Here is a 57671-nt window from a genome sequence, read left to right as displayed (position 1 = left end):
TTCCGACACACGAAGCCCTTGATTCGTAGTCAGCTTTTCTCCCTGGTCTTTTACACGGAACTCATCAAGCTGCTTGTTTTTGCTGTTTTCATTAATCGCCATGCTTTAGCCCCCTTTTCTTAGTAGCATAAATATCACATTCTTACATTACGTACCACTTTTCGAAATAATCAAAACAACTCATTTAGAATTATTTTTAAAATTTAATGATTATTATTAAAACAGCCAGCTCACTCATTTTCTTTAACAATATTCCTAAAAAATTCAACACAATAAGCAAAATTTTTCTTTTATTCAGCCCAATATTCTTACAAAATGAATCATTATTTTTGCTGATGCGCCCTTTTTTGCTAAATGATACGATATAAGGGAATTTATCGAATAGGCGGTGGATCATGGAAAGAATAAAAGTCTTCATTTTTTGCGTATTTTTACTGGGCTCTGTCCTGGCAGCCGGGCATTCTGCTTCTGCCCATTCCCAAACAGGCACAGTAACTGGTGACCGCGTTAATGTCCGGGAATCTCCTTCTCTTTCAGCTTCGATTCTTGGGCAGGTAAGTACAGGAAAACAAGTATCCATTCTTTCTTCTCAAAATGGCTGGGTTCAGATCTCTTACGGAAGTGAAACGGCGTGGGTAAGCGGCCAGTTCATTCGCACAGGCGGAAAGCAGCCGGCTTCAGCCAGCCAATTTGTGCGGATTCAAACGGAAGGAACAAACTTGCGGAGCGGACCCTCCACTTCCTCTTCTGTCATTGTGAAAGGGTCTGTCGGGGAGCGTTATCCTGTAATAGGCCGGAGCGGTGACTGGATTAAAATCCGACTGGCCAGCGGCAGTGAAGCTTATGTGGCAGGCTGGGTTGTTTCTTCAAAAGAAACAGCCGCATCAGCCCTGCAGGGAAAAGTGATTGTTCTGGATCCAGGGCACGGGGGAGTTGACGGCGGAACATCTGGTTTATATGGCACCATTGAAAAAGGTGTCACGCTCCAAACAGCTCAGAAGCTGCGTGATGCGTTAGCCGCGAGTGGAGCAACCGTTGTGGTAACCCGGACCGGTGATCAATATGTGCCGCTGCCAGCCCGGACAGACACCGCACGCCAGCACGGGGCAGACGCCTTTATCAGCCTGCATTACGACGGGGCACAGAGCCGGCAGGCAGCCGGCCATACAGCTTATTACTATCATACGGCTCACAAGGAGCTTGCCCGCTCGTTAAATGAAGGGCTAAATAAGACGCTGCCGAATGCAAACCGGGGCACACAGTACGGCGATTATTACGTTCTTCGTGAAAATCAGCGGCCCGCCGTCCTGCTTGAGCTCGGTTATTTGACGAATCCTGCTGAAGAATCCTCAATTGCATCAGCTGCATACCAGCAGCAAGCGGCAGCCGGAATTCGAGACGGCCTGGCCTCTTACTTTTCTCGTTAACAGCACAAACAGCGCCCGGCTTTCTGCCGGGCGCTGTTTTGTTTATCAATAAATTAAGTCAACGAGATCATCAGTGGTAACATTTCCGAAGTAATGCTTCATATCCAATTGCTCAAGTGCCTGGCGAACGGCGCTTTTTTCATACTTTATTCCGATAAGCGCTTCCTCGACTTCGGCTACGTCCCCGGCACCAAAAAAGTCGCCGAAAATACGCGCCGTTTGAATGTCTCCCCCTTTTACGTGAAGGCGCACATCAATAAGCCCGACCGGAAATCGGTGAGAGCGTTCGATATTAAACGCCGGCGATTTGCCGTAGTTCCAATCCCAGTTTCCGTAGCGCTCGGCTGAAATCCGGTGAATCATTTTCCAGTCTTTTTCCCCCAGCACATATTCCTTTACTTGCTCTTCGCCGTTAAAGATCTGGTTTAAAATAAATTGTTTAAATTCGGTAATAGTCATTTTTTGTTCAATCAAGTCAGATATATTCGCCACTCGGCTGCGGATTGATTTAATGCCTTTGGACTCAATTTTGTCTTTGCGTACCTTGAGGACAGACACTACCTCATCCATATTGGTATCGAACAGCAGCGTTCCGTGGGTAAACATACGTCCTTTTGTGGAAAACTGGGCATTTCCTGAGATTTTAAAACCATTAGCCGTTAAATCGTTGCGCCCGCTCATCTCCGCATTTAAGCCGAGTTTGTTCAACGCCGCTACAACCGGCTCGGTAAATTTGCGGAAATTGTGAAAGCTGTCACCATCGTCCTTTGTTATAAAGCTGAAATTTAAATTGCCAAGATCATGATAAACTGCGCCCCCTCCGGACAGGCGCCGAACCACATGAAGGTTATGGTCCTCTACATAATCAACGTTTATTTCTTCAATGGTGTTTTGATTTTTGCCAATAATAATGGATGGCTCATTAATGTAAAAAAGCAAATAAGACTCTTCAATATTCAAATGCTTTACGGCGTATTCTTCAATGGCCAGATTGATGCGGGGATCCGTTATCCCTTTGTTATCAATAAAAAGCATCAGGCACCTCCCAATGTTAATAGATCAAATGTAGCACATTGAGATTCGTTCTCAAAGAAAAAAGCACCCGGTATGGGTGCTTCAGACTGTCGACAAACTATAGAAGTTGAATGAAGCTTATTTCATGGGCCGTTTACTGTCCTGTAAGAATTCTTTTGAAAAACAGGATAGTAGGCTGCGGGCTGGCGGCTTCGCTTCACTCACCCGGGCTAAGCGCTGTTCTCGTACGCTTTTTTTGAGAAACAATAGATAAAATCATTTGTTCAAGTATGAAGTAAATAACATTGTCTGCAAGCTGAAGCACCCGGTATGGGTGCTTTACTTTCTGCCGAAATTCATTCTCTGATAGCGCCCTCGAATCATTTCATAAACACCGTATAAGACAAGGCCTGCCGCTGTAATAGCAAGCAATAACTGGCCAAAGGGCTGAGAGGCAAGCTCAGCGAGTGCTCCGCCCAGTCCTTTTGATTCGTTCGGGTTCGCTGTAATCGCCGTCTCAATAAAGAAAAAGCCAACTATTATAAGAACAACTCCGCGCGCTGCGAGTCCGACCCTTCCGGCGCTCCGGGCAAGGCGGATTTCCTTCTCGTTCATTTCATATATTTTAAAATGCTTCATGAATTTTTCTTTCCATCCACGATATAATTGACTGCATCCATAGCCAATAATAATCAGTCCGATCAGTCCGACAATCCACTGTCCAAATGGCTGGGCAAGCAGTTTTGCCGATATCGTTTGTTCGGAACTGCCGCTGCTGCCTGCATGCATCGCCAGCTTAATCGCTGTTAAAGCCAGGCTCCCATAAATAAAAGCACTCACAATGTAACTGATCCGTTTTATTATTCCTTTTGCGTCTGTCCCGTTATGCTCAACATCCTTAATCGATTTAAGCAGCTCCCATATTACATATCCGATCAATCCAATGCCAATAAGCCAGAGGAGCAGCTGGCCAAACGGTTCATCTGCCACAGTTGATAATGCTCCGCTTGTCCCGGTTGTTCCGCCGCCCATTCCCGCCGCTGAAAGCAGTGCCAACAAGCCAACCAGTGCATACACGGTCCCTTTTGCCATATGGCCAAACCTCCCGAATCGGCGAATCCACGGCTTCGCCTCGTGCGCCTTTAAAGCTGCTTCTTTTTTCATTGCCATCTTCCGTCCCTCCTTCCTCTTTTATTTCTTCCTAATTTATTCCCGTTCCTCACTTTTTGTGAAACTGGTATTTTTTTGCCCGATCTGCTCATTCTCCATGTATACTAGCGTTGGGAGGTTATTGTATGAATAAACGATTTCAAATTGCCCACCGTGAAGCTTGGATCGGTATTGGGCTTGCTCTTTTTAACTTCATCTGGTGGTTCGGCTTTGCCTATGGCCTCGGGGGGCGCAGCATGGAAGAATACTCGTATATATGGGGGCTGCCCGACTGGTTCTTTTACAGCTGCATTGTTGGGTTTGTTATAATGACTTTTCTGGTGTGGCTCGTTGTGGCTCTTTTTTTCAAGAATGTTTCTTTTGAGGAAGAAGGTGACAGCGAATGAACTGGGCTGTTTTAATTCCTCTCCTTCTTTTTCTTGTCCTGATTTTCTTCATCGGCTACTATGCGAGTACAAAACTAACAGCGTCTACACATTTTTTGCATGATTATTTTCTTGGCGGGCGTGAGCTTGGCGGCTTTGTTTTAGCTATGACGATGGTAGCGACATATGGAAGTGCCTCAAGCTTTTTAGGGGGACCCGGCACCGCTTATACAATGGGCTTCGGATGGATTTTACTGGCTATGACACAGGTGGTAACCGGCTATTTCGTTTTAATGATCCTCGGAAAAAAATTCGCCATTGTAACGCGGCTGTATAATGCGGTTACGCTGGTTGATTTTTTAAAGAAACGATATAACAGCCCCGCTGTGGTTCTTCTTTCCGCCGTAAGTATTCTCATTTTTTTGTTCTCGGCTATGACGGCTCAATGGATTGGCGGAGCCCGTTTAATTGAATCCATTACGGGCCTCAGCTATAACACTGCTTTGTTTTTATTTGCCGTGTCGGTTCTTGTTTACGTTACAATCGGCGGCTTTCGGGCGGTTGCCCTGACGGATGCCGTGCAGGGGGCTGTTATGGTTATTGGCACGCTCATTTTGCTTGTGGCTGTTATACGGGCAGGCGGAGGAATTCCAGCAATTGTACAAAGCTTAATTGCTGAAAACCCGAATCTGGTGACGCCTTATGGAGCTGATGCAAATTTATCAGCTGCGTATGTGTCGTCTTTCTGGATATTAGTAGGAGTTGGGGTAGTAGGCCTGCCGCAGATTGCCGTAAGAGCGATGTCTTACAAAAATTCGCAATCGATGCACCGGGCGCTGATTATCGGAACGGTTGTCACGGGAGTAATCATGCTGAATATGCACTTGATCGGCGTATTTGCCCGCCCGATTCTGCCAGGGATTGACGTCGGCGACAAAGTCATTCCCCTTATTACACTTCACGTGCTGCCTTCCTGGCTGGCAGGAATCGTGCTGGCGGCTCCAATGGCTGCCATTATGTCAACAGTCGATTCGCTATTGATCTTGGTCAGCTCAACCATTGTGAAAGACATTTACTTAAATTATGTCAAGCCTGATGCTTCTAACAAAAGAATTAAACAAATCAGCTTCGGGGTCACAGCCCTGCTGGGAACCGCTGTAGCTTTTCTTGCCCTTGATCCGCCTGATTTGCTTATTTTCTTAAATTTGTTTGCCTTCGGCGGATTAGAAGCAGCCTTTATCTGGCCGATCGTGCTTGGCCTTTACTGGAAATACGGAAATAAATGGGGAGCTCTTTTTTCCATGATCTCCGGTATTGCGTCTTATATTTTCCTGCATTTTTATAACAGTGCCCACGGCAACTTGCTTGATGTTCACACAGTCACCCTGCCTGTTGTTCTTTCACTCATTTTATATATCGCAGGAAGCCTGCTCATTGAACGAAAAGAGTATCACTTTACCAGGCAGTAAAAAAGCACCTGAAAAACAGGTGCTTTTTTGCTTAGAATATCCAGCAGCAGGCTGATCCGGCTGCCCTGTTACCTTCTTGTTTATTCAAACAATGCCGGCAGCTGGTTAATAAGCGTATAGCCGCCCATATAAGCCATCAGAATCACGACAATAATGCCCGCTCCTGTCATCCAAATAGGATGGCGGTAGCTTCCAACAATATTTTTCTTATAAGCCGCAATCAGCATAACAGCAAGGGCGATTGGCAAAATAAGTCCGTTTAACGCCCCTGCCAGAATCAGCATCTTAACCGGCCTGCCGATCGTGGCGAAAATTCCGGTTGATACAATAATAAACAAAACAATGATTGTTTTATGATACTTTTCAATCGCCGGGTGAAATGTGCGAATAAATGAAACTGAAGTGTAGGCGGCGCCGATAACAGAGGTAATAGCGGCAGACCACATAACAACACCGAATAAACGATAGCCGATATTTCCGGCAGCGAGCTGGAAAACGGATGCCGGCGGATTGGCCGGATCAATCGCAAGGCCCTGGGCCACCACGCCCAGTGCAGCTAAAAATAAAAAGATCCGCATCACCGAGGCAATCCCAATGGCTGACACTGAGCTTCTGGTTACCTGTGGAACAGCATTTGTTCCTTTAATTCCTGCATCCAAAAGACGGTGCCCGCCCGCAAATGTAATATAGCCGCCGACGGTCCCGCCAACAAGCGTAACAATGGCCAGTGTATCAATTGTATCCGGTATAAACGTTTTAACGATCGCTTCCCCGACAGGAGGGTTCGCCTGGAACATTACATACAGAACAAGAAGGATCATTACAAATCCCATAATTTGAGTGAACTTATCCATAAGCAGGCCCGCTTCTTTTACAAGAAAAATGGCAATGGCAATCGCGGCACTGACAACAGCCCCTGTAACAGGTGAAATACCAAAAATCACGTTTGCCCCGAGGCCGGCCCCGCCAATATTTCCAATATTAAATGCGATCCCGCCCAAAACAATGAGAGCGGCAAGAACGTAGCCAAGTCCGGGCAAAACAAGGTTTGCCACCTCCTGGGCCCGCTTTTCCGACACAATCAGAATACGCCATATGTTCATCTGGGCTCCTATATCAAGCAAAATGGACACAAGAATGACAAAGCCGAAGCTTGCAGCAAGCTGCTCCGTAAAAACAGTCGTCTGAGTTAAAAATCCCGGGCCAATTGCAGAGGTAGCCATTAAGAAGGCGGCGCCTAAAAGAATACTCCAATTTGATTTTTCCTGCTGTTGAAACTCTTGTTGTTTTGACATTTCTATTCCTCCCTGGCGATTGAACGCACTTCAACCCCTTCTCCCTGCAGCTTTGTCCGGATCAGCCGGGCAAAAGACAGCGCATGGGACCCGTCACCGTGTATGCAGACGGTGTCAGCCTGTATCATGACATCTATCCCATCTGTCGCACGTACTTTCTTTTCTTTTGCCATGCGGATCACCTGAGCTGCCGCTTCTTCTGAGTCTTCAATTAATGCATTGGACAAACGGCGCGGTGTCAGCATGCCTTCCCGTGTGTATGTACGGTCTGCAAACACTTCACTTGCTGTTTTCAGGCCTGCTTTTTGGCCCGCTTGGATCAGCTTGCTTCCAGCCAGTCCGTATAAAATAAGGGATGCATCTACATCCTTAACGGCTTTGGCAATAGCAGAAGCCATAGCTTCATCCGAAGCCGCCATATTATAAAGTGCACCATGCGGCTTCACATGATGCAGGACAGTTCCTTCTATGCTGACAAACGCCTGAAGAGCACCGATTTGGTACACAACAAGTGAATATACTTCTTCCGGCGAGAGAGTCATATTCCGGCGTCCAAAGCCCGCCAGGTCTTGAAAGCCTGGATGGGCACCCATTTTAACATTATGCTCCATCGCTAAATGAACGGTTTTTTTCATCACATCGGGATCGCCGGCATGGAACCCGCAGGCGATGTTTGCTGATGTAATGTATGGCATAATTTCCTCATCGCGGCCAATCTTATATGCGCCAAAGCTTTCTCCCATGTCACAATTAATATCAATTTTCACAGGCTGTCCCCCCAAGATTAGCGGTCTACGGCACCGAGTTCAGCAGAAATCTGCCGTGATGCTTCTGTTAATTTTTCAATCATCTCTTTTACATGTGCTTTGTCCTGAAAACGGACTTCAGGCCCTGCCAGGCTGAGCCCGGCTATCACATCGCCCTTATGATTAAAAATAGGGGCAGCAATGGCGGAGGAATGGTCTTCCAGCTCAGAATGGCTGATCGACCAGCTATTTTTTCTTGTTCGCTCAATCAGCTGCCGGAGCTCTTCTTTCGTTTTCGGTGTTCCCTTCGCATACTGCGTGATTTGAAATGATTCAATCAGCCTCTCTCGTTCGGCCTCCTCCATAAAAGACAGCAGTATGCGCGGACATGCTCCTCCATATAAAGGAGCACGGCGGCCGATTTGCGTGTAAACGCGGACGCGCTCCTGCGCATCAACCTTCTCAATGTAAACCGCTTCATCTCCGTCCCGGATCACAAGATTTACAGCCTCTCCAGTTTCTTTCCGAAGCCTTTGCATGTAGGGCAATGCAATCGACCGGATATCCAGCCGTTCAGCAACAAGGCTGCCAAGCTCCAGAAAAACAAGCCCTAACCGGTAGGCACCTTCCTTATCTTTCTCCAAAAATCCGAGCTCAAGCAATGATTCCGCCATCCGATAAACAGATGTTTTCGGCAGCTCTGTTCTTTCTATTATTTGCAGCAACGTTAATTTTTCTTCCGTAAAAAACAATTTAATGATTTCCATTGATTTAAGAACCGTTTTATTCACTTTTCTTCCTTCTCCCTGTTCCGGTAAATGGACTGCTGTGTCCATATGCATTCATTCAAAGGACCATTTTTTTAACAAAAGAGCGGTTCGAATTTGTGCGATTTCCTGTTCACGTTCTATATAAAGCTGCTCCGCTTTATAAAGCGGTATCTCTTGAAAGCGGATGCGGTCTCCCGGCTTCATCTGAGCGATGACCGGTAAATCGGCTGCTGCAATCTGCCCGATTCTCGGATAACCTCCGGTTGTCTGCCGGTCTGCCAGCAGTACGATCGGATTTCCGTCACCCGGCACTTGAATCGTTCCATTCGCCACTGCTTCGGACAATAATTCAAACGGTTCTTTCAACTGTAAAGATGCACCTGAAAGACGGTATCCCATCCGATCAGACTGCGGGGTAATGTGAAATTCCTGCTCAAAAAACTGCTTCTGGGATGAATCTGAAAACTTCTCAAATTCTGCCCCTTTTAAAACACGGACAACACTTCTGTTTACATAGCGTTCAAAGGGAACATGCCAGTCAGCTGCCGCAAAGGAGCTTTGTTTCAGCTTTCTTTGATATGCTTCTTTTACTTTTCGGGAAAAGCTGTTTTCCTCGGCCAGCGGAATCAAATCGCCTTCCCGCAGGGCACGTCCTTTAAAGCCGCCAATTTCTCCGCGCATATACGTACTTTTGCTGTTCATTACCTCTGGAATAGAAAAGCCGCCCGCCACTGCAACATATGCCCGGCACCCAAGTTTGCAGCCGGTGAAAGAAAGAATGGCATCTTTCCTTACAAAAATGGGCCGCCATGAAGGAACAGGATTTTCATCAATGACCGGGCTTAAGTTTCCGCCGGTAATGGAAATCAGTGCATCTTCTTTAAATTGAAGAGATGTGCCCATCATTGTTATTTCAATGGCTGCTTCTCCCTCTTCATTTCCAACCAGTATATTTGCGAGGCGTAGCGAGAGAGAATCCATTGCGCCGCCAACAACGACGCCGTATTGCTGAAACCCGTACCGTCCTAAATCCTGAATCGTTGCCAAAAGTCCCGGGCGGATGATTTGTACACTCATTGCAATCTCTCCCGATACTGTTCATATTCTTCCTTTGTGATCGGCGCAAACTTCACAATATCCCCCGCTGACAGCACGCTTGGCTGATCACGGTCCGGGCGGAAAAGAGCCATCGGCGTCCTTCCGATCAGCTGCCATCCTCCCGGTGTGGAAATCGGATATACGCCTGTCTGGCTGCCTGCTATTCCGACACTGCCGGCCGGGATCGAGGTGCGCGGCGACGGACGGCGCGGGGCATTTATTTTTTCCGAAAGTCCGCCAAGGTATGGAAAGCCCGGTGCGAAGCCAATCATGTAAACGGGATACTGGGCCGATGCATGCAAGCGAATCACTTCATCGGCTGAAAGGCCGTTATGTTCTGCGACAAAATCAAGGTCAGGCCCAAAATCACCGCCGTAGCAAACAGGAATTTCTACAATCTGCGGTGTGCTTTCTTTCTCTTCAACAAATGTCTTCAGCATCCTTTCTAAGATGGCACGGACAATTTGAAAAGACGTTTTTTCTTTTTCTCCATATGCTTGTTTAACGACAAATGGGTCAAAAAAAACCGTTACACTGGAAAAAGCAGGTGTACATTCAATGAATCCGGAAAATGAGTCATTTTGCAGTTTCGTTGCCAGCGCTTTCACTTTTTTATTAATAAACGAATTGATTTCTGTTCCAAACTGAACCGTTACCGCCGACTCTCCTAACGGCTTTATATGGATTTCTTCTCGTTCTTTTTTCATTGTGCTCATTCACCGCCTTGTTCCGAATATCGGAACTTAAATTCTCTTTTTCGGAATATAGAAATATTATAATTGTCGGAAAATTGGGATGCAAGAAAAATGAAAAGCGGTCAGAAAAGATTCTGACCGCTTTTAGTATTACCATTCACCGTTAAAAAACGCTTCTCCGGCTGAAGGCGTTATATAGGAATTATTTTCTCCATCCTGCCAAACGCGTTTTCCCGATGCCGTTTCATATAAAAATTTAAAGGAATAAGAACGGCCGGCTGCCAAATTAAATGTACCGCTCCAGGTGCCATCTGCTTTTTTCATAAGCTTATATCGATAAGCATCCGGGTTCCAGCGGCCTATTTCTCCACGGTCACCAATCACATAGACCCGCTCAGCTTCTTTTGGAACATTTGCTGCATTCATTTGTACTGGCATCTGTATCAGGGCGAGCTTATCGACCATCATTTTAAATTCATTTGTTGGATTTCCTGCTTCGTCAAATAAATAATTCATCCGGAGCAGTGTAAAACCATCAAATCCATAGTTGAATGCCATTTCAGCGGAATTATTAAAACCCCACTCATTATTAATCATTGCCAGTGCATTTTCTCCATTTAAAGAAATCCCCCGCTCATTTGCCAGTGTGGCAATTTGCGCTACCAGTGTTTTGGGAGCACTGTAATATGGAGCGATGTGGGCGTTGGCGTCATCCATTTCTAAACACGTAAACGTCAGAGCAAGATCTGCTTCTTTCACCTTATCCAGCAAACGCTCGTAATTGAAATAACCTGTGCTGTACTCGGCCGCATGCGGCATTTTCGGATCATTCATTTTCCAGTGGACGCCTGAAATTTTCACACCGATCGGCACATCAAATACCCGGTCAAACTGCTTATGGGCAGCTTTTGAGATGGAAGCCATATGTGCTTCAAGAGCGCTCTGATACCAGCTCATAAAATCCTGTCCATATGCTGTATCATACGCTTCACCGCTTGTAAAAAATTCATCGCCTCCTGCCGGCGGCTCTATTTCCTCCCACTTTTTATAGGATGTGCCCCAGGCTGCATTAAGCTTCTTCACGTTTTTGTACTTCTTTTGCATTGCACCTTGAAAGCTCTTTTTCGCTCCCTCTGTATAAGCCTGCAGCTGCCCTCGTTCCGGCCATTCCCAGCCGTCCGCGAATTGGTAGGACGGATAGCGGAGCTCTCCTGCTGGACCGCCGCTTAAATAAATTTTTGCAATTAAGTCTTCTTCATCTTTAAACTCCCTGGCAAAAGCACGGTAAAATTCTTCATATTGCTTTTCAGCGCCTTTCCACCATGGTGCCAGCGCTTCTTTATTTAAGTAACCGCTTTCACTTTTAAACGCCATATTCTCGATATTATCTTTTTTCCATAGCCATGACGGAATTGGGTAATTACAATCGTCGCCAACATTCCCGCCACATTGATGGGTGGACATAATAGGCACCCATTTAAGGCCCGATGCTTCGACAACCTCTGCATACTTTTCATAATAGGACCAGTCGAACTGATTATCCGCCTTGCCTTCTACCATTCCCCACCAAATATCTGTTGTCAGCGCATAAACACCATTTTCCTTCATTATTTTAAGCTTTTCTTCGAAGTCTTTCCAGTCGGTAATTTCCGTTAATGGCGCCATTACATAAAGCTTGTAATCTTTTTTTACTTCTGCTTGGGCCGAACCCGTTCCCCCGATTGCTGAGATAATAAATAGAATTACCATCAGCAGTCCGCTTACTGCTTTTTTCATTTGACATAACCCCTTTCATTTTGTGCAAACGTTTGCATTTTAAAGCAAAAAAAGAAGCTCCTATCCTTCTTTTCAAAAAAAGTATAGTGAATGAGCTTCTATTCAGTCAATCTTATTTTCCAAAATGAAACTTTTTATCCATATTTTTATGATGCTTTTTGTTTCATTTTGTATCTTTTGGCTTGTTGGTGCTTTCTAGAAATAAAACAAGCCCATAACAGCTAAAAATGCCTTGTGCCAGGTACCTCTTTTAAAATTTATTCCACTCTTTTAATTCTAGTTTTCTTACTTTATGAGTGACAGCTGGATCGTTTTCGGCCAATTGCCATGCTTCTTCATATGTATCTGCTATATAGACGACTAAACCGCCGGAACCGTCTGCAAAAGGACCTTTTGCAAATACTTTGTTTTCTTTTTCCAGCTCCGCCAGGTAATCGAGGTGAAGCGGACGTACTTCCTTGTTTTTTTCAGGATCAATCATGTGTAAAAACGCAGCGTAATAAGCCAAGTTTATTCCTCCATTTCATTCAGAATACTCTGTCAGTATAGCAGAAAAAAGAAAAAAAACCGCTCCTTTTTCATTCTGGAAGCGGCCATGTGTATAATAAAAGTAAAAAAGGTGCGAAAAATGGATATTAAACATCTGCAATATTTTATTGAAGTATCAAAATTTAATAGCTTTTCAAAAGCGGCTGATCATTTATTTATCACACAGCCGACCATCAGTAAAATGATAAAAAATTTAGAAGCCGAACTGGGCGTGGAGCTGTTTGACCGTTCTAAAAAAAAGCTTGTTCTAACCGATGCCGGCAGAATTCTATTAGAACAGGCAAAGCTTGTTGATAAATCCTTTCACAACCTGGAGACAGAACTTGATAATCTGCTTGAATTAAAAACAGGGCATATTCGGATCGGACTGCCGCCCATTTTTGATGCACACTTTTTTTTAAAAGTAACCGGAATGTTTCATGAACAGTATCCTGGCATTACCTTTCAGCTTAAGGAAGAAGGTTCAAAATCAATTGAAGAAGCCATTGAGCAAAATGAATTGGATGTCGGTGTTGTCGTTCTTCCTACCCAGCACGATTTATTCGACCACTTTGCGTTTATGGAAGAAGATTTAATGCTCGTTCTGCCGGTATCTCATCCGCTTGCAAAACAGCCGGAGATTGACCTGGCATCCCTTTCTTCTGAATCGTTTATCCTATTTAATAAAGATTTTGCGCTGAATGACCAAATTGCTTCCTCCTGTCACGATGCGGGATTTCATCCACGTGTAATTTCAGAAAGCTCGCAATGGTCTTTTATTGAAGAAATGGTCGCATCAAAGCTTGGCATTTCTCTTTTACCGGAGAGCATCTGCCGGCATTTAAGCAAGAATGTGTGCGCCGTAAAAGTAGTCAATCCATCTATCAGCTGGAATTTAGCAATCATCTGGAGGAAAAATCATTACCTGTCTTATGCTGCCAAGGAGTGGCTTCACTTTACCAAAAACCAGTTTGTCAAAACGGCTTCTATTAATTGAAGCTGTTTTTTTATTCATAACAGCCATATATGGAAGCATTTACATAGATAAAAGCTATATATCAAATGAAAAATAACCATTTTACTTCTTTTTCAAACGGTCGTACACTGACAGCATAGAAGGGATGAAAAAATATGACTGTTAAAGAAGCTATCAAAACAAGCGAAAGCCGCATTGTTCATACTGACCAGGTATTATCATGCGATTTAAATAACTATCAAACATTATTCGGCGGCGTGCTAATGAAAAAAATTGACAGCGCAGCCTGCTTATCTGCACGGCGCCATTCACGCGTCAAAGAATGTGTAACAGCTTCAACAGACTCCATTGACTTTTTAGATCCAGTCCGTGAAACCGACTCTGTTTGTGTGGAATCCTTTGTTTCTTACACTGGAAGAACATCAATGGAGATTTTCTGCAAAGTCATTGCTGAGGACATCGCGACTGGAAACCGCCGGATTGCCGCTACTGCTTTTTTAACGTTTGTGGCATTAGATGAAAACAAAAAGCCAGTGGAAGTACCCGGCGTTATTCCTGAAACGGAAGAAGAAAAGTTTTTGTTTGAATCGGCAAAAGACCGGGCGGAAATGCGCAGGCTCCGCAGAGCAAAAAGCAAAGAGCTTGCAGAATACATGACTGTTAAAAAACCATGGGACAGATAAAGGAGGAAACAGAATGATTGCTACACTATGCAGTATTGACGAATTAAAAGAAGCAAAAAAAGCCGTAGACCAGCTGCAGGCTTCTCATCCTCAGCTGTTCGATAAAATGGTTCATATCGCTGGACTAACCCGTTCCTTACAATTGAAGTATCAATATATGGGCTGCCTGATAATGGATGAAGATTCTGCAGACTGCCTGCCGAATATCCCCTACAGTTCCGTGCTGCGCCTTTATAAAAAAGAAGTGCAGACACTTAAAAATGATGAGCATATCGGAGCGCTGAAAAAGCTGTTTACCACTTTTAAAGAAACCGGTTATGCAAAAATCAGCCTTCTTGTCCTTGGACGGACACCTGAATCGCTCGTTGGCTTCTCAAGCATAAAATAAAATGAACCAAAACAGGAATGCACATTAATCAGCATTCCTGTTTTTGATTGCAATCATGCTTAAAACTTTAAATCTGTTTTGGTTGTTATCCTGGAAAAAGAATAAGTTGACGTTTTAAAAATAAAGCGTAGGATAAAAGTAAGGTATTTTCTGCATCTTAGACACTCATTATTCTTTCAATATGAGGAGGACAAGCATGAACAGATTACAGGGAAAAACAGCTGTGGTTACAGGCGGGGCTAATAAAATCGGCAGGCAGGCTGCAGAGCTTTTTTTAAAGGAAGGCGCCAATGTAGTCATAGTCGATTTATTCAGGGATTCGTTAGAAGAAGCTGCCGGAGCCATTGAGCAATTCGGTCCTATTATCGCCGTACAGGCAGATGTATCACAAGAAGAAGATGTGCAAAATTATGTTAAAAAAACGGTCCGTCAGTTTGGCGGGATTGATGTGTTTTTCCATAATGCAAGTATTGAAGGAAAAAAAGCACCTCTTGCAGAACAAACAGCAGAAGACTTTGACAAAGTCCTGTCCGTAAATACACGCAGTGTTTTTCTCGGTTTAAAGTATGTTATTCCGGTGATGAGAAAACAGCTGAGCGGCAATATTGTCACTCTTTCGTCGGCAGCCGGTTTTATAGGCAGTCCCGATTCGGCCCCTTATGCAGCTTCTGAGCACGCTGTAGCGGGCCTGGTTAAAACAGCTGCGCTTGAGACGGCTGCAGCCGGTATACATGTTAATTTAATTTTTGCATCACCCTCCACAGGCAATGCAAAAATAATGAGCTTCCTTGAAGAAGGCGTGAACTCCCTTCACAGCATAGAAGGAATGGAAGCTGCCGCAAAATCAACTCCGGCCGGCCGTTTCGGGAAATCAGAAGAAATTGCCAAGCTTGTTTTAGGCCTTGCATTGAATGACAGTTCCTCTATTATAGAAAGTCCATATTCCGGCGATGAAAGCATGACCGCCCATTAAGCAGCAGGAACCTCTTTTTTCACTAGAGGTTCTTTTTTTTATCAAGCTGATCAACAAGCTTTTCAGCTGTTTTTCTGTATATATTGCTCATATGGACCAAAGCCAGAATTTTCAATACATGCTCCAGCTCTTCGGTATCTGCTGCCAGTTCATTGATCCGCCCGCTAATATCTTTCTTCCCCTGCTCCACGTTATCAGCTGCCGCTTTTAAAAACTCTTCATAAAAAGAATCCAGATTAATTTCAGTAATTTGTTCGTTAATATCTGTAAGCGTTGTTTTAATATCGTTAATAGATAAGGTTCCTTTTAATTGATAAATAAGACTGATTAACAGCAGATGTTCTTTTGAATATTTCTTCTGTTTTATAGGGAAAAGCAGCTTTCCTTTTGCATAATTGTTAATCATTGTTTTTGTCAGTACTTTTTCTTCTTTGTTTCGAGTCGAGCTTTCAAACGTATGTTCAAATAACTGGATCACCTGGTCCATATATAAATCAATATTTGGTACGTTATCCGGTGTTAGCTGGTTATCAAGATGAAGTTCACTTAGAATGTCTGCTAATTTATCCATATAAACACCTGCTTTTTACATAGTTATGTTCCTTTTATTATAGGCGAATATTGCTTATATGTAAAACTTGACTATATCTCAGTGTAGTTATACGATATAAAGTAGTTATTAAAACCACTTTACATTTTGGAGGTATGAAGATGAAGCACGTCATCCGAGAACCTATTAACGCTTTAACCCACCTGGCAGGAGCTGTTCTATCAATCGCAGCACTGGCGGCCCTGATAGTAAAAGCTCTTGATACTCATTCAGTATCCGCGCTTGCGGCAGTGACTATTTTTGGCATCAGCTTAATTCTTTTGTATTCCGCTTCTGCTCTTTATCATTCGATCATCGCCCGTGATTCCGTTATTGCTTTTTTCAGGCGGCTGGACCACTCCATGATTTTTGTGTTGATTGCCGGTTCTTATACACCTTTTTGTTTAATCAGCTTAAATAATAAAACCGGCTGGACACTTTTTACAGCCGTATCACTTATTGCCCTGCTGGGTATCGCTTTTAAAATGATCTGGTTTAACTGTCCGAGATGGTTATCAACAGCTTTATATATTTTTATGGGCTGGATGGCTGTTTTTGTTTTTTCGCCTCTTGCCTCAAGCATGGAAACCGGCGGGCTTGCTTTGCTCGTTGCCGGCGGCATCCTTTATACAATTGGCGGCATTATCTACGCCCTTAAGCCTGACTGGATGCAAATTAAGCAATTGGGCTTTCATGAAATTTTTCATGTTTTCATTTTGTTTGGAAGTTTGGCTCACTTTTTAAGTGTCTTTCTATATGTACTGTAGAAGTTTAAAAGGCAGGAGCGGTTTTAAGAGAGTAAGCGCACTGGCAAGTGTATTTTTTAACACTTCAAAAAAGACTGCCGGCAAAGCGGGCAGTCTCAGGCTGTTGACAAACGCTTGCTTTCGGCGTCACTTGCCGTCTGTGAATGCTCATGACCCCCAAACGGTCACTCCGCTTCCCAGCCGGCGGCGTTCCTGGAAAGACAAACGTTTTCAATCAGCCTGCTTTCTAACTTTGTCTACACTCTGAGACTGCCGGCAAAGCGGGCAGTCTCAACACAATTATAAACTCTTTTTTATTGGCCAAGCTGTTCAATATTTGTTCGAAGTTCCTGGATCTCCTGGACGGTTTGCAGCAATTCTGTATTTTCCAACAGGGCCTCTGGATCAAACTGGCCTGTTTCAATTTTAGCCAGCACATCATTAATACCTGATTCCAGCTGTGTGCTGTAATCAATCAGCGTTCCATGCACGCCTTCTGCAACGGCCGGAACTTCTATTTGCTGGATTTCCTCAATGTCCTGCTGCAGGCTTTGAAGCTGGTTCTGCGCATTTTCAGCCATGTCCGGGTCCGAGGCGGCATTTTCAAGCAGGGCTGGCACCTCTGCTGCAAACTCCTGTGTTTCATTTAAAAACTCTGTCATCTCACTGGCATATGTTAATGTATTGTTGGCTTCATCAAGCAGACTGCACCCACTCAAAAGAACGGCAGATACTCCCGCTGTGGCAATCCATTTTTTGATCATCCTTTTTCCTCCTATTCGTTCTATACACTGTATACGAATAAGCGCGGCAAATAGATTCACTCTTTTCACACATTCCGGCTTTGTAAAGGCTGTAAAAATAAAAAAACCCGCCGGCTCGTTTGGCCGGCGGGTTTATTCAATCATTTCCAGCCAGTGTACCCGGCCGGCTGCTCTTTCGATTTCCTTACAGGCTTCTTCCTTAACAGCGATAATAAAGCAGGTGGACGGCCCGGCGGATTTTTCCATATCCAATTCACATTGCCCGCTTTTTCCGGCAAGCTGCATCAGTTCATAAGCAATCCCTTTTGAACCGACCGGAAGAACGGCGCATACACCCTCCATTCGCACCATCTCCCGAAAAACCGAGAGCGGCGCCACATTTTCTGGCTGTGTGATTACTTCAGGGCCTGCCAGCGGCTTTCCAATGACAGCGTATTTTACTTGTTCACGTTCAAACTGATCCATGTTCCGTACATGCCGGCCAATAACAACGAGGCCGGCTGCCGATTCACGCAGCTGAAAATTCGACTCAGTGCTGCCTGTCAGCTCCAGCTCGCAGTCCATTTCAGCCGCTGCCTTCTCGATCCCCTTCACAAGCAATCTCCATGCTTTATCTCCGGAAAAGTTATGCAGCACCGCCGCAAACGGATTTCCCCCGGCCGCTATGCACTCCATCAATGCAACCCGGGCAGAAAAATAACCGACTGTTTCATATGGTACCTGAACAGCGTCATGCTCTTTTTCTCCTATTGATCCGCTGTTATCCGCAGCAATAACGAGTCCATTTACCCGAATTGCATCAAACATGATGCTGCCCATACCGTTTGAAAAATACCGGTGCAATACGCGGGAGCAGAATATAAGCAGCTGCTCCATTGAACGCTGCAGCTATTGAAAGCGCCGGTACAGCACTTACATAAAACGGAATTCCCATAAATAAAATGAACGGAGCCGCCGAAACCACGCCATTTAAGAAAACAAATAATAAAAGCGCCAGCCATTTGCGGCCCGATCTGTAAAGCTTTCCGAAAGCCCACATCATGAGAGCCATTTCAGCCGCTATTATTCCGTGCAGAGGCCCCATCGGAAAGCCGCCGATAAGAGCCGACATAAAATGGCCGAAAGCGCCGGCCGCTGCTCCGGCTGCCGGTCCCAGCAAAGCAGCGGCGATCAGGGCTGGAAAAGTATCCATTGCTATGCTTGAAACAGGAGCCGGCACTTTGATTATTCCGCCGATAACCGCCAAGGCGGTAAACAGTGCCAGCCAGCTTAGCTTCTTTGTATCCATTAACGGTCCTCTTTCCGTTTGCCGCCTCGAAATACATTCGCACTGCGGACATATTCCACATCTTTTACGCCTTCACGAAAGTTTACAACGCGGGCAACGGCAAAAAAGTAATCAGACAAACGGTTTAAATACTTCAGCGTAACTGGGTGAACTTCTTCCCCGGTTCTCATTAACGCGACAACAAGCCGCTCTGCCCGCCGTGCGACAGTCCGGGCAAGATGGAGATGAGCGGACCCTTTTGAGCCTCCCGGCAAAATAAACCGCTCCAGTTCCGGCGCTTCCTGAATGTATCTATCAATTTTCTTTTCCATTTCATCAATTGATTCCTGCTGAAGTTTAAATCCCCGCTTCCCATTAATCGTCGCCAGATCTCCTCCGCAGTCAAACAGCTCGTGCTGGATAATCTCCAGATCAGCTAAAATATCCTGGAATTTCTCTGGAGCCAATTCAGTCACAGCCATACCGACAATTGAATTCAGCTCATCCACGGTTCCATATGCTTCAACCCGCGTATCATCTTTTCCTACCCTGCCGCCAATAATGCTTGTTTCGCCTTTGTCGCCTGTTCTCGTATATAATCTCATTTTTTCTCCTCCTTTATTGTTTCAGCAATCCCATACCAGATCGTATCAACACGATCTGCCGCTTTGGCTGTATCCTGGAAACACCAGCCGGCCGCATCCCGGAAATGCCGGTCAAATGCGTTCATGGGTACAATCCCTTTCGTTATATCTGTCCCGATCAAAACGATCGTCCTGTCTTCACGCTGCCAGCCGTCCAGCTTCTCTTTAAATAACGTCCTGGCACCGGCCGGTGTTTCTGTTTGCTCAAGCAGTACGCGGACATAACGTTCAATGCCTTCCAGCACAACGAGATCTGCTGTGAAATCCGGTATTTCTTTTTTATCATAAAATGAGTGCCACTGATGCTTGATTTTATTCAATTCATAAAAAGCGGTTACCCATTTTCTTTTGCCGTTGAAGGCACCGCCCGTAACAAAGTGCATCTCTCTTTCCTCCTCATTGCTGATAAGCTTCCGGACAGTTCGTATCCCTGCCCGTTTTCTGCCTCCCAGCTGCCGAATGGCCTGGCTTCCGGTGCCCATATTGATAACAAATGGCGGATTACCCCTCCATGGGTAACAATGGCGGCCCGTTCGATCCCTTTTTCCGTCATCCTATTTAAAAGATCATGAAATCCTTCTTCTGCCCTCCCGGCAAAAGCCGCATAGGAATCACCGCCCGGCACTTGAAGAGAGAAATCACGCAGCCAGGCGATATACTCGGGCTGCTGTTCTAATTCAGCATGCGTTTTCTTTTCCCATTCTCCAAAATGAAATTCGCGAAACTTTTTCGATACTTCATGAGTTTGCGGCCAAAAAACAGAGGCGGTCTGCCTGCACCTTGCCAGATCACTGGATACAATCCAATCATAATCCGGAACCGTAAGCTGCTTTAACGCAGCCAGTCCTTCTTCATTAACCGGAACATCTGTCCAGCCGCAAAACTGCCGCTTTTTATTTGCATCCGTCAGCCCGTGGCGATAGAGGCCGACAACCACACGGTCGCCCATAATAAAAGCTCTGCTCCTTCCTGGGCTGCGCCAAGCAGATCTCCTGTTGCGCCGCCAAATTCTTTTTGCATTCCCCGCTTAACCAAAACAAAATAAAGACATGAAGCACCGGCCATGCCCCAAAATAATGGCTCCTCTGCATAGTAAAAAGTGGCGCCGATAAAGAAAATACTGTACACAAAGGGAAGCGTTTTCGAATGGCCCTTTTGAAAAAAAGCAGCAAGTCCTTTCTTTTTGGCGGGCGCCACGTACTGTAAAAAAAGCCCTGTCAGCATTTGCGCAAAAAACGGAATGCATACAAGAATTTGGGCAAATTCACTGCCCGCTTTTACCGCTTCATAAACAAAGACAAATTTAGCAGCCAGCAGAAGAACAAGCGCAAGCACGCCAAATGCCCCGGCGCGGGGATCACTCAGGATGGCCAGCCGCTTCTCTCTGTCACGATAAGAAAAGTGAGCATCCGCCCAGTCCATCCATCCATCTAAATGAAGGCCGCCGGTCAAAACAACAGGAAGCAGCCAGACAAGAAACGCAGCTGACAGAGAAGAAAACGGGCTCCATTCAATCAAGCTCCCAAAAGCAGCAGCGTACAGAAGGCCTTTGACAAGCCCAAGCAGCGGAAGCAGATGAAGCACTCCCTTCAATTCCGCTTTATCCATCGGCAGTGTCCGGTGCAGCGGGATAATGGTAAAAAACTGAATGATAATTCCGGCTGCATAGAAATAGGACTTCATTGGCGGCCCTCCAAAATAGCGTAGAACAACGGCCAGTTTAAGTGCTGCTCAACATGTGCGGCAATCGCATCATAGGTGCCGGCCCGATTGATGGCTGCCGGCGGCCGTTCAGCCAGCCCCTTTGCCCGGCGGATTCGGTTCAGCCAGTCCGCCCGGAACAAATCATTGTAAAACAAATGATGCAGATACGTGCCGCAAATTCGCCCATTCTCTGAACGGTACCCATCCCGGTGATGGCCGTCCGTTAAAAAAGGAGGACCGTCTACAGCCGTTTCTCCAAAATGAATTTCATATCCGGCCAATGGAATTCCAGCTGCTGATCCTTCTGTCCGGATAATCGTTTTGTTTTTTCTGAAGACCGTCTCTCCCGGAATAAGTCCCAAGCCTTGCTTCACAGAGCCGGCAATGCCAGTATCACTGCCCTCTGGATCAGCAAGCGTATTCCCCATCAGCTGAAATCCGCCGCACAAACCGATAACGGTGCCGCCATTCTTTCCATACACGCCCAGTTTATCAGCCAATCCGGTTTTCTTTAAAAATTGCAAATCGGCAAAGGTGCTTTTTGTCCCCGGGACGATTACTGCGTCAGGCTTTCCGAATGCATCCGCCGTCTGCACCCAGCGGACATTCACATCCTCTTCAAAGGCAAACGGCTCTATATCGCTGCCATTTGATACATACGGAAGCCGGATTACTGCCAGGTCAAGGCCGGCTCCGTCGCGGCGGACATCACGAATGGACAGTGAATCTTCTCCTTCAAGCGCGTGGCCGGGAAGGAAGGGCAGCACTGCGAGCACCGGAAGACCTGTATACTCCTCAAGCCACTTCTTTCCTTCCTCAAAATAAGCAGGGTCTCCATGGAAACGGTTGACGATGATTCCTTTGATTCTCTGGCGTTCTGCTTCATCTAAAAGAGCAAGCGTCCCTACTACGGAAGCAAACAAGCCGCCCCGGTCAATATCGGCGACCAGCACAACCGGCACATCCGCCAGTTCTGCCGTTTTCATATTGACAATTTCCCGTTTTTTCAAGTTCATTTCCACCGGGCTGCCGGCTCCTTCAATGACCAGTGTATCCCCCAGCTTTTTTGCTTCTTTTAAACCTGTTTTAATCGCATTGACCGCCTGCTCATAATACGATTTTCGATAAGCCATGCCAGACATCACTTCAAGACGCTCGCCGAATAAAACAATTTCCGATGAACCGTTTCCTGCCGGTTTCAGTAAAAGCGGATTCATAAACGGACTGGCTTCAAGCCCGGCCGCCTCCGCCTGCAGCCCCTGTGCCCGGCCGATTTCTTTTCCATCCGCTGTCACGTACGAATTATTCGAGACGTTTTGCGGCTTAAATGGAACCGGCCGATAGCCTTTTTGCAGAAGCAGACGGCAAAGAGCGGTTGATATAAAGCTTTTTCCAGCATCAGATGACGTTCCCTGAATCATAATCCCCCGCATTCAATCCCGCCTTTCTTTATAATGGGAATGCCGTGCTCCACTAAAATCGCCGTGCTGCTTTCCTGTACAAGGCGCTGATGAATTGCACCAAGCTTCCGCGTATAATCAGCTGTTAATTCACCCGCTGGCGCTTCAAATGACAGCTCGTTTGAGACAGCCACCACTGCATGGGCCCGGCCGGCAAGCATGAGAATATCTTCTATAATCCGGCTCGCCGCACCGGAAGCCGGCTTGTCTTTTCGGAAATATTCACCCGCTAAAAGTGTCGTTACACAATCAATTAAAATAGTATCGGATGCTTTTACGTCAACCGACGCCACCTCAACCGGCCTTTCGGCTGTTATCCAATGATGTCCTGATTCTGCCCGCCGCTGCTTGTGGTGTTCAATGCGTTCATCCATTTCCCGGTCTGTGTGCTGTCCGCATGCAATGTATATAAGCCTCCCGCCTGGAGACTGATGGTGCGCCGCCAGTTTTTCTGCCAGGCTGCTTTTGCCGCTCCGGACTCCTCCAGAAAGAAAAATCAGCACTGGCTTTCCCACTCTCTTAAAGCAGATAACAGCTGGTTGTTTTCTTTTTCTTTTTTCACAGCGGCACGCAGCCAGCGCCCATCCAGCCCATGAAAGTTTTCGGTATGGCGGAGGACAATGCCCCGCTTGAGCAGGAAGCGCAGCAGCAGTTTTTGTTCATCGAGCGATGAATCTTTTAATAAGTAAAAATTCACTGAAGACGGAAGTACAGAAAAGCCGATTTTCTTCATTTCTTTCATCATTCTTTCCCGCTCTTCCCTGATCCACGTTCTTGTCCGGGCGGCATATTGTGTATCCGAAGCGATTTCCTGGGCTGCCTGCAGTGCGATTGCATTTACGTTCCAGTGAGGACGATATCGTTTCAGCCTTGTAATGATTTCCGGGGAAGCAGCGATATAACCAATCCGGAGTCCTGCCACTGCATACATTTTTGTCATTGAGTGCAGAACCGCCAAATGGGGAAACGGGCGAATTTCGGAAACGATCGAGTCTTCTCCGGCAAAATCATAAAATGCTTCATCGATAACAATTATTGTTCCAAAAGCACGGGTTTTTTCAAGCAGCCTGATAAGCTCCTTCCTTTGAAACACCTGTCCGGTCGGGTTATTTGGCGTGCAAATAAAAATGACCGCCGCTTCTTTTGCTTTTTCCTCCAGCGTTTCGACCGGCAAGACCCAGCTGTCCACATCGACCGGTACATAGTCAATCATGCAGCCGTAAGCACGACAGGCATCTTCATACTCAGAAAATGCCGGAGTGACAATCACCGCTTTTTTTCCGGAAGCATGGCGGGCGATAAAATGAATAATTTCTGCGGCGCCGTTGCCTGGCAGAATATTTTCCGGTAAAAGAGCCAGGCGCCGGGCAATTGCGTTAACCGCGGCCTGGCCGGATGGATCTGGATAATCCTCCACCAGTTCAAGAAAGGATGGCCATTTGTCTTTGAGCCAGCCAGGCGGGCCATCCGGGTTTGTATTCACACTAAAATCAATAATAGATGAGGGCTTTACCATGCCTGAAGCATCATACAAATGGGCTGGATTAGCCCCATGTGACGGCAAGTTCATAAACAATCACTCCTGCAAGGAACAGCAGCACAAATAAATAGGCGGCGCGTTCCATTAATGTAGCGGCTTCAACAATATGTTCAGCCTCGCGGTTGCAAATCGGGTCTCCCATCCGTGCCCGGTCAGATACAACGCCTTTATATGTATTGAGGCCGCCCAATTCAATTTTTAAAAGTCCGGCTACTGCTGCTTCACACCAGCCGCTGTTTGGAGACGGGTGTTTTTTCGCATCTCTTTTTATAATTCCCCATGCATAGCGGCGGACAGAAAGCGGCTTTTGGGCCGCCAGAATAAGCAGCAGCGCGGTTAAACGGGCAGGGACGAAATTCACGAGATCATCCAGCCGGGCCGATGCCCGGCCAAACAGATTATACTGATCGTTCCGGTAGCCCACCATGGAATCGCACGTGTTAACAGCGCGGTACAAAAGCGCAGCCGGCCCGCCGCCTATCATGGCCCAAAAAAGCGGGGCAATCACACCATCCGATGTGTTTTCAGCTACCGTTTCCACTGCGCCGCGGGTAATTTCGCTTTCATCCAGCTGTTCGGTATCACGCCCTACAATCCAAGAGAGCTTTTTGCGCGCTTCTTTTATATCACCTGTCACCAGAGGATTATATACCTCCAGCCCCGCCTCTTTTAAGCTTCTTGGCGCAATAGCTGCCCAAATCATGACGGATTCGAGCAAGAACGAAAAAAATGGATGAACATGATAAGCCAGCCAGAGAAAGCTGACAGAACAAATACCTGTTACAAGCAGCACAACAAGGAGCATAAGCAGCCCCTTTTCAACCCGGCGGCCGCCATGGTTCCATTTTTTATCCAAAAACGCTATCAGTGAACCAAACCACCTGACGGGATGAGGCCAGCTGCGCGGGTCACCAATCAGGCGGTCCAGCACAAGTGCTGCGAGTATAGCCAGTGCGTGGGCTGTCATAAAGAAGCTCTTCTCCGGGCTGTTTTTTGCAGTGATTCGGCAACAGCTTCATAAACGGCCCGCCCGATGGCAATTCCAAGCGGCGTGACCGAGCCGGCAAACTGCTGATAGGCCCCCCGCTGTGTTGCGGCAACCAGCGTGCTGTCCGTGGAAGTTCCTGTTGCGATTGTGCCCGTTTCCCTGTCTGTTATTCCTGCATCTGCCAGCGCTTTTACCTTGGCTTCCGTTGCGGTCATCAGCCCCTGTACAAACGCTTCTTCTGATAGCTTTCCATTGGCAAATACCCAAATATTGATCGTTCCGGGCGTCTGTTTTTCTTTCCAGCTTGTGCGGGGCCGGGTGACATCTACAGCATTGCCGGCGCCGGCTGTAGCCACTGCCAGCACCGACACACTTTCCTGTGTTTCTTTTCTCCAGGCCGCGTCTTCCATTTTAACAGCAGTCATCATTCCAACCGTTTCCTGCAAGTCGAAGCCTTTATTTGAAAAATAAGCGGCAGCTTCTTCTTCGAAATTGTCCAATTGATAGTTTTGGTCAACATGGCGGTTTACAAAAGCGCTTCTCCAGCCCCACCCGGCACCGATTACACCGGAGGACAGCGCCTTAAGCGGCACAGGCGGCCTGATTGCCAGATAATCACTATGCTGTTCTATAAATGTTTCATCAATTTCAATATCCGGCTGGACAGGCCATTCCGGCAGAAGGCTCATTTGGGGCTTTGGCACTTCTGGATGCGGCTGCTTTTGAACGTTCGTATGGTATACATTATGAATATGCTCTTCAACCATAATATCAGCGGGCTGGCCGAGGGTATGAATTTTACCTTTGTTCATTAAAAGCAGCCGGTCGCAATAAAGCGATGCCAGATTTAAGTCATGAAAAATCGAAATAACTGTTAAACCGTCTGCAGCCATTTTTTTCAGCAAATCCAGCAGCTCTTTTTGATAGGATAGGTCTAAATGATTTGTTGGTTCATCCAGCAGCAGAATTTCCGGCTCCTGGGCAAGCGCCTGGGCTAAAAACACACGCTGGCGCTCACCGCCGGACAAAGCCGACAGCGGCTTTTCCGCAAAACCGGCCGTGCCTGTCTGATTCATTGCCTCCTGTACAGCTCTTTCATCTTCTGCTGTCCACGATTTAAAAAAGCCTTTCTGGTGTGCATACCGCCCAAGTGACACGGTTTCTTTGACGGTATATGCAAACTGGCTTGATGTCATTTGCGGAAGCACGGCTATCACACGGGCCAGTTCTTTAGGCAGGTATGCTTGAATTGGCTTTTCTTTTACCAGTACCGTACCGCCTGAAGGCTTTGTTAATCCGCTGATCATATTCAGCAGGGTTGTTTTCCCGCTTCCGTTTGGCCCAAGTATGCCGAATAGTTCCCCCTGTTTAACAGAAAAGGATACGCCGCGGACAATCAGCCCGCTTCCGTATCCCCCTAAAAGCTCGTTTACCTGCAGCATCACGTGACGCTCCCTTTTTGTTTTTTATTCAATAAAATAACCGCAAACACCGGCGCACCGATTAATGACGTAATAACGCCGATCGGAAGCTCTGTCGGTGAGATAATCGTACGGGCTGTTAAATCAGCCAAAATTAAAAATCCGGCTCCTGCAATCATGGACAGCGGCAGCAAATGGCGGTGGTCAGGCCCCACTAAAAGGCGGATAAGATGCGGAACAACCAGTCCGACAAATCCAATGGTCCCCGACACAGCAACCGCTGCTCCTGTCAGAATAGAACCGGCAACCAGAACCAGCATTTTTTTCCGCTGTACATTTACACCGAGGTGCTTTGCTTTTTCTTCACCAAACGACATGGCATTGAGTTCCGGCGCCATATACATCAGCATACATGCACCGGTGACAAAAAACGGCAGCAGCAGCTGAACATAAGGCCAGCCCCGCATTGAAACGCTGCCGAGCAGCCAGTTAATAATCTGCCGCAGCTCTTCGCCGGTAAGAGCAATCATCAATGAAATAAACGAGCCAAGAAACGAACTGAAAATAATACCCGTTAAAATAATCGTTTCCAGCTTCATCGACCGCTCAACCGCCCGTGCAAACAGCAAAACACCAAAAATCGTGAAAATAGCGGCTATCACACTGGCCGCAGGCAGCGTAAATCCGCCGAGAAACGGAATTGAGACGTGAAAAAACAGAATCAGCACCGCACCAACCGAGGCTCCTGAAGAAACACCGAGTGTATATGGATCAGCAAGCGGATTGCGGAGCAGCCCTTGAAAAGCAGCTCCCGCAATGGCCAGAGAAGCCCCGATCAGACCGGCCAGCACAACTCGGGGAAAACGGATTTTCCAGACGATGTTGTCTACTGACGCATCCAGATCAAGGCCTGTTCCGATAATATGATGCGCCAGGATAGCTGCAATATCGCGAAACGGCACGTGAATGGTTCCGGCTGCCGTTCCGGTAAAAGCCGCCGCCAGCAAAAACAATAAAGCCGCCCCGTATGCCGTTATTTTATTTGGCAAAAACTTCCGGGTAGACCGCTTCCGCAATGGCTTCAGCCCCTTCTACAAGACGCGGGCCTGTGCGGCTCGTAATATCCCCGTTCACTTCAACAACTTCCTTGTTTTTAATGGCATTCACGTTTTCCCAGCCTTCGCGTGTTAAAACGCCGTCAACCGCATTTTCTACATAAGAACCGTAGTTTAACAAAATAACATCCGGATTTTTTTCAATGACCGCTTCTTCTGTTACCTGCGGCCACCCTTCCTGGTCTGCCATTGTATTTTCAGCATTAATAAGATCGAAAATTTCATTTAAGAAAGTGTCGCCTCCTGCCGTATACAGGGTTGGGTCAATCTCGAAAAATACGCTTTTTGCATCTTCTTCTTTAATAGAAGCTGCTTTTTCTTCAAGCTCCGCAAAGCCGGCCTTCATCTCTTCCACTTCCGCTTCTGCTTCTGCTGTTGTACCGGTTGCTTCGCCGATTAATTCGAATGACTGATACATTTCATCAATGCTGGCCGCGTTATTAACAACAAGCACATCAATACCTGCGTCACGCAGCTGCTGAAGGCCTGTTTCGGCTGCCGCACCGGCAGAATCATGCGCCAATACCAGGTCCGGCTCCAGGCTGATGATTTTTTCTACATTAAATTCCATGCCGCCGACTTTCTCCTTATTTTTTACATCCTCTGGATAAGTATCATTATCCGATACACCGACAATTTCTTCGCCAAGCCCAAGCTCATAGGCGATTTCCGTATTGCTTGGCACAAGCGTTACGATTCGCTTCGGCTCTTCTTCAATTTCTACTTTCTGGTCATCCGCTCCTGTTACCGTTACAGGAAACGCTGCTGTTTCCTCCGTTGCTGCCTGCTCGCTTGTTTGCGCCGGCTCTTCTGCTTCCTGTGACCCGCAGCCGGCCAAAAGTGCCGCTGCCAGGCCAAATGTAACCCATTTTTTGCTCATATGTATTTCCTCCTTTTTTTAGAACATAAAAAAACACCTTTACAGGCGTAAAGGTGCGTGAAAAACCGGAATTCCGCTTTTTTCACACCACCTATCCGCGCAGGCTCCTGGTGTACCAACCGGGCAGGTCTCCTGGCTCATGTTCATCGCAAACGACGCCTTCCCATGCGTGGCGCACAGTGGCAAGTCTGTCGTTCGCTCCCATTTACAGTGGCGGGACCGCGCTGGATTTTCACCAGCTTCCCTTTTAAGAAACTGCCGAAAGCAGCTTCACCCGAATTGTTTCATATACATGTTCTCTATCATGGGTTATTATACACAAAAATGAAGAGAGAATGTTTATTTTTAGAAAATTCAGTTTTATAGTAGTGCTGAAAAAGAGGTTTATTGTATAAAATAAGTGGAAGAGGTAAATAGAGGAGGCGGATTGAAGTGGACGGTTTAACGGTCTTTTTGCTTTTTGCTATTCTTATCGCGATCGGCTTAATTCTTATTTACTTTATACGCGGCTCTTTTGATTCAGCTGATTCCCACCGGATTGACAAACTTCCTGACGACCATGACAGCTTTATTAACCCACGAGATCACTCACATGATGAAAAATTATAATCAAAAAGCACGCGGACTTCCGTGTGCTTTTTGATTATATTGAAAAAGAAAATCCTTAAGAAGATATACCGTTTTCGGGCTAAAATCGTCTTCTTTTTATGGGCTAGAAATGGGCTGTTTTCTTCTAAAAGCAGTGTCAGGGGCTGCAGTCTGCCGGCTGCGCTTTCCTGCAGGGCGAACGCTAAACCAGCCATCGCTGCGCGCTGCCTGTTTCAGCCTGTCCGCTCGTCCTGCGGGAGTCTCCGCCGGCTGCCCTCCGCTCGATCCGTTTTAGAAAAAACAGCTATAAATAACCAATAGCCCTTTATTGCTTTTAACGGAAAAAGAAAAGCAAATCCTGCTGTTTCTCTTCCCCACAAAAGCGGCAAGCGCGGGGCGTAGACTCCTATGGGACCAGCGGGCAGCTGAGATCGGTGGAGCCGGCAGGCGGAGGCGAGCTCAGCGCCTGCCCCATGGAACGCGCAGCCCCGCGACTGTCGCTTCACTTACCCAGGCTAAGCGCTGTTCTCGTACGCTTTCTTTGAGAAACAATAGGTAAAATCATTTGTTCCATTATGAAGTAAATGACATTGTCCACAAGCTGAAGCACGCGGACTTCCGCGTGCTTTTCTTTATTGCGTTATTTTCTGCCTGGCTAAAACGATTCCATCTTCATCAGCATATACGTGCTGCCCGGGCACAAATTCTGCTCCGCCAAATGTAACAGGAATGCCTGCTTCTCCTTCACCTTTTTTAATGCTTTTAAATGGATTGCTGCCAAGGGCCAGAACGCCGATATTCTGCGTGCCCAGCTCTGCTGTGTCTCGAACGCAGCCGTTTACAATAATACCGGCAAGCTTGCGCTCCTCCGCAATAGCACCAAGCATATCCCCGATGAGCGCGCAGTTTTTTGAACCGCCTCCATCCACGACTAAAACATGCCCTTCTGGAATTGTTTGCAGGGCCTGCTTTACCAGCACATTGTCTTCAAACACTTTTACCGTTGAAATCGGGCCGTCAAATTGTTTCTTCCCTCCGTACGACTTCATTTCCAGACGGACAAGCGTCAGCTTATCCGCGTGATCATCACATAAATCGGCTGTTTTCACCATTTTACTCCCCCTGTTCAAATGGCTGGATGATAAACTCGAATGCCAGATCCTGTTCTGCCTGAATCCGATGTTCTTCGTGTACAGGCGACCCCCAGCTGTCGTCTCCGCCTACCCCCATCTGACGCCCTGCCACCGTTACAACTGTATAGTGAGCCGAAGGCAGCTCATAATGGTGGGCAGCGTTTTCAAGCTCAAATGCGGTGTATGGAGAAATTGTACATGTTAACGGATTATTTATAAAGCGAATGGTTATTCCCCTGTTATTTTCATCGGTTATGTTTACAAATCGGACACCGGTACGGGTGCCTGACTCCTGTGGAACAAGATAAGGGAAAATTGTATCCGGCGCTGTATTTTGAAAACGGCAAAGCCGGGCGCCTTTCGCACGGTCTTCATAGTTTTCCTCCGGTCCCATCGCATACCAGTCCAGCCTGCTGTAATCAGCCGGCATTTTAAAAGAAAGAGCATGAATCGGCAGATCAGGAAGCTGCTTTGCTCCTTTATATTCGTCTTTCACATAAATCGAACCGTCTCCGCAGACGGTGTACGTGACTTTTACTCCAACCGCTTCACTGATCGGAAGCAAATAGTCAAAGCTGATCGAAGCTGTTTCTTCACCCGCCGCAAGCTCGACATTTGTACATTTTCTATAAAGGCTTGATGTATACCAGCCGCTTGATTTAAATGCAAACTGGTTTCCATGATCGTTATCCGTCATCGCACGCCAGAACAGCGGATATGGAGGTGAGGCAATCATTTCATTTCCGGCATACTGAAGGGAAACAAGCGTACCGGCTGTTTTTGAAAAAAGAGCCCGAAAATGTGAGCCATGTACGCCGATTGTAACGTCCCCTTCAACCACTTTTATTTTCCCCGGACATTTTCGGGCTGCCTGAGTCTCTGTATAAATATACTGGCCAAATGCCGCTTCATGGCCGGCATCCGCCCATATTGTGTTTTCTTTTAAACGAAGGGATACATTCATTGCATACTCGCCCGCCTCCCCGGCAAAAGGATTATCGAGCGCAATATACGCTTCCTCGAGCGGCTCTATGTTTACCTCTATCTCTTCCATATATTTTGGTATACCGTTTTGCGTAATAGTATAAGCGAGTTTATAGCCGGCTGTTCCTTCAAAAAGCTGTTCATTTTTAATAAGTACACCTTTTTTATCCGGCACCAGCTTTATATTTTGATAAAGAAATTTTACTTCCTGCATTTTGGGTGAAAGCGTCCGGTCTGCTGTGACAATACCATTTCCGCAGAAATTATTATCAGTCGGCCGATCGTTAAAATCCCCTCCATATGCTAAAAATTCATGGCCAAAACGGTCTTTTTTCACCAGAGCCTGATCAATAAAATCCCAAATAAATCCGCCCTGGTACATCGGATACTTTTCTTCCAGATCGGTATATTTGTACATACCGCCGAGCGAATTGCCCATCGCATGAATATATTCACAGCTTATATATGGCTTATCCGGATTATTGGACAGATAGTTTTCAATGTCCGCGGGCTTTGCATACATCCGGCTTTCCATATCACTTGTTTCGTTATAATTGCGGTCATGGAAAACCCCTTCATAATGAACAAGGCGGGAAGGGTCTGTCTCTTTAAAGAATTTAGACACATTTAAAATCACTTCGCCGGCATGGGACTCATTTCCGCACGACCAGATTAAAATGGACGGATGGTTTTTGTCCCGCTCATACATGGATTTGGCACGGTCGAGCACAATCTCCTGCCACTCCGGATTGTTTCGGGGTATTGTCCAGCTCGTATCCACCTTCCCCATCTTCTGCCATGATCCGTGAGTTTCAAGATTCATTTCATCAATCACATAAAGACCGTATTCGTCACAAAGACGGTACCATTCTGTTTGATTCGGATAATGAGACGTACGCACAGCATTTATATTGTTTTGCTTCATTGTTTTAATGTCCCAAATCATATCTTCTTTTGTAATAGCCCGGCCCCTCCGGCAGTTGAATTCATGGCGGTTGACGCCTTTAAAAACAATTCGTTTGCCGTTTAAATGCATAATTCTGTTTTTCATTTCAAAGCGCCGGAATCCTACTTTTTGCGGGATTACTTCAACAATCTCTCCTGATGAATTGCGTACCTGGATAAACAGCTGATATAAATACGGGGATTCCGCACTCCATAAATGCGGCTGCCCAATCGTTAGCGGAGAGGCGCCCTCTGCCACAATCTGTCCGTCCCGGTTTTCTAAAATAAAATAAACATCTGCTTCCGTTTTGGCTTCCACATGCAGAACCGCTTCTTCAAAGAACTCGGACAGTTCTGTTTTAACCGTTACATCCCAAATATGCCCCTCCGGCACAGTGTATAAATACACATCGCGGAAAATTCCGGAAAACCGCCAGAAATCCTGGTCCTCAAGCCAGCTGCCTGTACTCCGCTGGTATACTTCTACGGCCAGCTTGTTTTCTCCATCTGATATAAATGGGGTTAATTCAAATTCAGCCGGCGTAAAGCTGTCTTCGCTGTAGCCGACAAACTGGCCGTTCAGCCAGACATAGAAAGCGGATTCAACTCCCTGGAAAGAAATAAACAGGGGGCTGTCTTTCATTCTCTCCGGTATCGTAAACGTTTTCACGTAGCTGCCGGACGGATTGCTGTCCTGGGGAATATCAGGAGGCCGGACGGAGGATATCCCGTCCCATGGATACATCGTATTCACATACTGGGGAGTTCCATATCCCTGCAGCTGAATATGGCCTGGCACTTGAATCGTATCCCAGCCGGAACAATCCACTTCTTTTTTATAAAAAGAAGCCGGGCGGCTTTCTATATTTGCCGCGTAATGGAATTTCCAGCTGCCGTTCAATGAATAACGCCAGTTCATTGCTCCTCCCCGGCGCGCTTCCTCCATTGTTTTATAATACAAATGATCGGAATGAGCAGTAAGTCTGTTTACTTCAAATACAGAGACGTCATGCAACCAATTTACCTGCGGTGAATTCATTTATCGTACTCCTATCTGAATATTATTTTACTGATCCCATCATACCTGCCACAAAATATTTTTGCATTAAAAAGAATACGAGAGCGGTCGGAAAGGTGGCAATCACAATTGCCATCATAATAATGCCGTAATCCGGCGAATAGCTTGATCCTAAATTTGAAATAAGAAGAGGAATGGTCATTTTCTCCGGCGACTGCAGGACAACAAGCGGCCATAAATAATTGTTCCAGCTTGCCATAAAGGTAATAATGGCTGCTGCCGCATAGGTCGTTTTCATTGTTGGAACATAAATTCTGAAAAACACGCCAATTTCGCTTAATCCGTCTATTCGTCCCGCTTCTACCAGTTCTTTTGGAAACATTTTAGTGCTTTGCCGAAAGAAAAAGATTAAAAAAGCTGTGGTGACTGTAGGAAGAACGGCTGATGTCAGCGTGTCAATCCCAATGGCCGGAATGGTTTGCGAGATGGAACCAAACATCCGGTAAAGCGGCACCATTAGAGAAGCAAATGGAATCATCATGGATAGAAGCAGAATATTGAATACAATGTTCTTTGCCCGGCTTTTATATATTTCAAATCCGTACCCTGCCAGGGATGCAATCAGCAATGACAAAACGGTTGTAGAAATGGAGACTTTCATCGAGTTTATAAGAGCCGGCACTAAATCAATCGTTTGAATTAAATTCGAAAAATTCTCAGCCGCATACGCTCCCGGGATAAGCCTTCCTTTCGTTACCTCCACTGATTGATTTGTTGCGCTGACAACCATCCACACAATAGGAAAAACGGAAACAAGAGCGGCTGCTGTTAAAAAAACATAAACGGCTATTCTTTTTAGTTTAACCATTCCGATCACCTGCTGCTTTAAATTGGATAATGGAAAAAACAACAATCAAAATAACAATAAAGTACGAAACAGTCGCTGCGTAGCCGAAGTCCGGCGTATATTTAAATGACAAGTTATAAATATACTGTGAAATGGACGTTGTCGCGTTTCCCGGGCCGCCTTTTGTAATATTCATAATCTCGTCAAACAGCTGCAGTGTACCGATTGTCGATGTAATAGAGGTAAATAAGATGATGGGCTTCAGCATGGGAATCGTAATTTTAAAAAATTGCTGTACAGCCGAAGCGCCATCTATTTTTGCTGCTTCATAAATAGCCTGGTCGACATTTTGGAGAGCGGATAAATAAAAAATCATGTTGTAGCCGGTCCACCGCCAGGTTATGGCAATAATAATCGTAATTTTTGCCCAAAAAGGATCGGTCAGCCAGTTGACTGCTTCCGGCACAATGGAAAATTTCAGCAGCATTGTGTTTACTAGGCCATCATTTGAGAATAAATATTTAAAAATAACCGAATACGCAACAAGAGAGGTGACTGCCGGCAGAAAAATGGCCGTCCGGTAAATCCCCTTCCATTTCAAGGTGCGGTCATTTAAGAGAACAGACAAAAAAAGCGCAAGGATAATCATAATAGGAACCTGGACAATCAAATAAATAAATGTGTTTTTTACAGCGGTTATAAATGTGCTGTCCGATAGCAGCCTTGTATAGTTATTAAACCCCACAAAGGTTAAATTCGTCCCGGTTCCGGACTGAAAAGACAATATAAGTGCCTGGATCATTGGATAAAAATAAAAGGTGCATATCATGATAACGGCCGTTATGACAAACGACCAGCCGATGAATGTACTTTTTGTCCGGCTGTTTATCGAAAGCTTTCCCGGAAATAAAGACGATCCGGCCATCGTACCTTTTGTTTTGCTGTTCATTCTTCTCACCCCTCGCTTTTTTGAAAAGAAAAACACCCCTGCAGCATTTTCGCAATAGGCAGGGATGTTTTTCCCCGGTGTTATTTTAACTGTGCTTCTGCCTGTGCCTGGGCATCACTCAGAACATCATCAATGCTTTTGCCATTTAAATAGTTCTGCATTTCAACAATCAAAATATCTTCAATGGCGTATGTGTGCATTCCATAGTTTAAACCGGTGATCTCTTCCGTCCAGCCGGCAAAATCAGAGATAATCTTTTGTCCTCCAAAAAACTCATCCTCTTTTCCATAGGCCTCTCCGCCGGCAGCCGGTTTATACGTACCGATAGCGCCAATTTCCGTGACAAGCTGCTGATAAAATTCCTTGTTTGACCCGAATGTTTTACCCAGAAAATCTGCTGCCTGCTCCGCACTGTCACCATTTAATACATACCATGAACTTCCGCCTAAATTCGAAGCATTTACGGCTCCCTCCACTGACAGCTTAGGAATTGGTGCGACCGCCCATTTGCCTGATTGTGACGCTTCCGCTTTCACAGAAGGAGTAATCCAGTTTCCGGTCGGAACAGAAGCGATATCTCCATTATTAAAATTCGCAACAAACTGGCTCCAGTCAGAATTTGGCTTGACAATATTTGCATCCATCATGCCTTTGTATATTTCAAACGCTTCTTTTAATGCTTCGTTGCCTGCCAGCGATGGTGTTACACCATCCTCCTCCAAGTACCATGAGCCTGCTGTTTGAATCATGAGCCGAATAAGACCCAGGTCGTTCGGGTCCAGGGTAATCATGTCTTTTCCAGTGGCTTCCTTTACTTTCTTCCCAATTTCAATATATTGCTGCCAGTCGAGCCCCTGTAAATCATCCAGTGTATATCCCGCTTCTTTTAAATAATCCGTCCGCACATAAAGGCCCGTTACCCCCGAATCAAACGGAAGACCGTACTGCTTTCCATCTACACTTGTTGGTGCAATTTTATATTCAGCAAAGTCATCCTTATTAAATGCACCTGACATTTCATAAAATGCATCCGGATAAGCCTGAAGGAAGCTTTGGGCCCGGTAGTCTTCAATCAGGACGATGGACGGGAGCCCTTTTGAGGTGCCGGAGCTGAGTCCTGTGTTCAGCTTTTGGACAATATCCGCCTGGGCATTTTCAATAATTTCAATTTCTACATCCGGGTTTTCCTTCTCGTATATTTCTTTGGCCATATTCAAAGCGGCAATATTAAAGTTTGGATCCCATGCCCAAATGGTCACTTTATTGCTGTCTGCTCCTGCGTCGCTAGTAGATGAGTCCGAATCCGATGATGAGCAGGCAGATAAAAACAAAACAGCGGAAAGACAAAGCATCAATACCTTTTTCACTTACTTCTCCTCCTTTTTTGTAAGCGCTTTTATTTACAGTTTTATCTTATCACCATGAAAAAAAAGACCGTTAGGACGATCTTTACAAAAAGTATTACTATCTTCAGAAGGTTGTCAATTTCTCGATAAATATTTGTACTTTCTTTATATTTTTGAATTATTCCCAGATCTTATAACTGGCAGGACTAACCGGATGTGGGTTCCTGCGCCCGGGTTGCTTGAAATATGCACTCCGTATTTTTCTCCATATAAGAGCTTGATCCGCTCGTGTACGTTTCTCACACCGATTCCGCTGAATAACTGGCGGTTTCTCCTTGAGTCAGGGAGAAAATGCCCGCTTTTTATCTGCATTCCATCGCCGTTATCAATAATCTCACAAATTAATGTATCTTCTTCCTTTAATATAATAATATGAATAAACCCTTCCGATTTTTGATTGAAGGCATGGAAAAAAGCATTCTCAATAAAAGGCTGGATAATTAATTTTGGAACATGCAGACTGCTGCAGTCAGGTGCAATAAAATAGCTTACCTGAATCCGCTCACCGTAGCGGACCTGGTTAATAAAAACGTAGCTTTTTAAATTCTCAATTTCCTCCTCTATCGTAATGGTTTCGTGCACGTTTCCTGTCGCGTGCTGCAAAAGGGAAATAAGGGCATTAACTGTGTTTCCGGCTTTTTCTTTATGGCCCTGCTGCACCATGATTTTTACCGATGTCAGCGTGTTATAAAGAAAGTGAGGATTGATTTGTCTTTGAAGTGCAGCCAGCTCAGCATTCCGCTGCTTTTTTTGAGTCTGCACCAGCTCCTCCACATAATTATGAAGCTCGTCCAGCATATCATTGAAAGCATAGGCAAGCTGTTTGGTTTCGTAGCTTCCGGTAACCGTTACATACTGGTCGAAATTCTTTTTTGGCAAAGAAGAAATCTGTTTGACAAGCCGGGACAAAGACTTTGTCATGCGCCTGGATATAAGAAAAACAATCGAGACAGCAATGAGAACAATGACAAAGCTGCTGAATACAATCGTTTTGGTATTAATAAGATTATCCAGCACACTTTCTTTATCAATTAAATTGACAATATGCATATCAAGAGCAGGGAGATACTCTGCAAGCATAATTTGATTGGTCTCCATCCAGGCAATCTCCTTGTAACCGTCCTGTTCTTCAAGAGCTTCCGCCTGCTTTAAAAGAAAAGCCGATGTGCTGCCAATCATTTCCGGCCGGTTGCTTGAGAGAATCTGGCCGCTGGAATTTATCACAAGAATGTCATTCCCTTCACTTGTAAAGCTGGAATAAAACTTTTTAAATTCGCTTTCTTTTATGGAAAGATAAAAAGCGCCGTATATACTGTCTGTTGTCCGTTCTATCAATGATTTTGTAATGACAATCATTGGAGAGGCACTTTCCTGCTCTAATTGATAAAGCAGCTTTTTTGGCTCTGCATACATTTTCCTGGTGATTTCATGCGCAGCGAGCGTTTCTTCATCAATCATCCAGTAATTTCGGTCTGTTGAAAAACTTCTTCCGTTCATCCCAGTAATCATAATACTTAATTCGTAATCATCTACGTTCAAATGAGCCCGGTCCATTTGAACATGAGTATTATAATAATCTTTTGACATTTCCAAAGAAGTGGTATCGTCTTTTGATAAATAATTTTTAATCGTGCCGCTTTGCTGGACTTCGTTTGCCGCTGCTGCAGCCGAATTGCTGAATGTTTCAAAGTTTGATTTAACCTGCTGAATTACTTTTGAATTTGTAATGCTGAAAGTGTCAAGAAAGAGCCGTTCCGACATGTGGATCGTGCTGTAGGTAATGATAATAGAAACGGCTACAATACTGGCCACCATTACTAAAAACATTTTGAAAAATAACCCATGGTAATTAAATTTCTCTAAAATCCGCCCCATCGGCCTCCTCTTTTCTTATAAGAAAAATTTTTTCCGGTAAGTACTGGGTGACATCCCTTTGATCTTTTTAAAAACCTTGCAAAAATAACTGTGGTCTGTGTAACCGACTTTTCCGCTTATTTCAGAAACAGAAATATGCATTTGCTTAAGGAGGTCGACCGCTTTTTCAATCCGGACTTTTGTGACATATTCGCTAAACCCTTCACGGCTGTGTGTGCTGAAATAAGTAGAGAAATAGGAGGGGTTAAAATGAAAATGGTTAGCCACTTCTGTCAGGGTTAATGGCTGATTGTAATGCAGATCTATATAGTTCATTATTTTTTTGATGCCCGGGTCCCGTTTGCCGGCCGGCTGACTCTGAAATGTTTGTTTCATATCTGTTAAGAAATTTGTTAATTGGCGTACCGCCTCATCTGCACGATCTGCATTATCAATCGACGCAAAGCAGCCATACTTATCTTTATTAAACTTTGTATTTTCATAGCCTAAATCTCCTGCCAATAGGGTGACATTAAAAATAATATTGCTTAAAAACCGCTTAAATTCTTGAATATCACTTGTGTAATCCTTTGATAATTTATCCACATGCATGAGCAGATTCTCAATGGCATCGTCCCACTGCAGGCGTTTAATTTTGTCCGTAAATGCTGTTATTTGAAAGAATGATTTATCTGGTTCGATTGGCGGAAGCCAGTCAGAGTGAAAAAAAGTCTGGTCCGGAAAGTAAAAAAAATATTTTTTTAAAGCAGCACTTTGCTGCTCGTACCTATGCTTTACTTGATTTACTTCCAAAAATGGATGGCTGACGGACCAGGACCATTCAGGCTGTCTGGCGGCTATTTGCTCGGCTGACAGCCACAGATGTTTTTCATGAAGGAAATCAATATTGATTAAAAAGCCCGCCTCTTTATCACTGGATTGGATAAGAAAAACGAGAGAATCAGGCAGATGTTCCTGCAGGTATTGCTGTGCCGCTGCTTTTGAATCGCCGCTTTTCTCCATTCCCCTTTTAAACTGTGCATTCAAAATGAAAAAAGCTTGATAAGGAAAAGCTGTTTGTATTTCTTTTTTATCAGTCTCCACGCAATAACCGGCCATCCATTTTTTTATATAAGCAAATGCTGAGATTTCTTCAGCCTGGTTTGTTTTAACCAGCTGAAAAGAAGGAATTTTAGCGGCTGCGTTTTGCAGCGCTTTCAAAAGCAAGGTGCCTTCTAATTTAGGCTTTAAAATATAATCCGTCACTCCTTGCTGAAAGGTGGACCTTACGTAATCGAATTCTCCAAAGCTGCTTAAGATGATGACCTGTATTTCAGGGTAGATCGTCCGAATAATTTTTGTCAGTTCTTCTCCATCCATAACAGGCATAACAATGTCTGTCATTACAATATGAGGATGCATAGCTTCAATCATTGACAGCGCTTCTTGTCCATTTGCCGCTTCGCCGACAATCTCGAAGCCTTCCTCTTCCCACTGGATATAATGCTTAATCCCCTGTCTGATTAAAAGTTCATCATCTACAATCAGCACTTTGCACAATTCGATTGTCATGGATTGCCCCCCTCTTCTTCCTTTGCTTTCTATTATATCGATAAGCAGCAAGGATTATCTACGAGGTTTTTGAACAGATTACAGAGGGAAAAGAACAGTAAAAAAAATCGGCCGGGAGGATCAGCGATGAAATATGTTCTTGGATTGTTTGATGGAGAAATTGATGTTATCCGGAAAATCGAGGATTTAAAAGTGGCGGGGTATGATCCGTCTAAAATGACGGCCATCACCAAAGATGCCGATGTTTTTTTAACGATTCAAAGACGGACGGAAGCAAATGTCGAAACGGCCGGCCCCTCTGTAAAAGAAAAAGTAAAATCTATTTTCACACGTGAGAAGCCGGTCAAGGACGCACTTGTGGATTTTGGCCTGCCAGAAACAGAGGCGGAAAAATATCATAAAGAAATTGCCAAAGAAAAAGTGCTGCTTGTCACAGACGAACAGCTCCTCGATAATGTGTAAATAACTGCTGCACCACTTTGCCTTCTCTGCCGGGAAAAGCGGTTTTTCCGACCAGCCGAAGCGGGACAATTTCTTGAATCGAATTTGTGACAAATACTTCTTCCGCCTTTTCAAGATCACCTGCCGGATAAAGCCCCTCTTCTGCACGCAGGCCTGCTTTTAAAGCAATGCTTATAACAAACTGCCGGGTGATGCCGTTTAAAATGCCTGTTTGAAGAGACGGCGTATACAGCGTGTTTTCCTTTATCCAAAATATATTGGAAACAACGCCTTCCGCTACATAGCCGTCTTCTGTCAGGAACAGTCCTTCTACCGAAGGATCACTTCCCGCTTCGCGTTTCCCAAAAATGTTATTTAAATAATGATGGGATTTAAGCCGGCGGTCTCCCTCAGGGCGGTTGCGTTTTGTTTCAAGCCAGACACCTTTTTTCTCTGCCATGGCTCCGGCCGGCTGCAATTCCTTTTGAAAAACGATCATGTTCGGTTTCCGGTAGGATGCTGTCTGCAGGCCAATTTCTCCTTCGCCGGCTGACACGTTAAATCGAATATAAGCATTCTTCCATCCATTTGCTTTATATAATTGTGCCAGAATGGATTCTGCCTCGCTGAGCGGTACCGCAAGTTCAATATTCAGCTCCTGCAGGCTTTCGTTTAAGCGGTTTATATGCTCATCAAGCAAAAAAGCTTTTCCCTCATAGGTGCGAAACGTTTCAAAAACGCCCACTCCATATAAGAAGCCGTGGTCAAACGGCGAAATACGCACTTTATCGTTCGGGATGATCTGCCCGTTTACGTACGTATACATGGCGCGCCTCTGTATGTTTCCATAAAGTTTTGCAGCATTTCTTTTCCGTACTCCGTCATAATTGACTCTGGATGAAACTGCACAGCTTCAACTGCCAGTTCTTTATGGCGGATCGCCATAATTTCACCCTCCTCGGTCCAGGCAGAGATTTCAAAACAGTCAGGCAGCGTTTCTTTTTTAACAATTAAAGAGTGATAGCGCGTTGCCCGGAATGGGCTGGGCAGATCTTTAAAAATCGTTCTTCCATCATGAAAAACCGGTGACGTTTTTCCATGCATCAGCCGGCCGGCGCGCACCACCTCGCCGCCAAAGCTCTGGGCAATTGACTGCTGGCCCAGGCAGACGCCAAACAGCGGAATACGGCCGGACAGCTTTTCGACTGTTTCTAAACTAATACCGGCTTCATTTGGCGTACAGGGCCCGGGACTGATCATAACATAATCCGGCTGCATGGCTTCAATATCTTTAACAGCCACTTCATCATTCCGGCGGACGACCAGCTCTTCCCCTAATTCTCCAAGGTATTGAACAAGGTTATATGTGAATGAATCATAATTATCAATCATTAAAATCATCGGGTTTCCTCCGCCAATTCCATCGCTTTTAACATAGCAGCCGCTTTTTTTAGCGACTCCTTGTATTCATATTCCGGCTTTGAATCAATAACAATGCCCGCCCCAGCCTGCACGTAGCCATATCCTTTTGTACTCAGCATCGTGCGGATCACAATATTGAGTTCCATGTCTCCATTGTAGCTCATCCAGCCGATAGAGCCTGTGTAAATTCCGCGGCGAACCGGCTCAAGCTCCTCAATAATTTCCATGGTCCGTACCTTTGGAGCACCGGTAATCGTTCCACCTGGAAAAACAGCATCAATCACATCTGCGTTCGTTTTTCCTTCCGCAAGCTCGCCGCATACGTTTGAAACGATATGCATAACATGCGAATATTTTTCAATCACCATAAATTCATCTACATGAACAGAACCATAGCGGGAAACACGCCCGAGATCATTACGCTCCAAATCTACAAGCATAACATGCTCCGCCCGTTCTTTTTCATTATTGATCAGCTCTGCCGCAAGCCGTTCATCCTCTGTGTCATCTTTTCCACGGGACCGCGTACCGGCAATTGGTCTTGTGGAAAGGCGCTGTCCGTTCTTTTTAATAAGAAGCTCCGGTGATCCTGATACAACCTGAAAGTCCGGTGTCTGGATATACGCCATATACGGAGAAGGGTTCAGCTCCCGCAGTGCAGCATAAACCGAAAGCGGCGGCACCGTCAGCGGCTGAGCGCGCCGGACAGACAGGTTCACTTGAAATACATCGCCGGCTGCAATATATTCGCGGATTTTCTCAACAGCGCTTTTAAATTGATCCTCCGGAAAAGACACATCTGTTTTATCTGCTTTTGCACCTGCCGGATGCTGAATCGTTTGAACAGGCACCTGCCAGCGCTTGAGCAGCTCATCTAATCCTTCATCTGTCTCGGCGATTTTCATAACATATAATTCATTTGTCTCGTGATCGAATGCCGCCCATTCATTAAAAAATAAAAAACACACATCCGGCAGCTTCATATCGTCTTCAGCTGTATCCGGCAGCTCCTCAATAAAACGAACGTAATCATAGCTGATCCAGCCAATCGCTCCACCCTGGAAATCCGGCAGTCCCGGCTGCTTCGGCATATGCCTTTTATTTAAAATAGACACTAGCGCATGAATTGGATTTCCTTTGATCTGTTCTTCCACGCCATCTTGCGTAAATAAAAGCCCTTCTTCATTGGAAAGCGCTGTGGCTGCGGGTGTGATGCCTGCGAAGCTGTAGCGCCCGCCACGGCCGCTTTCTAAGAATACATGGTGTGTTTCATTCGCCGATAAAACGGTATATTGGTGAAAAAATTGTTCTTTTGTATAGTTGGTTTTCCGATAAAAAATATTCACAGGGTGCCTACCTTTCAGTGTTGTTGATTCCATCATAATACGGGGGCACCCGTTTTGAAAATGGGCAGACTATTTTACCGCAATAAACCGGTTGACGGTGACCGGGTATTTCGATGACATAAGCTCCGTCCAGCCGTTCAGGACAGCTTCTTTCGGTGAGTCTGCTGACAGCTGCTGAAAAAGAATGGTGGTGAAGCCGGACGCCTTCAGCCGCTCCCAGTAACCCGCGAGTGTTTCCACATACGGATAATCGGTAGTAGATGGAAGAGAATCAGCCTCCGCAAAATCAGCCACAAACCAGCCTCCGTCCCGCAGTGCTTCGTATGCTTTGGCAGTCCACTGTGCTCCATCTGCATAAGAGTGAACGGACAGCGGAGCCGTGACCACATCAAACTCATTCTGCTTCACCTGGGAAAACGAAACAGCCGGCAGTACAGCTGCACCTGCATCTGAGCAGCGGGCTGTCAGTATTTCGGAGCCGCCGATAATCATGATGCGTTCTCCCTGCTTTGGTTGTATAGTGGCATATAAATTGCCTTGTTCAATTTTTAATAGTTTGTTTGTTTTTTCAGTAACGGCCATGCCGGCGCCTCCTTTTAGAAAATAAAAAAACCTTTCTTCACGAAATAAGAAGAAAGGTTTTTGTTACTCTTCTTATCTCTCAGCTTTCACTGCAAGAATTAGCACCGTGCCTGTAAATAGGTCGGTTGCCGGGTATCATCGGGCTTGTCCCTCCACCTGCTCTTGATAAGATATATGTAATTGTCCGTTTATTTGTTAAAGAGGATTATGACACGTTTCATTTTCGCTGTCAACCGTGTTACAATTTTTGAAAAAGAGTATGGAGATGACAACATGAAAATAGCATGCCTGCAAATGGATATAAAATTTGGCGATCCCGAAGCAAACTATGAACGGGCGGCAGGCTTTTTAAAAAAGGCAAGTGAAGCCGGCTGTGAACTGGCCGTGCTGCCGGAGCTCTGGACAACCGGCTATGATTTAACGAGGCTTGATGAGATTGCGGATCGCGGCGCTGAACGGGCAAAACAATTTTTATCAGAAGCGGCACAAAAATACGGGCTGCATATTGTTGGCGGCTCTGTAGCCAATGATACCGGCAGCGGCGTTAAAAATACGATGATCATTGCCGATAAGAAAGGCACCATTGTTCATGAATACAGCAAGCTGCATTTGTTCCGCCTGATGAACGAAGAAAAATACTTAATTGACGGTGATGGCGATGGTTTGTTTAAGCTTGCCGGCGAAACAATGGCCGGTTTTATTTGCTACGATCTCCGCTTTCCGGAGTGGTTTCGAAAGCAGGTCTTAAACGGAGCGCGCGTTCTGTTTGTACCGGCGGAATGGCCGCTTGCCCGGCTTGATCACTGGCGTACACTGCTTATTGCCCGCGCGATTGAAAACCAGGCCTATGTTGTTGCCTGCAACCGTTCAGGAGCGGACCCGGATAACCAGTTTGCCGGTCATTCTCTCATTATCGGCCCATGGGGTGAGATAATCGCAGAAGCCGGTGAAGATGAAGAAATGCTTATTGGCGAGGTGGATTTTGAAGCTATCGATGAAATCCGCAGCCGCATCCCGGTTTTTGAAGATAGAAGAGCATCGTTTTATTAAAAATAACAGCTGTCCTGAAAGTCTGGTCTATCTGTTTTTAGGGCAGCTTTTTTGGAGCAGCGCGATTTTAAGTGAAAACGGCGTGATTTCTACCAGCTTTGGCGCGATTTAAAGAAGAATGGCGCAATTAGGAAAGAATTGCGCCATCTCATAAAAAATCGCGCCGCTTTTCAGCAAAATCACGCCGTTAAATTGAATCTTCTAGAAATAAAAAACCCGTCCATTATACATGGACGGTCTTTCCCTTTCATTTCCACTCGTATGGAGTTTCCTGGTAAACATAGTAATTGAGCCAGTTGGAATACAATAAATGCGCATGTGAACGCCACTTGTTTGGCGGACGGTTAGCAGGATTGTTTTCAGGAAAATAGTTTACAGGCAGGTCAATTTCCACGCCTTTTGCACAGTCTCTCTCATATTCCTCCGCCAATGTTGTCGCATCATATTCAAGATGGCCGGTAATCATAATGTTCCGCGCATCTTTTGACATCATGAGCAGTGGACCGGCTTCCGGTGAAGAAGCAAGCAGCATCAAATCCTCGTGCGCTTCAATGGCTTCCTTGCTTACATCCGTATAACGGGAAACCGGCGCGAAAAATTCATCATCGAAACCGCGAAGCAGCTTTACAGTCGGATCAGTAATCGTATGCTTAAAAACACCCGAGCATTTTTTTGGAAGCTCAAACTTTCCGATGCCGTAATGATGGTAAAGCGCCGCCTGCGCTCCCCAGCAAATATGAAGAGTAGACGTTACGTTGGTTTTCGCCCAGCTCATAATATCCCGCAGCTCCGCCCAGTAATTAACATCCTCAAATTCCATCAATTCAATCGGGGCGCCTGTAATGATCAAGCCATCATAACGGCGGCTTTTTGCTTCTTCGAGTGTAATATAAAATTGCTCAAGATGTGACTTGCTGACATTTTTCGATTCGTATGTCGCTGTATATAAAAACGAAACATTTACCTGGAGTGGTGTGTTCCCAAGCAGTCTCAAAAGATGAGCTTCTGTTTTTTCTTTTTCCGGCATCAGGTTCAAAATTAAAATATTGAGCGGGCGGATATCCTGCATTCTGGCACGATCCGTATCCATTACGAAAATATTTTCTTTTTCTAAAACCTCGCGTGCCGGCAGCTGATGCGGTATGTTAATCGGCATAATGTTCCTCCCTCTAAAACAAGATATTTCTTTGTCAAATAATTATAGACACCTTTTCTATAAAAAAACAACCGTTCCCAATTATTATTTTCCAATAATAATCGGGAACGGTTTTGATTATAATTTTAGATTCTTCAGAGCATCTGCCAGGGCTGTGTTGATCGGTTCATCCTGATTTTGTTTTTTCAAGTACTGATTTACATCCCGCTTATTGGCAGCGCCTTTTCCGCTTTTTTGCTTTCGTTTTTCAAAAGCGGATAATTTTTCCCGATAGCCGCATTTGCAAACAAACAGGCGGCCGTCTCCTTCTCCGCGCATTTCCATTTTCTTATGGCAGTTCGGACAGCGGGCATTTGTTACCCGGGCTATCTGCTTCCGATAGCCGCATTCACGGTCCTGGCAAACATGCATTTTGCCCTTTTTGCCGTTGACCTCAAGCAATAACTTGCCGCATTCCGGGCATTGCTTTCCGGTAATATTATCATGCTTAAACTTCGCATCGCTGTTTTTAATTTCGTTTGTTATATCCTTTGCATATGAACGAATTTCTTTCATAAACGTGTCGAATTTCAGCTTTCCTCTGGCGATTGCATCCAGCTTTTGCTCCCAGTCGCCGGTTAATGACGGTGTCTGCAAATCTTCCGGCACAAGGTCAAGCAGCTGCCGTCCTTTTGATGTCACCCGGATATGCTGCCCCTGCTTTTCAATTAAAAATGTATTAAACAGCTTGTCGATTATATCAGCCCGTGTCGCTACGGTTCCGAGCCCGCCTGTAGCGGTCAGCGTTTGCTTCACATCCTGGTCTACACTCATAAATTTCGCCGGGTTTTCCATCGCCGATAAAAGTGTTCCTTCATTGAAATACGGCGGCGGCGATGTTTCTCCTTCGGTTGCCTTTATTGAGCTGACAGGCAGCAGCTGGCCTTTTTCCACATCCGGCAGCGACGGCTCTGCTTCTTCATCCTGGCCGTACACTTCTTTCCATCCGGCTGATTTCACTACATTGCCTTTTACCGTAAAGGTTTCACCGCCGATTTTTGCTTCCACGGTTGTCTGCTCATACTCATACGGCGGCAGCAAAACGGCTAAAAACCGTTTGACGATCAAGTCATAAATCTTCCGTTCCTTATCGCTTAGCTCTTGAAGCATGGGCGGCTGTTCTGTTGGCACAATGGCATGGTGGTCACTTACTTTCGCATCATTAACGACAGACTTGCCTGGCTGAATCCCGCGGCGCAGGACTTTCGCTGCAAACGGTGCATACGGACGCACATCCACTGCTTCCACCCGCTCTTTCAACGTAGAAACCATATCCTGCGGCAGATGGCGGGAATCTGTCCGCGGGTAAGTAACAAGCTTATGGCGTTCATATAAATTTTGCATCGCATTTAATGTTTCTTTGGCCGAGTAGCCAAACAGCTTATGCCCATCCCGCTGCAGTTCCGTTAAATCATACAGTTCGGGAGCAAATGACTTTTTCGCTGTTTTTTTCACATCCGTAATCAGCGCTTTTTCTCCTTCCAGCACTTTTAACAGTTCATCCCGTTTTTCTTTGGAAAACGTCCGGCTGTTTCCTTTCGCATCCTGCCAGGAAAGCCTCATCCCGCCTGCGGATGCTTGAATGCCATAATAGCTTTTTGGCTGGAAGTGTTTAATTTCTTCTTCCCGCTTTGCAATAATAGCAAGCGTTGGTGTTTGAACGCGCCCGCATGAAAGCTGGGCATTGTATTTTGTTGTCAAAGCGCGTGTAGCGTTTATGCCGACAAGCCAATCCGCCTCAGCACGCGCAACAGCAGACCGGTACAGATTTTCATATTCGCGGCCATCGCGGAGCTTTTTAAACCCTTCTTTAATCGCTTTGTCCGTAACCGATGAAATCCATAAACGCTTAACCGGCTTTTTCGCATGGGCTTTGTCGATAATCCAGCGGGCAACCAGCTCTCCTTCACGCCCCGCATCTGTCGCAATGACAATAGCCGATACGTCTTTGCGGTTCAGCTGGGCCTTTACTGCGTGGAACTGCTTGCTCGTCTGGCGGATAACAACCGTTTTTAATTTTTCCGGCATAAGCGGCAGGTCGGCAATATTCCAGGTTTTATATTGATCGCCATAGCCTTCCGGGTCTGCATGAGTAACCAGGTGGCCAAGAGCCCAGGTGACGATATATTGATTTCCTTCTAAAAATCCATTGCCTTTTTTGCTGCATCCCAGCACGCGGGCAATATCGCGGGCAACAGACGGCTTTTCTGCAAGTACAACTGTTTTGCTCATTTAACCATTCCTTCCTGCTGATACAGTCCTTTTATTATACCATACCCTCTAAAATTATTTCAGAATAGCATATAGAAAAAGGACAGGCACTTACGCATAGCTTGTAAAAGAAAAGGACAGCACAACGAAATCCATTTTTTCAATTTCTTGTCCTTCTGTATTTTTTCTAAATCAGGATGCTGGACTTCCTGATGCTGCTCTCTTCTTTTTTGAAAAAATAGTATACTAGTAAGGAAGAAAAAGGGAGGGATTATATGATTACGAAAAAGCGGGGAGATATTCCTTATTTGCTCGGTCTTATTTTCTTTATCACAGCAGCAGTGTACTTTTTTGCATCAAACTGGCCCGGCTTTGAACGGCCGGTAAAAATTGTGCTGAGCCTGTTCATTTTGCTTTTTTGTGCGGCGGCTGCTTTTTTTTATCGGCGCAGCCATACTTTCGCTTACTTGAGCAACTGGTGGCTTTTTTTATCTGTTATTGCATTTGCAGTGGCAACTGCCCTCGTTGGGCAAATGTATAATTCGCATGCGGATTCATATGTTTTATTTCTTATTACACTCATTCCGGCGGTAATACTGGCTGTTTTTACCCGCTATCGTCCGCTTTACTGGCTGTCATTTTTGCTGTTTGAGCTGGCATTCTGGCTGAAGCTTTACCCAACGGGCACTTTTTTAACATACAGTGACGGAGAACAGCTTCTCATCTACGCTGGCGCTATCGTGCTGCACGGATTCTTTTATTTTTTCTGGCGCAATCTGCAGGAGCAGAAGCTTTCTTTTGCCGCACTGGCCATTATTCAGTTTTGCGCTGTTTATTTGCTGGATTCACATCTGCTTTATGAGGTGCTTGCCGGCAACGTCGATTTCTGGCCCGTGTTTCTCATTTTCCATCTCGTCTATATCGCGTTCATGATCGTGTTTTGGACAGCGTTTATGAAAACGCAGAAAAGTCATCCATTTGAGATTGGCATACATCTTTTCTTTTTCGGATTATATGCCGTGCCAAATGTCTTTTATATAGCATTTCAAATAGTAGGCGACTTTATTTTTTATGCCGGCTTTCCTATGCTGCTGCTTTTGTTCGCTTTCAGTATTTTAGGCCTGCGGAAGATTGCCGCTTTAGCTGATGGCCGCGACCGGAAATGGAAGCGGTACATGATTGCTTTTTTTACCGGAGCTCTTGCTTTTATTGGCACCCTGATCGCCATTTTTACGCTTAGCTCTTTTACAGGCATCCTGTTTGGCTTCAGCGGTAATTTTTCCCTCAGCTTTCTTGTGCTGGCCGTTCTTTGTATTGGAGGGGGGCTTGCTGTAAAAAAAGAGACCTGGCTCGTTGTACGAATGACCCTGCAAATTACCGGACTCATTTATTCATTTTCGTATGTTGTTTCAAAATGGGAGCAGACATGGCCGGCTTTTTTCATCGCTGTTCCGTTTATTTTGCTCACCGGGTTTTTATTTCAAAAAAAAGAATCTATTTTGTATTATGCAGCCGCAAATGCCGCTTTATTGTATGGTATTCTGCATTTGCTTGCTGAGAATGATGTTTCACTTTCTGTTAGTACATGGGTGTTGTTTACGGCTTCGATTGGAAATGCGGCTGTGTTTCTTTCATTACAGCGGCAGCCGGTTGGCCTCGCCGCATTCTGGCTCTCTCTTATCTTTATGCTTTATTCCTTAACAGAAAAAGGCCTGGATTCATTGCTGCTGCATATCGTATTTCTTGTTTATATTTGTTGGCATTTGTTTAAGCCGGTTCTTCAGACAAGGCTTTATCGCTGGCCGGTTTGGGCTGCTTTTATCAGCTTCTTTATTTGGAAGTATTACGAATACGCCTGGCTGCTGCTGCACAAATCGCTTACCTTTCTTCTGCTCAGCGGACTCTTTTTTAGTATCTGGTTTATCTGGGGACAAAAGCATACCGCTCCTGTTCCAGTGAAAAAGTGGAGTGCCGGTTTATTCGCGGCCGTTATCCTGGCCCAGTCGGTTTTTGTTCTGGCAGCGGCCTGGCAAAAAGAACAGCTCCTTCAAAAAGGAGATATAGCGGCTCTGGAACTGGCACCGGTTGATCCAAGGTCTCTTATACAGGGAGATTATGTTCAGCTTGGGTATGAAATCCAAAATGAGTATAATGACCGCTTCTTTAACAGCAAGTCTGCTCCTCCTGAAGGCAAAATAGAGGTTGTACTAACTCCTTCCGGAAATTCAGTCTCATACAGAGGAACACAAATACCTGTATATGAAGCGAAAGAATTTGTTTCATCCGGCCGCGGCGAAGGAGTAGCCATAAAAGGCAGGGGACGGTATGGAACACTGACGCTTGGCATTGAGCATTTCTTTATTCCCGAGAATACCGGAACACAATGGGAAGAAAAAACTCATGCGATTATCCGCATTGCTGAAAATGGAGATGCAATCTTAGAAACTTTACGCTAAAAAACCGTCTGGAATGTCTCCAGACGGTTTTGTTATGAAACTGTAATATTAATTACATGAAATCGTAACTCACTAGACTCGTTTTTTTGATATATTTACATCAGCTTACAATAAATACATAGAAAACCGTTTAGAGGCGGCAAACTTGACCGGAGGGAATACATTGAAAAAAGGGTTATTAATCATTTTTAGTATTTGTTTCATGCTGTTCGGCGGGCTTTTGCCGGCACAAAAAACGGAAGCCGCTTACTCGGCTGACGCAACAATCCAGGAAGCAAAAAAATATATTGGAACCCCTTATAGATTTGGAGGCACTACACCATCAGGCTTTGACTGCTCGGGTTTTATCCAATATGCACACAAGAAAACGGGTTATTCACTTCCCCGCACTGCTGCTGAAATGTACAAAAAAGGAAAAGCCGTGTCAAAAGCGAATATGGAGCCAGGCGATTTAATGTTTTTTACAACATATAAGAAAGGTGCTTCACACGTAGGCATCTATCTTGGCAACAACCAGTTTATCCACGCCTCTTCTTCAAAAGGTGTAACCATTGACAAAACATCGAACTCTTATTGGACCAAGCGTTATATCGGTTCAAAAACATTAGACTAATAGATAAAATAAAACCTGCAGCTGAACGGTTCAGCCGCAGGTTTTTTGTTGGTTAAAAATGAATATCTGCCCGGGCAGAAACAAGTCTTTGAATAAAAAAGAGCCTGCAGCTATGCCGCAGGCCCTCCTTCTTAATCAGCTTCAGCTGGTATTTCTTCTTTTGGCTTTGCTTTTCTTACTTCAATTGCGTGAATATGATGGCCTTCTGCATCCCGGATAATAAATTCATAGCCGTCCTGTTCAATCGCGTCGCCAAGTTTCACATCAATATTTTCTGTCAGTGCCCAGCCGCCGAGTGTATCAACTTCATCATCTGATAATTCGGTGCCAAGCAGGTCATTTACTTCGGAAATAAGCAGCCGGGCATTCAGCAGGTAATGCTTTTCCCCGAGTTTTTGAATTTCCGGTTTTTCATCTGCGTCAAATTCATCACGGATTTCTCCAACGATTTCTTCCAGAATATCTTCAACGGTTACAAGACCCGATGTTCCGCCGTATTCATCCATCAATACAGCCATATGAATCCGCTCTTTTTGCATTTTCAGCAACAAATCATGGATAGGAATCGTTTCAATCACCCGGATCACCGGCTTCACAAATTCTTCCAGCGGACGGTTTCGTTCGTTGCTGCTATTTAAGTAATAAGACAACAGCTCTTTCATATTGACCATGCCGAGAATGTTATCTTTATCTCCGTCGTCGACCGGATAGCGTGTATATTTTTCAATCTCAATAATTGAAGTGATTTCATCCCATGTTAAATCTTTTGATAATGTAATCATATCTGTCCGCGGCACCATGATTTCCTTGGCAACCCGCTCATCAAATTCAAAAATACGATCAACATATTTATATTCAGACTGGTTGATCTCGCCGCTTTTAAAGCTTTCGGATAAAATGATCCGCAGTTCTTCCTCCGAGTGGGCCATTTCATGCTCAGACGCCGGCTTTAAGCCGAAAAGTCCGACGAGCCCCCGTGCAGAACCATTGAGTGCTTTAATAACCGGATACATTATTTTATCAAAAACAACAATAAGCGGTGAAAAGGTCAGTGTAACCCACTCTGCTTTTTGAATGGCGACTGTCTTCGGAGCAAGTTCACCCACTACTACATGCAGAAACGTAACAACCGAGAACGCAATCGCAAATGATAAAACAGTTGAAACAGACGGTGCCAGTCCAAAATGTTCAAAAACGGGATGCAGAATTTCCTCAACAGTCGGCTCCCCCAGCCACCCGAGGCCGAGCGCAGTAATCGTAATACCAAGCTGGCAGGCGGATAAGTATTCATCCAGGTTGGATGTGACCCTTTGAGCAGCAATTGCCCGTTTATTGCCTTCTTCAACAAGCTGGTTAATGCGTGACTGGCGCACGCGAATAATGGCAAATTCCGTTGCAACGAAAAAGCCGGTTAATACAATAAGCAAAGCAAATAATAATAAATTAACGGCTATCAAAATGCGGAAAAAACAGACTGGCTGCTTTTCCCTCTCACCTCCCAGGGCAACAAATAAATTTTTTCTATACCCGTTATTCCTTTTATCATACCAAATTAAAATTACCTAAAGAAACTTATTCGCCTTTTCTTTTGACAATTTGCATTCCATCCAGTGCAATGGCATAGTGAACAGCATGCTTAAGAGTGGCAAAGTACTTTACATCATTCAAATAAATGCCTTTTGAAGCCATCTCCATGCCGAGCTCTGGAGAAATCCCGGCTACCAGCGGTACAGCACCGATTAACTGTACGGATTGCGTTACTTTTTCAATCGTACTTAAAATTAAATTATCCATTGCTTGAATGCCTGTTACGTCAAGAATAAGCATGCTTGCTTTATGCTCAACAATTGCCTGCAGTGCTTTTTCAGTAAAAACATCCGACCGCTCCTGGTCGAACCGTCCTACTACCGGTGTTACAAGAATGCCATCAAGCACCGGAATAACCGGAGACGATAATTCACGGATGAGCTTCCGAAGTTCGAGTGTCCGGTGTTCAACCATTGCTTCCAGCTGTACGATCGTTTGCTGCTCTCGTGTTTGAATATGCTCCCGGACGTTTTCTGACGGTGTTTTAGGTGACGGGAACAATTCAATTTCCTTGTATGATCCTTGTTCCGCCAGTGAATAATCAGTTATTTTGTACCAGATTGTTTCATCGAGCAGCCCGCTGAATACACCTGCCCAGTGTCCGCCAAGAAACGTTCCGGCGTTTTCCTTTCCCTGTGCATGAACAACTTTGCTTTCCCAGTCGTTTCGGATGGATAAAACCGCACGCCTTTCTTTTAAGCAAAGCTTCTTGAATTCGGTTGCTCCCCAGCCGGCCGCCGCATAAATATTCGGTAAAAATTGCAGTGTTTTCTCCACGTCCCCTTTTTCTTTATAAAAACTGCTGACAATTTTTCCAGTACGGTACCCTGCTGTTTCCATTACGACCCGGACGGATTCAGCACCTGTTACTTCTTCGATCGTATCAATGAAGGTTTTCAAAGCTGTTTTCGTCCAAAAAAGGACCACGTCTGCTCCTTCAAACTGAAATACACCTTCCTCTCTGTCCCATTGAAGGCTTGTTCCGCTGATCTTCATTTCCTGCTTTTGCTCCATCCAAAAATCCCTCCCGAAATTCCTCATGCTTTTATTCTACAATGAAGTACTGCCTGTTTAACAGTTTTGCCCCGTTTTTTCACGGAAATGATATAATGATCAAAAATGACAAGGAGTTTTATTTACATGAGTATTTTATCAGTAAGCCGGCTGAGCCATGGCTTTGGTGACCGTGCTATTTTTAATGATGTCTCTTTCCGACTGCTGAAAGGTGAACATATCGGGCTCGTTGGCGCCAACGGCGAAGGCAAGTCAACGTTTATGAATATTATTACCGGAACTTTGCAGCCGGATGAAGGGAAAGTGGAATGGTCAAAAAACGTCCGTGTCGGCTATCTGGACCAGCATGCGGTGCTTAAGCAGGGCATGACCATTCGTGATGTACTCCGGACAGCCTTTCAATACTTATTCGATATCGAAACAGAGATGAACGAGCTGTTTGGCAAAATGGGAGATGTGTCGCCGGAGGAGCTTGAAAAGCTGCTTGAGGAAACCGGCACGATGCAGGATTTGCTGACCAATAACGATTTTTATATTATCGATGCCAAAATTGAAGAAACAGCACGCGGCCTTGGCTTAGATGATATTGGCTTAGACCGCGACGTTCATGATTTGAGCGGCGGCCAGCGGACAAAAGTGCTTTTAGCGAAGCTGCTGCTGGAAAAACCGGAAATTTTGCTGCTGGATGAGCCGACCAACTACCTGGATGAGCAGCACATTGAATGGCTGAAGCGCTATCTGCAGGAATATGAAAATGCCTTTATCCTCATTTCTCATGATATCCCGTTTTTAAACAGTGTCGTGAACCTGATTTACCATATGGAAAACCAGGAACTAAACCGTTATTCCGGAACATATGACGACTTCATGAAGGTATATGAAGTGAAAAAGCAGCAGCTTGAAGCGGCCTTTAAAAAACAGCAGCAGGAGATTTCTGACCTGAAAGATTTTGTTGCCCGCAATAAAGCGCGCGTTTCAACGCGCAATATGGCAATGTCACGCCAGAAAAAGCTGGATAAAATGGATGTTATTGAACTTGCAGCAGAACGCCCGAAGCCGGAATTCCATTTTAAAGAAGGCCGTACTCCGAGCAAGCTGATTTTCGAAGCGCGTGATCTGGTGATTGGCTACGGGGAACCGCTGTCCCGCCCATTGAACCTGCGAATGGAACGAGGCCAAAAAATCGCCCTTACCGGTGCAAATGGAATCGGGAAAACAACATTGCTCAAAAGCCTGCTCGGTGAAATCAAACCGGTTTCCGGTACGGTTGAACGCGGAGAAAATTTATTAATTGGGTATTTCCAGCAGGAAATGAAAACAGATACAGGCAATACCTGCATTGAAGAGCTATGGACAGAATTCCCTTCCTTTACCCAGTATGAAATTCGGGCGGCTCTGGCGAAATGCGGGCTGACAACCAAACACATTGAAAGCAAAGTATCTGTGCTGAGCGGCGGTGAAAAAGCAAAAGTCCGTCTCTGCAAGCTGATTAACCGTGAATCGAATATTCTTGTGCTTGATGAGCCGACAAACCACCTGGATGTCGATGCAAAAGAGGAATTAAAGCGGGCACTGAAAGAATACAAAGGCAGTGTTTTGCTTATTTCCCACGAACCGGATTTTTACCAGGATGTGGTAACAGATGTGTGGAATGGCGAGTCCTGGACAACAAAAGTCTTTTAAGAATCGGGTCTTTATGGTTATTTTCCGTTTTTTCGACAGTATCCGACACATCTTCATTACTTTTTCCGCTAAAATGAGGAAAACATTTTAGGAGGAAAAACCTTGAAGAAAAACGGATGGTTTCTTTTATTTTCAGCTGCTCTTTTGGCCGGATGCGGTGCAGAAGAAGCAAAAACAAAAACGGCTGAAACAGAACCTGCAGAACAAGCAGCCGCTTCCGAGCCGGCAGCCGGGGAAGTGGACGAAGAATTGACTTTTGCTTATCCGGCTACATTGGAAGAAGCAGTGGCGGCTGAAGGGAAATGGTGGGAAAAAATTGAAGATGATGAACTAACAGAGGAAGACAAAACATCCATTGTTCAGCAAATCGGCAAAATTGACGAAGCGGATACTAGTGAAGAATCGCGGCAGGCAGCTGTCAGCAAGCTTCTATTTGACACATTTCACCCTGAGCTGCCACCCATTAATGAATTTACACCTCAGGAGAAGCTGACACTTGAAGAGCTGGATACCGGTTCCAACATAAAATTAAACGGCCGTGAAGTAAAAGAAAATGTAAATGTCGCCATCGTCCTGGATGCTTCTGGATCTATGAAGGCGGAAATCGATGGCAAAAGCAGAATGGAGATTGCAAAAGAAGCAATTAACGAATTTGCTGCCAATCTGCCCGAAAAAACAAATGTATCTTTATCGGTTTATGGCCACAAAGGAACCGGTGATGATTCTGATAAAGGATTATCCTGCAGTGCCATTGAAGAGGTTTATCCGCTGGGCACATACAATCAGTCTTCATTTAATCAAGCAGTTGAGCCTGTGCAGGCAAGCGGCTGGACTCCTATTTCAGCTGCTCTCGCCCAGGCCGGTGAAAAACTGACTGCTGCTTCAGCCGGCAAGGAAGCCACCAATGTTATTTATGTTGTTTCCGATGGAAAAGAAACATGCGATGGCAACCCGGCCCAGACAGCGAAACAGCTGGCCGAGTCAGATATCCAGGCCATTATCAATGTGATTGGCTTCTCTATCGAAGATGGGGATGAAGCCTCATTAAGAGCTGTTGCGGATGCTGCCGGCGGTGAGTTTATCGAAGCAAAAAATGAACAGGAGCTTCGGGCCGAGTTTGAAAAATCAAACGATGCAATGGTCGAATGGATAAATTGGCGTAATTCTAATACAACAGATGCGATTAATCAAAAAAATAATGATGTCACTGATTTAATCAATTTAAAAAATAAATTTGTCAACCGGATGATTCAGTATAAAAATACATCTGTCAATGCCCTTATTCAAGCAAACAACGAATTTGACCTGGACCCGGATGTATACGATGGCGTCCGGGATGAACTTGAAGATTATTATGAAACAATCAGAGATATGGCTGAAGAAGATTATGAAACGAAACGGGCCAAGGTCGAAAATGACTATGAAGCGGTGCGCGAAGAAATTGATACAGAATACGAAGCGAACACGGGAGAGTAATATATGACTGAACGCTATGCCCTGTCATGGAGCGGCGGAAAAGACTGCATGATGGCTTTGCACAAGCTGAAAAAACAGCAGTTGGATGTTGTCTGCCTCGTTACAACAGCGCCGCTTGAAACCGGGCGCACCTTTGGGCACGATGAGAAAATGGAGCTGATTGAAGCACAGGGAAAAGCCCTTGGCCTTCCCGTCCACTTTATCCGCTGCCGGTACGATCATTACACAGAAGATTTTATTCAAGATTTGCAGATGCTGAAAAAGTCTTTCTCGCTGGATGGCATTGCCTATGGCGATATTTACACAGATGCTCACTTTGAATGGGGAGAAAACACGGCCGGCGCGTCACGCTTAAAAGCCGTGTTCCCTCTTCGCGCCGCTCCCGCTGAAGCATTTAAAATGCTTCAGGAATTTATAAACACCGGTTATAAAGCGAGCATCATCCGGGTGCGAAAAGATCGGCTTACGCCAGCTTATCTCGGCCGGAAGCTGGATGCGTCTTTTGCAGCCGATATCATTCAAACGGACTGCTGTCCTATGGGAGAAAACGGGGAATATCATACGTTTGTGTATGACGGGCCCTTGTTTAAAAAGCAAATTCCGATTCAAACAGGAAATGTGGCTGAATCGGAAGCTGCCTACCGGCTTGAACTGTTTTTATAAACCAAATCCTTCTTTTTTGGGGCGGTAAAGTAAAATTCAGGGCGTTATACTGCATGTCCCGGGCGGAAAAAGTATATACCGGGCTAAATACGTTAGAAACCGCCCCAAATCAAAAAATATCGACTTAAAAAACAAAGGCTGCTCT

At 45.3% G+C, this 57671-nt stretch carries 56 protein-coding genes and 2 riboswitches (1 of these 58 running past the window's edge); of the genes, 16 read left to right on the top strand and 40 right to left on the bottom strand.

Annotation, left to right across the window (positions count from 1 at the left end; all coding sequences use genetic code 11):
- On the bottom strand, window positions 1–102 hold the 5' portion of the coding sequence (locus tag VP98_RS07490; RefSeq protein ID WP_046174762.1) for a catalase. Its footprint begins 1935 nt before the window's first position; 102 of the gene's 2037 nt are visible here — the first part of the coding sequence; it begins with the start codon at window positions 100–102; its stop codon lies off the left edge, out of view.
- Between the two features lie 293 nt (window positions 103–395).
- Here VP98_RS07490 and VP98_RS07480 point away from each other — a divergent pair, with 293 nt between their 5' ends.
- Window positions 396–1427: an N-acetylmuramoyl-L-alanine amidase gene (locus VP98_RS07480; RefSeq protein ID WP_052712179.1), complete on the top strand. Its 1032-nt coding sequence runs from the start codon at window positions 396–398 to the stop codon at window positions 1425–1427.
- Window positions 1428–1472: 45 nt separating this feature from the next.
- Here VP98_RS07480 and VP98_RS07475 read toward each other — a convergent pair whose 3' ends face one another.
- Both VP98_RS07475 and VP98_RS07470 read right to left on the bottom strand, forming a co-directional pair.
- Entirely contained in the window at window positions 1473–2462 is a 990-nt protein-coding gene (locus tag VP98_RS07475; protein ID WP_046174760.1) for a lipoate--protein ligase, read from the bottom strand.
- 318 nt (window positions 2463–2780) lie between these two features.
- On the bottom strand, window positions 2781–3611 hold the full coding sequence (locus tag VP98_RS07470) for a DUF1206 domain-containing protein (RefSeq protein ID WP_156151337.1): 831 nt from the start codon (window positions 3609–3611) through the stop codon (window positions 2781–2783).
- Between the two features lie 125 nt (window positions 3612–3736).
- On the opposite strand from VP98_RS07470, the gene VP98_RS07465 reads away from it, so the two are divergent.
- Both VP98_RS07465 and panF read left to right on the top strand, forming a co-directional pair.
- On the top strand, window positions 3737–3997 hold the full coding sequence (locus tag VP98_RS07465; protein WP_046174759.1) for a YhdT family protein: 261 nt from the start codon (window positions 3737–3739) through the stop codon (window positions 3995–3997).
- Window positions 3994–5445, top strand: a complete 1452-nt coding sequence (gene panF, locus VP98_RS07460; protein WP_046174758.1) for a sodium/pantothenate symporter — start codon at window positions 3994–3996, stop codon at window positions 5443–5445. Before VP98_RS07465 ends, panF begins: the two co-directional genes overlap by 4 nt.
- 80 nt (window positions 5446–5525) lie before the next feature.
- On the opposite strand, the gene VP98_RS07455 is transcribed toward panF, so the two are convergent.
- The 7 genes from VP98_RS07455 to VP98_RS07425 all read right to left on the bottom strand — a co-directional run bounded on the left by VP98_RS07455 (window position 5526) and on the right by VP98_RS07425 (window position 12333).
- Entirely contained in the window at window positions 5526–6740 is a 1215-nt protein-coding gene (locus tag VP98_RS07455; protein ID WP_046174757.1) for an NRAMP family divalent metal transporter, read from the bottom strand.
- A gap of 2 nt (window positions 6741–6742) precedes the next feature.
- Window positions 6743–7507 (bottom strand): LamB/YcsF family protein, encoded by a 765-nt coding sequence (locus VP98_RS07450; RefSeq protein WP_082087883.1) that lies wholly within the window; start codon window positions 7505–7507, stop codon window positions 6743–6745.
- 17 nt (window positions 7508–7524) lie between these two features.
- Window positions 7525–8277 carry an IclR family transcriptional regulator gene (locus VP98_RS07445; RefSeq protein WP_046174817.1) on the bottom strand — a complete coding sequence of 251 codons (753 nt, stop codon included), beginning with the start codon at window positions 8275–8277 and terminating at the stop codon, window positions 7525–7527.
- 51 nt (window positions 8278–8328) lie between these two features.
- A complete protein-coding gene (locus VP98_RS07440) occupies window positions 8329–9333 on the bottom strand; it encodes a 5-oxoprolinase subunit C family protein (protein ID WP_046174756.1) in 1005 nt (334 codons plus the stop codon).
- Complete coding sequence (gene pxpB / locus VP98_RS07435; protein ID WP_046174755.1) at window positions 9330–10061, bottom strand: 5-oxoprolinase subunit PxpB; 732 nt, start codon at window positions 10059–10061, stop codon at window positions 9330–9332. The genes VP98_RS07440 and pxpB overlap by 4 nt, the downstream gene beginning before the upstream one ends.
- A gap of 138 nt (window positions 10062–10199) precedes the next feature.
- Complete coding sequence (locus tag VP98_RS07430; RefSeq protein ID WP_046174754.1) at window positions 10200–11825, bottom strand: family 14 glycosylhydrolase; 1626 nt, start codon at window positions 11823–11825, stop codon at window positions 10200–10202.
- Window positions 11826–12075: 250 nt separating this feature from the next.
- Window positions 12076–12333 carry a YciI family protein gene (locus tag VP98_RS07425; protein ID WP_046174753.1) on the bottom strand — a complete coding sequence of 86 codons (258 nt, stop codon included), beginning with the start codon at window positions 12331–12333 and terminating at the stop codon, window positions 12076–12078.
- Between the two features lie 120 nt (window positions 12334–12453).
- On the opposite strand from VP98_RS07425, the gene cidR reads away from it, so the two are divergent.
- From cidR to VP98_RS07405, 4 genes are all read left to right on the top strand, one after another.
- On the top strand, window positions 12454–13350 hold the full coding sequence (gene cidR, locus VP98_RS07420) for a cidABC operon transcriptional activator CidR (RefSeq protein WP_046174752.1): 897 nt from the start codon (window positions 12454–12456) through the stop codon (window positions 13348–13350).
- Window positions 13351–13484: 134 nt separating this feature from the next.
- Window positions 13485–14012, top strand: coding sequence for an acyl-CoA thioesterase (locus VP98_RS07415; protein WP_046174751.1), 528 nt, complete (start codon window positions 13485–13487; stop codon window positions 14010–14012).
- Between the two features lie 13 nt (window positions 14013–14025).
- Window positions 14026–14400: a hypothetical protein gene (locus tag VP98_RS07410; RefSeq protein WP_052712178.1), complete on the top strand. Its 375-nt coding sequence runs from the start codon at window positions 14026–14028 to the stop codon at window positions 14398–14400.
- Between the two features lie 196 nt (window positions 14401–14596).
- Entirely contained in the window at window positions 14597–15373 is a 777-nt protein-coding gene (locus tag VP98_RS07405) for an SDR family NAD(P)-dependent oxidoreductase (protein WP_046174750.1), read from the top strand.
- Between the two features lie 22 nt (window positions 15374–15395).
- Here VP98_RS07405 and VP98_RS07400 read toward each other — a convergent pair whose 3' ends face one another.
- On the bottom strand, window positions 15396–15944 hold the full coding sequence (locus tag VP98_RS07400; RefSeq protein ID WP_046174749.1) for a DUF1836 domain-containing protein: 549 nt from the start codon (window positions 15942–15944) through the stop codon (window positions 15396–15398).
- A 140-nt stretch (window positions 15945–16084) separates the two neighbouring features.
- On the opposite strand from VP98_RS07400, the gene trhA reads away from it, so the two are divergent.
- Window positions 16085–16729, top strand: a complete 645-nt coding sequence (gene trhA, locus VP98_RS07395) for a PAQR family membrane homeostasis protein TrhA (protein WP_046174748.1) — start codon at window positions 16085–16087, stop codon at window positions 16727–16729.
- 293 nt (window positions 16730–17022) lie between these two features.
- Here trhA and VP98_RS07390 read toward each other — a convergent pair whose 3' ends face one another.
- The 14 genes from VP98_RS07390 to VP98_RS07325 form a co-directional block, all read right to left on the bottom strand.
- Window positions 17023–17472, bottom strand: coding sequence for a DUF6376 family protein (locus VP98_RS07390; protein WP_046174747.1), 450 nt, complete (start codon window positions 17470–17472; stop codon window positions 17023–17025).
- Between the two features lie 132 nt (window positions 17473–17604).
- A complete protein-coding gene (locus VP98_RS07385; protein WP_052712177.1) occupies window positions 17605–18279 on the bottom strand; it encodes a hypothetical protein in 675 nt (224 codons plus the stop codon).
- Window positions 18272–18760 carry an ECF transporter S component gene (locus VP98_RS07380; protein ID WP_046174745.1) on the bottom strand — a complete coding sequence of 163 codons (489 nt, stop codon included), beginning with the start codon at window positions 18758–18760 and terminating at the stop codon, window positions 18272–18274. The genes VP98_RS07385 and VP98_RS07380 overlap by 8 nt, the downstream gene beginning before the upstream one ends.
- Window positions 18760–19344: a cob(I)yrinic acid a,c-diamide adenosyltransferase gene (locus VP98_RS07375; protein ID WP_046174744.1), complete on the bottom strand. Its 585-nt coding sequence runs from the start codon at window positions 19342–19344 to the stop codon at window positions 18760–18762. Before VP98_RS07375 ends, VP98_RS07380 begins: the two co-directional genes overlap by 1 nt.
- Window positions 19341–19766 carry a bifunctional adenosylcobinamide kinase/adenosylcobinamide-phosphate guanylyltransferase gene (locus tag VP98_RS07370; protein WP_046174743.1) on the bottom strand — a complete coding sequence of 142 codons (426 nt, stop codon included), beginning with the start codon at window positions 19764–19766 and terminating at the stop codon, window positions 19341–19343. The genes VP98_RS07375 and VP98_RS07370 overlap by 4 nt, the downstream gene beginning before the upstream one ends.
- Window positions 19718–20332 carry a histidine phosphatase family protein gene (locus VP98_RS07365; RefSeq protein WP_046174742.1) on the bottom strand — a complete coding sequence of 205 codons (615 nt, stop codon included), beginning with the start codon at window positions 20330–20332 and terminating at the stop codon, window positions 19718–19720. Before VP98_RS07365 ends, VP98_RS07370 begins: the two co-directional genes overlap by 49 nt.
- Entirely contained in the window at window positions 20290–21066 is a 777-nt protein-coding gene (gene cobS, locus VP98_RS07360; RefSeq protein ID WP_046174741.1) for an adenosylcobinamide-GDP ribazoletransferase, read from the bottom strand. Before cobS ends, VP98_RS07365 begins: the two co-directional genes overlap by 43 nt.
- Window positions 21063–22520 carry a cobyric acid synthase gene (locus VP98_RS07355; protein ID WP_046174740.1) on the bottom strand — a complete coding sequence of 486 codons (1458 nt, stop codon included), beginning with the start codon at window positions 22518–22520 and terminating at the stop codon, window positions 21063–21065. Before VP98_RS07355 ends, cobS begins: the two co-directional genes overlap by 4 nt.
- Window positions 22505–23050: a bifunctional adenosylcobinamide kinase/adenosylcobinamide-phosphate guanylyltransferase gene (locus tag VP98_RS07350; protein WP_046174739.1), complete on the bottom strand. Its 546-nt coding sequence runs from the start codon at window positions 23048–23050 to the stop codon at window positions 22505–22507. Before VP98_RS07350 ends, VP98_RS07355 begins: the two co-directional genes overlap by 16 nt.
- Window positions 23044–24117 carry a threonine-phosphate decarboxylase CobD gene (cobD, locus tag VP98_RS07345; RefSeq protein ID WP_046174738.1) on the bottom strand — a complete coding sequence of 358 codons (1074 nt, stop codon included), beginning with the start codon at window positions 24115–24117 and terminating at the stop codon, window positions 23044–23046. The genes VP98_RS07350 and cobD overlap by 7 nt, the downstream gene beginning before the upstream one ends.
- Window positions 24092–25054 (bottom strand): adenosylcobinamide-phosphate synthase CbiB, encoded by a 963-nt coding sequence (cbiB, locus tag VP98_RS07340; protein WP_046174737.1) that lies wholly within the window; start codon window positions 25052–25054, stop codon window positions 24092–24094. The genes cobD and cbiB overlap by 26 nt, the downstream gene beginning before the upstream one ends.
- Window positions 25051–26517 carry an adenosylcobinamide amidohydrolase gene (locus VP98_RS07335; RefSeq protein WP_046174736.1) on the bottom strand — a complete coding sequence of 489 codons (1467 nt, stop codon included), beginning with the start codon at window positions 26515–26517 and terminating at the stop codon, window positions 25051–25053. The genes cbiB and VP98_RS07335 overlap by 4 nt, the downstream gene beginning before the upstream one ends.
- Window positions 26517–27572: a FecCD family ABC transporter permease gene (locus VP98_RS07330; RefSeq protein WP_046174735.1), complete on the bottom strand. Its 1056-nt coding sequence runs from the start codon at window positions 27570–27572 to the stop codon at window positions 26517–26519. The genes VP98_RS07335 and VP98_RS07330 overlap by 1 nt, the downstream gene beginning before the upstream one ends.
- Window positions 27535–28491, bottom strand: coding sequence for an ABC transporter substrate-binding protein (locus VP98_RS07325; RefSeq protein WP_046174734.1), 957 nt, complete (start codon window positions 28489–28491; stop codon window positions 27535–27537). Before VP98_RS07325 ends, VP98_RS07330 begins: the two co-directional genes overlap by 38 nt.
- 105 nt (window positions 28492–28596) lie before the next feature.
- Window positions 28597–28784: riboswitch (cobalamin riboswitch) on the bottom strand.
- A gap of 139 nt (window positions 28785–28923) precedes the next feature.
- Between VP98_RS07325 and VP98_RS18805 the strand changes: the two genes are divergently transcribed.
- Window positions 28924–29100 carry a hypothetical protein gene (locus tag VP98_RS18805; protein ID WP_156151336.1) on the top strand — a complete coding sequence of 59 codons (177 nt, stop codon included), beginning with the start codon at window positions 28924–28926 and terminating at the stop codon, window positions 29098–29100.
- A gap of 611 nt (window positions 29101–29711) precedes the next feature.
- On the opposite strand, the gene rraA is transcribed toward VP98_RS18805, so the two are convergent.
- The 7 genes from rraA to VP98_RS07285 all read right to left on the bottom strand — a co-directional run bounded on the left by rraA (window position 29712) and on the right by VP98_RS07285 (window position 39787).
- Entirely contained in the window at window positions 29712–30191 is a 480-nt protein-coding gene (rraA, locus tag VP98_RS07315; protein ID WP_046174732.1) for a ribonuclease E activity regulator RraA, read from the bottom strand.
- 1 nt (window position 30192) lies between these two features.
- The gene (locus VP98_RS07310; protein ID WP_046174731.1) at window positions 30193–33180 is read right to left on the bottom strand and encodes a glycoside hydrolase family 2 TIM barrel-domain containing protein; all 2988 of its coding nucleotides are present in this window, start codon (window positions 33178–33180) and stop codon (window positions 30193–30195) included.
- Window positions 33181–33202: 22 nt separating this feature from the next.
- Entirely contained in the window at window positions 33203–34027 is an 825-nt protein-coding gene (locus tag VP98_RS07305; RefSeq protein WP_046174730.1) for a carbohydrate ABC transporter permease, read from the bottom strand.
- Window positions 34020–34835, bottom strand: a complete 816-nt coding sequence (locus VP98_RS07300) for a carbohydrate ABC transporter permease (protein ID WP_407919209.1) — start codon at window positions 34833–34835, stop codon at window positions 34020–34022. Before VP98_RS07300 ends, VP98_RS07305 begins: the two co-directional genes overlap by 8 nt.
- Window positions 34836–35035: 200 nt before the next feature.
- Complete coding sequence (locus VP98_RS07295; RefSeq protein ID WP_046174729.1) at window positions 35036–36322, bottom strand: ABC transporter substrate-binding protein; 1287 nt, start codon at window positions 36320–36322, stop codon at window positions 35036–35038.
- 144 nt (window positions 36323–36466) lie between these two features.
- Entirely contained in the window at window positions 36467–38236 is a 1770-nt protein-coding gene (locus VP98_RS07290; protein ID WP_046174728.1) for a sensor histidine kinase, read from the bottom strand.
- A gap of 15 nt (window positions 38237–38251) precedes the next feature.
- Window positions 38252–39787: a response regulator transcription factor gene (locus VP98_RS07285; protein ID WP_046174727.1), complete on the bottom strand. Its 1536-nt coding sequence runs from the start codon at window positions 39785–39787 to the stop codon at window positions 38252–38254.
- Between the two features lie 126 nt (window positions 39788–39913).
- Between VP98_RS07285 and VP98_RS07280 the strand changes: the two genes are divergently transcribed.
- Window positions 39914–40249: a general stress protein gene (locus VP98_RS07280; RefSeq protein ID WP_046174726.1), complete on the top strand. Its 336-nt coding sequence runs from the start codon at window positions 39914–39916 to the stop codon at window positions 40247–40249.
- On the opposite strand, the gene pabC is transcribed toward VP98_RS07280, so the two are convergent.
- The 4 genes from pabC to VP98_RS07260 are packed head-to-tail and all read right to left on the bottom strand — an operon-like array spanning window position 40218 to window position 43578.
- Entirely contained in the window at window positions 40218–41054 is an 837-nt protein-coding gene (gene pabC, locus VP98_RS07275) for an aminodeoxychorismate lyase (RefSeq protein WP_046174725.1), read from the bottom strand. The genes VP98_RS07280 and pabC overlap by 32 nt on opposite strands.
- Window positions 41039–41629 (bottom strand): aminodeoxychorismate/anthranilate synthase component II, encoded by a 591-nt coding sequence (pabA, locus tag VP98_RS07270; RefSeq protein WP_046174724.1) that lies wholly within the window; start codon window positions 41627–41629, stop codon window positions 41039–41041. The genes pabC and pabA overlap by 16 nt, the downstream gene beginning before the upstream one ends.
- Window positions 41626–43029, bottom strand: a complete 1404-nt coding sequence (gene pabB, locus VP98_RS07265; RefSeq protein ID WP_082087887.1) for an aminodeoxychorismate synthase component I — start codon at window positions 43027–43029, stop codon at window positions 41626–41628. Before pabB ends, pabA begins: the two co-directional genes overlap by 4 nt.
- Window positions 43030–43065: 36 nt before the next feature.
- Window positions 43066–43578 (bottom strand): class I SAM-dependent methyltransferase, encoded by a 513-nt coding sequence (locus tag VP98_RS07260; RefSeq protein WP_046174722.1) that lies wholly within the window; start codon window positions 43576–43578, stop codon window positions 43066–43068.
- Between the two features lie 69 nt (window positions 43579–43647).
- Window positions 43648–43750: riboswitch (SAM riboswitch) on the bottom strand.
- A 101-nt stretch (window positions 43751–43851) separates the two neighbouring features.
- Between VP98_RS07260 and VP98_RS07255 the strand changes: the two genes are divergently transcribed.
- Window positions 43852–44628 carry a carbon-nitrogen family hydrolase gene (locus VP98_RS07255; protein WP_046174814.1) on the top strand — a complete coding sequence of 259 codons (777 nt, stop codon included), beginning with the start codon at window positions 43852–43854 and terminating at the stop codon, window positions 44626–44628.
- Window positions 44629–44875: 247 nt separating this feature from the next.
- Here the strand turns inward: VP98_RS07255 and metA are convergent, their stop codons facing one another.
- Together metA and VP98_RS07245 are read right to left on the bottom strand one after the other, a co-directional pair.
- Window positions 44876–45784 carry a homoserine O-acetyltransferase MetA gene (gene metA / locus VP98_RS07250; protein WP_046174721.1) on the bottom strand — a complete coding sequence of 303 codons (909 nt, stop codon included), beginning with the start codon at window positions 45782–45784 and terminating at the stop codon, window positions 44876–44878.
- A 117-nt stretch (window positions 45785–45901) separates the two neighbouring features.
- Window positions 45902–48055, bottom strand: a complete 2154-nt coding sequence (locus tag VP98_RS07245; RefSeq protein WP_046174720.1) for a DNA topoisomerase III — start codon at window positions 48053–48055, stop codon at window positions 45902–45904.
- 254 nt (window positions 48056–48309) lie between these two features.
- On the opposite strand from VP98_RS07245, the gene VP98_RS07240 reads away from it, so the two are divergent.
- Complete coding sequence (locus tag VP98_RS07240) at window positions 48310–50490, top strand: GDYXXLXY domain-containing protein (RefSeq protein WP_046174719.1); 2181 nt, start codon at window positions 48310–48312, stop codon at window positions 50488–50490.
- 163 nt (window positions 50491–50653) lie between these two features.
- On the top strand, window positions 50654–51103 hold the full coding sequence (locus VP98_RS07235; protein WP_046174718.1) for a C40 family peptidase: 450 nt from the start codon (window positions 50654–50656) through the stop codon (window positions 51101–51103).
- A gap of 131 nt (window positions 51104–51234) precedes the next feature.
- Here VP98_RS07235 and VP98_RS07230 read toward each other — a convergent pair whose 3' ends face one another.
- Both VP98_RS07230 and VP98_RS07225 read right to left on the bottom strand, forming a co-directional pair.
- Window positions 51235–52560, bottom strand: a complete 1326-nt coding sequence (locus VP98_RS07230; protein WP_046174717.1) for a hemolysin family protein — start codon at window positions 52558–52560, stop codon at window positions 51235–51237.
- 115 nt (window positions 52561–52675) lie between these two features.
- Window positions 52676–53704 (bottom strand): STAS domain-containing protein, encoded by a 1029-nt coding sequence (locus VP98_RS07225; RefSeq protein ID WP_046174716.1) that lies wholly within the window; start codon window positions 53702–53704, stop codon window positions 52676–52678.
- Window positions 53705–53830: 126 nt separating this feature from the next.
- Between VP98_RS07225 and VP98_RS07220 the strand changes: the two genes are divergently transcribed.
- The 3 genes from VP98_RS07220 to VP98_RS07210 all read left to right on the top strand — a co-directional run bounded on the left by VP98_RS07220 (window position 53831) and on the right by VP98_RS07210 (window position 57526).
- The gene (locus tag VP98_RS07220) at window positions 53831–55387 is read left to right on the top strand and encodes an ABC-F family ATP-binding cassette domain-containing protein (protein WP_046174715.1); all 1557 of its coding nucleotides are present in this window, start codon (window positions 53831–53833) and stop codon (window positions 55385–55387) included.
- 102 nt (window positions 55388–55489) lie between these two features.
- Window positions 55490–56863 (top strand): vWA domain-containing protein, encoded by a 1374-nt coding sequence (locus VP98_RS18275; protein ID WP_052712176.1) that lies wholly within the window; start codon window positions 55490–55492, stop codon window positions 56861–56863.
- Between the two features lie 3 nt (window positions 56864–56866).
- Window positions 56867–57526 carry a Dph6-related ATP pyrophosphatase gene (locus VP98_RS07210; protein WP_046174714.1) on the top strand — a complete coding sequence of 220 codons (660 nt, stop codon included), beginning with the start codon at window positions 56867–56869 and terminating at the stop codon, window positions 57524–57526.
- Window positions 57527–57671 lie beyond the last annotated feature (145 nt).

Source organism: Domibacillus indicus, assembly GCF_000970685.1.
Taxonomy (GTDB): domain Bacteria; phylum Bacillota; class Bacilli; order Bacillales; family Domibacillaceae; genus Domibacillus; species Domibacillus indicus.
Note: the sequence above shows the minus strand (reverse complement) of the source record. Positions and strands in the feature narration are given on the sequence as shown.

What these genes read in the sequence shown, in the direction of transcription:
- pabA (WP_046174724.1), bottom strand. Translation starts at nt 41,629, where the DNA reads ATGATTTTAATGATTGATAATTATGATTCATTCACATATAACCTTGTT.
- VP98_RS07370 (WP_046174743.1), bottom strand. Translation starts at nt 19,766, where the DNA reads ATGCACTTTGTTACGGGCGGTGCCTTCAACGGCAAAAGAAAATGGGTA.
- cobS (WP_046174741.1), bottom strand. Translation starts at nt 21,066, where the DNA reads ATGAAGTCCTATTTCTATGCAGCCGGAATTATCATTCAGTTTTTTACC.
- VP98_RS07210 (WP_046174714.1), top strand. Translation starts at nt 56,867, where the DNA reads ATGACTGAACGCTATGCCCTGTCATGGAGCGGCGGAAAAGACTGCATG.
- VP98_RS07335 (WP_046174736.1), bottom strand. Translation starts at nt 26,517, where the DNA reads ATGCTGCAGGTAAACGAGCTTTTAGGGGGATACGGAAGCGGGCTGATT.
- VP98_RS07255 (WP_046174814.1), top strand. Translation starts at nt 43,852, where the DNA reads ATGAAAATAGCATGCCTGCAAATGGATATAAAATTTGGCGATCCCGAA.
- VP98_RS07220 (WP_046174715.1), top strand. Translation starts at nt 53,831, where the DNA reads ATGAGTATTTTATCAGTAAGCCGGCTGAGCCATGGCTTTGGTGACCGT.
- VP98_RS07325 (WP_046174734.1), bottom strand. Translation starts at nt 28,491, where the DNA reads ATGAGCAAAAAATGGGTTACATTTGGCCTGGCAGCGGCACTTTTGGCC.
- VP98_RS07410 (WP_052712178.1), top strand. Translation starts at nt 14,026, where the DNA reads ATGATTGCTACACTATGCAGTATTGACGAATTAAAAGAAGCAAAAAAA.
- cobD (WP_046174738.1), bottom strand. Translation starts at nt 24,117, where the DNA reads ATGAACTTGCCGTCACATGGGGCTAATCCAGCCCATTTGTATGATGCT.
- VP98_RS07405 (WP_046174750.1), top strand. Translation starts at nt 14,597, where the DNA reads ATGAACAGATTACAGGGAAAAACAGCTGTGGTTACAGGCGGGGCTAAT.
- VP98_RS07355 (WP_046174740.1), bottom strand. Translation starts at nt 22,520, where the DNA reads ATGCGGGGGATTATGATTCAGGGAACGTCATCTGATGCTGGAAAAAGC.
- rraA (WP_046174732.1), bottom strand. Translation starts at nt 30,191, where the DNA reads ATGGTGAAAACAGCCGATTTATGTGATGATCACGCGGATAAGCTGACG.
- metA (WP_046174721.1), bottom strand. Translation starts at nt 45,784, where the DNA reads ATGCCGATTAACATACCGCATCAGCTGCCGGCACGCGAGGTTTTAGAA.
- VP98_RS07240 (WP_046174719.1), top strand. Translation starts at nt 48,310, where the DNA reads ATGATTACGAAAAAGCGGGGAGATATTCCTTATTTGCTCGGTCTTATT.
- VP98_RS07245 (WP_046174720.1), bottom strand. Translation starts at nt 48,055, where the DNA reads ATGAGCAAAACAGTTGTACTTGCAGAAAAGCCGTCTGTTGCCCGCGAT.
- VP98_RS07285 (WP_046174727.1), bottom strand. Translation starts at nt 39,787, where the DNA reads ATGACAATCGAATTGTGCAAAGTGCTGATTGTAGATGATGAACTTTTA.
- VP98_RS07470 (WP_156151337.1), bottom strand. Translation starts at nt 3,611, where the DNA reads ATGGCAATGAAAAAAGAAGCAGCTTTAAAGGCGCACGAGGCGAAGCCG.
- VP98_RS07465 (WP_046174759.1), top strand. Translation starts at nt 3,737, where the DNA reads ATGAATAAACGATTTCAAATTGCCCACCGTGAAGCTTGGATCGGTATT.
- VP98_RS07415 (WP_046174751.1), top strand. Translation starts at nt 13,485, where the DNA reads ATGACTGTTAAAGAAGCTATCAAAACAAGCGAAAGCCGCATTGTTCAT.
- VP98_RS07225 (WP_046174716.1), bottom strand. Translation starts at nt 53,704, where the DNA reads ATGGAGCAAAAGCAGGAAATGAAGATCAGCGGAACAAGCCTTCAATGG.
- VP98_RS07280 (WP_046174726.1), top strand. Translation starts at nt 39,914, where the DNA reads ATGAAATATGTTCTTGGATTGTTTGATGGAGAAATTGATGTTATCCGG.
- VP98_RS07310 (WP_046174731.1), bottom strand. Translation starts at nt 33,180, where the DNA reads ATGAATTCACCGCAGGTAAATTGGTTGCATGACGTCTCTGTATTTGAA.
- VP98_RS07440 (WP_046174756.1), bottom strand. Translation starts at nt 9,333, where the DNA reads ATGAGTGTACAAATCATCCGCCCGGGACTTTTGGCAACGATTCAGGAT.
- VP98_RS07260 (WP_046174722.1), bottom strand. Translation starts at nt 43,578, where the DNA reads ATGGCCGTTACTGAAAAAACAAACAAACTATTAAAAATTGAACAAGGC.
- pabC (WP_046174725.1), bottom strand. Translation starts at nt 41,054, where the DNA reads ATGTATACGTACGTAAACGGGCAGATCATCCCGAACGATAAAGTGCGT.
- VP98_RS07430 (WP_046174754.1), bottom strand. Translation starts at nt 11,825, where the DNA reads ATGAAAAAAGCAGTAAGCGGACTGCTGATGGTAATTCTATTTATTATC.
- VP98_RS07365 (WP_046174742.1), bottom strand. Translation starts at nt 20,332, where the DNA reads ATGGGCGACCGTGTGGTTGTCGGCCTCTATCGCCACGGGCTGACGGAT.
- pxpB (WP_046174755.1), bottom strand. Translation starts at nt 10,061, where the DNA reads ATGAAAAAAGAACGAGAAGAAATCCATATAAAGCCGTTAGGAGAGTCG.
- VP98_RS07480 (WP_052712179.1), top strand. Translation starts at nt 396, where the DNA reads ATGGAAAGAATAAAAGTCTTCATTTTTTGCGTATTTTTACTGGGCTCT.
- cbiB (WP_046174737.1), bottom strand. Translation starts at nt 25,054, where the DNA reads ATGACAGCCCACGCACTGGCTATACTCGCAGCACTTGTGCTGGACCGC.
- trhA (WP_046174748.1), top strand. Translation starts at nt 16,085, where the DNA reads ATGAAGCACGTCATCCGAGAACCTATTAACGCTTTAACCCACCTGGCA.
- pabB (WP_082087887.1), bottom strand. Translation starts at nt 43,029, where the DNA reads ATGGAATCAACAACACTGAAAGGTAGGCACCCTGTGAATATTTTTTAT.
- cidR (WP_046174752.1), top strand. Translation starts at nt 12,454, where the DNA reads ATGGATATTAAACATCTGCAATATTTTATTGAAGTATCAAAATTTAAT.
- VP98_RS07400 (WP_046174749.1), bottom strand. Translation starts at nt 15,944, where the DNA reads ATGGATAAATTAGCAGACATTCTAAGTGAACTTCATCTTGATAACCAG.
- VP98_RS07455 (WP_046174757.1), bottom strand. Translation starts at nt 6,740, where the DNA reads ATGTCAAAACAACAAGAGTTTCAACAGCAGGAAAAATCAAATTGGAGT.
- panF (WP_046174758.1), top strand. Translation starts at nt 3,994, where the DNA reads ATGAACTGGGCTGTTTTAATTCCTCTCCTTCTTTTTCTTGTCCTGATT.
- VP98_RS07385 (WP_052712177.1), bottom strand. Translation starts at nt 18,279, where the DNA reads ATGTTTGATGCAATTCGGGTAAATGGACTCGTTATTGCTGCGGATAAC.
- VP98_RS07390 (WP_046174747.1), bottom strand. Translation starts at nt 17,472, where the DNA reads ATGATCAAAAAATGGATTGCCACAGCGGGAGTATCTGCCGTTCTTTTG.
- VP98_RS07300 (WP_407919209.1), bottom strand. Translation starts at nt 34,835, where the DNA reads ATGATATGCACCTTTTATTTTTATCCAATGATCCAGGCACTTATATTG.
- VP98_RS07380 (WP_046174745.1), bottom strand. Translation starts at nt 18,760, where the DNA reads ATGGATACAAAGAAGCTAAGCTGGCTGGCACTGTTTACCGCCTTGGCG.
- VP98_RS07475 (WP_046174760.1), bottom strand. Translation starts at nt 2,462, where the DNA reads ATGCTTTTTATTGATAACAAAGGGATAACGGATCCCCGCATCAATCTG.
- VP98_RS07375 (WP_046174744.1), bottom strand. Translation starts at nt 19,344, where the DNA reads ATGAGATTATATACGAGAACAGGCGACAAAGGCGAAACAAGCATTATT.
- VP98_RS07305 (WP_046174730.1), bottom strand. Translation starts at nt 34,027, where the DNA reads ATGGTTAAACTAAAAAGAATAGCCGTTTATGTTTTTTTAACAGCAGCC.
- VP98_RS07290 (WP_046174728.1), bottom strand. Translation starts at nt 38,236, where the DNA reads ATGGGGCGGATTTTAGAGAAATTTAATTACCATGGGTTATTTTTCAAA.